General features: G+C 44.6%; 54 protein-coding genes and 1 pseudogene (1 of these 55 only partly in view). 33 read left to right on the top strand and 22 right to left on the bottom strand.

Annotated features, from left to right (window positions below):
• The 11 genes and pseudogenes from ribF to A3729_RS00430 form a co-directional block, all read left to right on the top strand.
• Positions 1 to 586, top strand: the 3' portion of a protein-coding gene (ribF, locus tag A3729_RS00385; RefSeq protein WP_068512273.1) for a bifunctional riboflavin kinase/FAD synthetase. 401 nt of this gene lie to the left of the window's left edge; only the last 586 of its 987 coding nucleotides appear in the window; the start codon falls outside the window, past its left edge; the stop codon is at positions 584 to 586.
• Between the two features lie 85 nt (positions 587 to 671).
• Entirely contained in the window at positions 672 to 3,506 is a 2,835-nt protein-coding gene (gene ileS / locus A3729_RS00390; RefSeq protein WP_068553664.1) for an isoleucine--tRNA ligase, read from the top strand.
• A gap of 11 nt (positions 3,507 to 3,517) precedes the next feature.
• The gene (lspA, locus tag A3729_RS00395; protein WP_068553665.1) at positions 3,518 to 4,045 is read left to right on the top strand and encodes a signal peptidase II; all 528 of its coding nucleotides are present in this window, start codon (positions 3,518 to 3,520) and stop codon (positions 4,043 to 4,045) included.
• A 56-nt stretch (positions 4,046 to 4,101) separates the two neighbouring features.
• Positions 4,102 to 4,539: a peptidylprolyl isomerase gene (locus tag A3729_RS00400; RefSeq protein WP_197470190.1), complete on the top strand. Its 438-nt coding sequence runs from the start codon at positions 4,102 to 4,104 to the stop codon at positions 4,537 to 4,539.
• Positions 4,540 to 5,490, top strand: a complete 951-nt coding sequence (gene ispH / locus A3729_RS00405) for a 4-hydroxy-3-methylbut-2-enyl diphosphate reductase (protein ID WP_068512267.1) — start codon at positions 4,540 to 4,542, stop codon at positions 5,488 to 5,490.
• Positions 5,491 to 5,594: 104 nt separating this feature from the next.
• Positions 5,595 to 5,726 (top strand): annotated as a pseudogene (locus tag A3729_RS34405) (prepilin-type N-terminal cleavage/methylation domain-containing protein); the annotation flags it as partial.
• A gap of 12 nt (positions 5,727 to 5,738) precedes the next feature.
• Positions 5,739 to 6,017: a hypothetical protein gene (locus A3729_RS00410; protein ID WP_231872180.1), complete on the top strand. Its 279-nt coding sequence runs from the start codon at positions 5,739 to 5,741 to the stop codon at positions 6,015 to 6,017.
• Complete coding sequence (locus tag A3729_RS00415; protein WP_068554084.1) at positions 6,014 to 7,006, top strand: PilW family protein; 993 nt, start codon at positions 6,014 to 6,016, stop codon at positions 7,004 to 7,006. Before A3729_RS00410 ends, A3729_RS00415 begins: the two co-directional genes overlap by 4 nt.
• Before the next feature lie 32 nt (positions 7,007 to 7,038).
• On the top strand, positions 7,039 to 7,626 hold the full coding sequence (locus A3729_RS00420; RefSeq protein ID WP_068567561.1) for a PilX N-terminal domain-containing pilus assembly protein: 588 nt from the start codon (positions 7,039 to 7,041) through the stop codon (positions 7,624 to 7,626).
• Positions 7,626 to 9,167: a hypothetical protein gene (locus tag A3729_RS00425; protein WP_068632943.1), complete on the top strand. Its 1,542-nt coding sequence runs from the start codon at positions 7,626 to 7,628 to the stop codon at positions 9,165 to 9,167. Before A3729_RS00420 ends, A3729_RS00425 begins: the two co-directional genes overlap by 1 nt.
• Positions 9,164 to 9,559: a type IV pilin protein gene (locus A3729_RS00430; protein WP_197469610.1), complete on the top strand. Its 396-nt coding sequence runs from the start codon at positions 9,164 to 9,166 to the stop codon at positions 9,557 to 9,559. Before A3729_RS00425 ends, A3729_RS00430 begins: the two co-directional genes overlap by 4 nt.
• On the opposite strand, the gene A3729_RS00435 is transcribed toward A3729_RS00430, so the two are convergent.
• The gene (locus A3729_RS00435) at positions 9,556 to 10,158 is read right to left on the bottom strand and encodes a GspH/FimT family pseudopilin (protein WP_068511756.1); all 603 of its coding nucleotides are present in this window, start codon (positions 10,156 to 10,158) and stop codon (positions 9,556 to 9,558) included. The genes A3729_RS00430 and A3729_RS00435 overlap by 4 nt on opposite strands.
• A 63-nt stretch (positions 10,159 to 10,221) precedes the next feature.
• Between A3729_RS00435 and thiO the strand changes: the two genes are divergently transcribed.
• Positions 10,222 to 11,346 (top strand): glycine oxidase ThiO, encoded by a 1,125-nt coding sequence (gene thiO, locus A3729_RS00440; protein WP_231872179.1) that lies wholly within the window; start codon positions 10,222 to 10,224, stop codon positions 11,344 to 11,346.
• Positions 11,347 to 11,348: 2 nt separating this feature from the next.
• Here thiO and A3729_RS00445 read toward each other — a convergent pair whose 3' ends face one another.
• The 5 genes from A3729_RS00445 to A3729_RS00465 all read right to left on the bottom strand — a co-directional run bounded on the left by A3729_RS00445 (position 11,349) and on the right by A3729_RS00465 (position 17,947).
• The gene (locus tag A3729_RS00445) at positions 11,349 to 12,800 is read right to left on the bottom strand and encodes a sigma-54 dependent transcriptional regulator (RefSeq protein WP_068632946.1); all 1,452 of its coding nucleotides are present in this window, start codon (positions 12,798 to 12,800) and stop codon (positions 11,349 to 11,351) included.
• A gap of 52 nt (positions 12,801 to 12,852) precedes the next feature.
• A complete protein-coding gene (locus tag A3729_RS00450) occupies positions 12,853 to 14,493 on the bottom strand; it encodes a PAS domain-containing sensor histidine kinase (RefSeq protein WP_068512252.1) in 1,641 nt (546 codons plus the stop codon).
• Positions 14,494 to 14,515: 22 nt separating this feature from the next.
• The gene (locus tag A3729_RS00455; protein WP_197469783.1) at positions 14,516 to 16,462 is read right to left on the bottom strand and encodes a diguanylate cyclase; all 1,947 of its coding nucleotides are present in this window, start codon (positions 16,460 to 16,462) and stop codon (positions 14,516 to 14,518) included.
• Between the two features lie 182 nt (positions 16,463 to 16,644).
• Entirely contained in the window at positions 16,645 to 17,409 is a 765-nt protein-coding gene (locus A3729_RS00460) for an exodeoxyribonuclease III (protein ID WP_068508849.1), read from the bottom strand.
• A gap of 253 nt (positions 17,410 to 17,662) precedes the next feature.
• Positions 17,663 to 17,947 (bottom strand): YebG family protein, encoded by a 285-nt coding sequence (locus A3729_RS00465; protein WP_068508847.1) that lies wholly within the window; start codon positions 17,945 to 17,947, stop codon positions 17,663 to 17,665.
• A 172-nt stretch (positions 17,948 to 18,119) separates the two neighbouring features.
• On the opposite strand from A3729_RS00465, the gene A3729_RS00470 reads away from it, so the two are divergent.
• Positions 18,120 to 18,788, top strand: coding sequence for a DUF3047 domain-containing protein (locus tag A3729_RS00470; protein ID WP_197469663.1), 669 nt, complete (start codon positions 18,120 to 18,122; stop codon positions 18,786 to 18,788).
• A gap of 181 nt (positions 18,789 to 18,969) precedes the next feature.
• Here A3729_RS00470 and A3729_RS00475 read toward each other — a convergent pair whose 3' ends face one another.
• The 6 genes from A3729_RS00475 to rimK form a co-directional block, all read right to left on the bottom strand.
• Complete coding sequence (locus A3729_RS00475; protein ID WP_068508844.1) at positions 18,970 to 20,649, bottom strand: AMP-binding protein; 1,680 nt, start codon at positions 20,647 to 20,649, stop codon at positions 18,970 to 18,972.
• 156 nt (positions 20,650 to 20,805) lie between these two features.
• Positions 20,806 to 21,114 carry a hypothetical protein gene (locus tag A3729_RS00480; RefSeq protein WP_068508842.1) on the bottom strand — a complete coding sequence of 103 codons (309 nt, stop codon included), beginning with the start codon at positions 21,112 to 21,114 and terminating at the stop codon, positions 20,806 to 20,808.
• Positions 21,115 to 21,189: 75 nt separating this feature from the next.
• Complete coding sequence (locus tag A3729_RS00485; protein ID WP_068508841.1) at positions 21,190 to 21,768, bottom strand: mechanosensitive ion channel domain-containing protein; 579 nt, start codon at positions 21,766 to 21,768, stop codon at positions 21,190 to 21,192.
• Positions 21,769 to 21,828: 60 nt separating this feature from the next.
• Positions 21,829 to 22,359 (bottom strand): RimK/LysX family protein, encoded by a 531-nt coding sequence (locus A3729_RS00490; protein WP_082880487.1) that lies wholly within the window; start codon positions 22,357 to 22,359, stop codon positions 21,829 to 21,831.
• The gene (locus A3729_RS00495) at positions 22,349 to 23,380 is read right to left on the bottom strand and encodes a succinylglutamate desuccinylase/aspartoacylase family protein (protein WP_068508839.1); all 1,032 of its coding nucleotides are present in this window, start codon (positions 23,378 to 23,380) and stop codon (positions 22,349 to 22,351) included. Before A3729_RS00495 ends, A3729_RS00490 begins: the two co-directional genes overlap by 11 nt.
• Positions 23,381 to 23,421: 41 nt before the next feature.
• Positions 23,422 to 24,327, bottom strand: a complete 906-nt coding sequence (gene rimK, locus A3729_RS00500; protein ID WP_068508826.1) for a 30S ribosomal protein S6--L-glutamate ligase — start codon at positions 24,325 to 24,327, stop codon at positions 23,422 to 23,424.
• A gap of 184 nt (positions 24,328 to 24,511) precedes the next feature.
• Between rimK and A3729_RS00505 the strand changes: the two genes are divergently transcribed.
• The 5 genes from A3729_RS00505 to A3729_RS00520 all read left to right on the top strand — a co-directional run bounded on the left by A3729_RS00505 (position 24,512) and on the right by A3729_RS00520 (position 28,203).
• Positions 24,512 to 25,090, top strand: a complete 579-nt coding sequence (locus A3729_RS00505; RefSeq protein ID WP_068508825.1) for a hypothetical protein — start codon at positions 24,512 to 24,514, stop codon at positions 25,088 to 25,090.
• A gap of 32 nt (positions 25,091 to 25,122) precedes the next feature.
• Entirely contained in the window at positions 25,123 to 25,242 is a 120-nt protein-coding gene (locus tag A3729_RS30385) for a LysR family transcriptional regulator (RefSeq protein WP_082880488.1), read from the top strand.
• Between the two features lie 54 nt (positions 25,243 to 25,296).
• The gene (locus A3729_RS00510) at positions 25,297 to 26,016 is read left to right on the top strand and encodes a LysR substrate-binding domain-containing protein (protein WP_082880489.1); all 720 of its coding nucleotides are present in this window, start codon (positions 25,297 to 25,299) and stop codon (positions 26,014 to 26,016) included.
• A gap of 11 nt (positions 26,017 to 26,027) precedes the next feature.
• Complete coding sequence (locus tag A3729_RS00515) at positions 26,028 to 27,002, top strand: magnesium transporter CorA family protein (protein WP_068508819.1); 975 nt, start codon at positions 26,028 to 26,030, stop codon at positions 27,000 to 27,002.
• A gap of 367 nt (positions 27,003 to 27,369) precedes the next feature.
• The gene (locus A3729_RS00520) at positions 27,370 to 28,203 is read left to right on the top strand and encodes an ABC transporter substrate-binding protein (protein WP_068553159.1); all 834 of its coding nucleotides are present in this window, start codon (positions 27,370 to 27,372) and stop codon (positions 28,201 to 28,203) included.
• Positions 28,204 to 28,378: 175 nt separating this feature from the next.
• Here the strand turns inward: A3729_RS00520 and A3729_RS00525 are convergent, their stop codons facing one another.
• Complete coding sequence (locus A3729_RS00525) at positions 28,379 to 29,416, bottom strand: AraC family transcriptional regulator (RefSeq protein ID WP_068632948.1); 1,038 nt, start codon at positions 29,414 to 29,416, stop codon at positions 28,379 to 28,381.
• Positions 29,417 to 29,699: 283 nt separating this feature from the next.
• Here A3729_RS00525 and A3729_RS00530 point away from each other — a divergent pair, with 283 nt between their 5' ends.
• Both A3729_RS00530 and A3729_RS34410 read left to right on the top strand, forming a co-directional pair.
• Complete coding sequence (locus A3729_RS00530; RefSeq protein ID WP_068553461.1) at positions 29,700 to 31,358, top strand: alpha/beta fold hydrolase; 1,659 nt, start codon at positions 29,700 to 29,702, stop codon at positions 31,356 to 31,358.
• Between the two features lie 322 nt (positions 31,359 to 31,680).
• Positions 31,681 to 31,866: an EAL domain-containing protein gene (locus tag A3729_RS34410; protein WP_068508809.1), complete on the top strand. Its 186-nt coding sequence runs from the start codon at positions 31,681 to 31,683 to the stop codon at positions 31,864 to 31,866.
• Between the two features lie 121 nt (positions 31,867 to 31,987).
• Here the strand turns inward: A3729_RS34410 and A3729_RS00535 are convergent, their stop codons facing one another.
• A complete protein-coding gene (locus tag A3729_RS00535; RefSeq protein WP_068554155.1) occupies positions 31,988 to 32,656 on the bottom strand; it encodes a glutathione S-transferase in 669 nt (222 codons plus the stop codon).
• 114 nt (positions 32,657 to 32,770) lie between these two features.
• On the opposite strand from A3729_RS00535, the gene A3729_RS00540 reads away from it, so the two are divergent.
• The 5 genes from A3729_RS00540 to A3729_RS00560 all read left to right on the top strand — a co-directional run bounded on the left by A3729_RS00540 (position 32,771) and on the right by A3729_RS00560 (position 35,896).
• Positions 32,771 to 33,565 (top strand): AraC family transcriptional regulator, encoded by a 795-nt coding sequence (locus tag A3729_RS00540; protein ID WP_068552843.1) that lies wholly within the window; start codon positions 32,771 to 32,773, stop codon positions 33,563 to 33,565.
• Positions 33,566 to 33,715: 150 nt separating this feature from the next.
• Positions 33,716 to 34,333 (top strand): methylamine utilization protein, encoded by a 618-nt coding sequence (locus A3729_RS00545; protein WP_082865046.1) that lies wholly within the window; start codon positions 33,716 to 33,718, stop codon positions 34,331 to 34,333.
• A 65-nt stretch (positions 34,334 to 34,398) separates the two neighbouring features.
• The gene (locus A3729_RS00550; RefSeq protein ID WP_231877275.1) at positions 34,399 to 35,064 is read left to right on the top strand and encodes a DUF3034 family protein; all 666 of its coding nucleotides are present in this window, start codon (positions 34,399 to 34,401) and stop codon (positions 35,062 to 35,064) included.
• A 173-nt stretch (positions 35,065 to 35,237) separates the two neighbouring features.
• Positions 35,238 to 35,555: a tetratricopeptide repeat protein gene (locus A3729_RS31990; RefSeq protein ID WP_068507689.1), complete on the top strand. Its 318-nt coding sequence runs from the start codon at positions 35,238 to 35,240 to the stop codon at positions 35,553 to 35,555.
• Entirely contained in the window at positions 35,552 to 35,896 is a 345-nt protein-coding gene (locus A3729_RS00560) for a hypothetical protein (RefSeq protein WP_068507691.1), read from the top strand. The genes A3729_RS31990 and A3729_RS00560 overlap by 4 nt, the downstream gene beginning before the upstream one ends.
• 155 nt (positions 35,897 to 36,051) lie before the next feature.
• Here the strand turns inward: A3729_RS00560 and A3729_RS34415 are convergent, their stop codons facing one another.
• Together A3729_RS34415 and A3729_RS00565 are read right to left on the bottom strand one after the other, a co-directional pair.
• Positions 36,052 to 36,138, bottom strand: a complete 87-nt coding sequence (locus A3729_RS34415; protein WP_368664562.1) for a hypothetical protein — start codon at positions 36,136 to 36,138, stop codon at positions 36,052 to 36,054.
• 9 nt (positions 36,139 to 36,147) lie between these two features.
• A complete protein-coding gene (locus A3729_RS00565) occupies positions 36,148 to 36,948 on the bottom strand; it encodes a hypothetical protein (RefSeq protein ID WP_068552838.1) in 801 nt (266 codons plus the stop codon).
• 251 nt (positions 36,949 to 37,199) lie between these two features.
• On the opposite strand from A3729_RS00565, the gene A3729_RS00570 reads away from it, so the two are divergent.
• Genes A3729_RS00570 through A3729_RS00580 form a run of 3 tightly spaced genes read left to right on the top strand, consistent with a single transcriptional unit; the run spans position 37,200 to position 40,033 of the window.
• Positions 37,200 to 37,430, top strand: a complete 231-nt coding sequence (locus A3729_RS00570) for a FeoA family protein (protein ID WP_068552836.1) — start codon at positions 37,200 to 37,202, stop codon at positions 37,428 to 37,430.
• Between the two features lie 21 nt (positions 37,431 to 37,451).
• Complete coding sequence (gene feoB, locus A3729_RS00575; protein ID WP_068507695.1) at positions 37,452 to 39,773, top strand: Fe(2+) transporter permease subunit FeoB; 2,322 nt, start codon at positions 37,452 to 37,454, stop codon at positions 39,771 to 39,773.
• Entirely contained in the window at positions 39,770 to 40,033 is a 264-nt protein-coding gene (locus A3729_RS00580) for a FeoC-like transcriptional regulator (protein WP_068507697.1), read from the top strand. The genes feoB and A3729_RS00580 overlap by 4 nt, the downstream gene beginning before the upstream one ends.
• 21 nt (positions 40,034 to 40,054) lie before the next feature.
• On the opposite strand, the gene A3729_RS00585 is transcribed toward A3729_RS00580, so the two are convergent.
• Entirely contained in the window at positions 40,055 to 41,053 is a 999-nt protein-coding gene (locus A3729_RS00585) for a putative solute-binding protein (protein ID WP_068507699.1), read from the bottom strand.
• Positions 41,054 to 41,306: 253 nt separating this feature from the next.
• Here A3729_RS00585 and A3729_RS00590 point away from each other — a divergent pair, with 253 nt between their 5' ends.
• Positions 41,307 to 42,014 carry a hypothetical protein gene (locus A3729_RS00590; protein WP_156490203.1) on the top strand — a complete coding sequence of 236 codons (708 nt, stop codon included), beginning with the start codon at positions 41,307 to 41,309 and terminating at the stop codon, positions 42,012 to 42,014.
• 38 nt (positions 42,015 to 42,052) lie between these two features.
• On the opposite strand, the gene A3729_RS00595 is transcribed toward A3729_RS00590, so the two are convergent.
• On the bottom strand, positions 42,053 to 42,775 hold the full coding sequence (locus tag A3729_RS00595) for a hypothetical protein (RefSeq protein ID WP_068507705.1): 723 nt from the start codon (positions 42,773 to 42,775) through the stop codon (positions 42,053 to 42,055).
• A 245-nt stretch (positions 42,776 to 43,020) separates the two neighbouring features.
• Between A3729_RS00595 and elbB the strand changes: the two genes are divergently transcribed.
• Together elbB and A3729_RS00605 are read left to right on the top strand one after the other, a co-directional pair.
• Complete coding sequence (gene elbB, locus A3729_RS00600) at positions 43,021 to 43,677, top strand: isoprenoid biosynthesis glyoxalase ElbB (RefSeq protein WP_068507707.1); 657 nt, start codon at positions 43,021 to 43,023, stop codon at positions 43,675 to 43,677.
• A gap of 103 nt (positions 43,678 to 43,780) precedes the next feature.
• Positions 43,781 to 44,230 carry a DUF695 domain-containing protein gene (locus A3729_RS00605; protein ID WP_068507709.1) on the top strand — a complete coding sequence of 150 codons (450 nt, stop codon included), beginning with the start codon at positions 43,781 to 43,783 and terminating at the stop codon, positions 44,228 to 44,230.
• 141 nt (positions 44,231 to 44,371) lie between these two features.
• On the opposite strand, the gene A3729_RS00610 is transcribed toward A3729_RS00605, so the two are convergent.
• The gene (locus A3729_RS00610; RefSeq protein ID WP_068507712.1) at positions 44,372 to 45,067 is read right to left on the bottom strand and encodes a tRNA (adenine(22)-N(1))-methyltransferase TrmK; all 696 of its coding nucleotides are present in this window, start codon (positions 45,065 to 45,067) and stop codon (positions 44,372 to 44,374) included.
• A gap of 91 nt (positions 45,068 to 45,158) precedes the next feature.
• On the bottom strand, positions 45,159 to 46,346 hold the full coding sequence (locus A3729_RS00615) for an acetyl-CoA C-acyltransferase (RefSeq protein WP_068507713.1): 1,188 nt from the start codon (positions 46,344 to 46,346) through the stop codon (positions 45,159 to 45,161).
• Positions 46,347 to 46,658: 312 nt separating this feature from the next.
• Here A3729_RS00615 and A3729_RS00620 point away from each other — a divergent pair, with 312 nt between their 5' ends.
• Positions 46,659 to 48,362, top strand: coding sequence for a YdiU family protein (locus A3729_RS00620; RefSeq protein ID WP_068507714.1), 1,704 nt, complete (start codon positions 46,659 to 46,661; stop codon positions 48,360 to 48,362).
• Positions 48,363 to 48,468: 106 nt separating this feature from the next.
• On the opposite strand, the gene A3729_RS00625 is transcribed toward A3729_RS00620, so the two are convergent.
• Together A3729_RS00625 and A3729_RS00630 are read right to left on the bottom strand one after the other, a co-directional pair.
• Positions 48,469 to 50,100 (bottom strand): acyl-CoA synthetase, encoded by a 1,632-nt coding sequence (locus A3729_RS00625; RefSeq protein ID WP_068507716.1) that lies wholly within the window; start codon positions 50,098 to 50,100, stop codon positions 48,469 to 48,471.
• Between the two features lie 30 nt (positions 50,101 to 50,130).
• The gene (locus A3729_RS00630) at positions 50,131 to 51,114 is read right to left on the bottom strand and encodes an NAD(P)H-quinone oxidoreductase (RefSeq protein WP_068507718.1); all 984 of its coding nucleotides are present in this window, start codon (positions 51,112 to 51,114) and stop codon (positions 50,131 to 50,133) included.
• Between the two features lie 182 nt (positions 51,115 to 51,296).
• Between A3729_RS00630 and A3729_RS00635 the strand changes: the two genes are divergently transcribed.
• Positions 51,297 to 52,732 (top strand): lysophospholipid acyltransferase family protein (locus tag A3729_RS00635; protein ID WP_068632950.1); only part of this gene is annotated, 1,436 nt, incomplete at its 3' end.

Consider the following 52,732-nt stretch of genomic DNA (forward strand, 5'->3'; position numbering starts at 1 on the left):
GATTGGTGATGACTTTAGGTTTGGGGGCGACCGCTCGGGTGATTATGCGCTCTTGAAAGAGGCGGGAAAGCGCTTTGGTTTTAGCGTTGAAAGTACTCAGACAGTTGAGTGTGAAGAATCACCTCTTAGAGTTAGTAGTACGCTGATTAGAGAATTGTTGGCCAAGAGTAATTTTAGTGCTGCTGAGAATGCTTTAGGGCGCCCTTATAGTTTCATGGGTAAGGTTATCCACGGCCAGAAACTTGGACGCCAATTAGGGTTTCCGACAGCGAATGTAGCCTTAAAGAGAACGAAAGTACCATTTTCAGGTGTCTATGTCGTAAGCCTTTATTTGAACGGTGAGGATAATACCCCTTATCAAGGTGTAGCGAATGTTGGGGTTAAACCAACCGTTGGGAATTACTTGCCTTCTCTAGAAGTACACCTGTTCGGCTTTGATCGAGATATATATGGCCGAAATGTTCGAGTTGTTTTTCATCAGAAAGTACGTGATGAGCAGCGTTTTAATGGTATTGACGCTCTGAAAGAACAGATAGATAAAGATGTTAAGCAGGCCAAGGAATATTTTAAAAAATTGGCCAGCTAGAAAGATATAAACGCGATCTTGATAAAAAATTATTGAGTGCCTTAGTGATCTAAGGACAATATTGACAACCTGATGTGACAATAATATGAGTGATTACAAGCATACTTTAAACCTTCCCGAAACCAAGTTTCCAATGCGTGGCAATCTGGCTCAGCGAGAGCCTGGCATGTTAAAGCAGTGGCAGGATATGGATTTGTATCAACAAATCAGAACCGCCCGGGCGGGAGCAGAGAAGTTTATTCTTCATGATGGCCCTCCGTATGCAAACGGTAGTATTCATATTGGTCACGCGGTTAACAAGATTCTTAAAGATATTATTGTCAAAGCGAAAACAATCAGTGGTTATGACGCACCTTACATTCCGGGTTGGGACTGCCACGGCTTACCGATTGAACACAATGTCGAAAAGAAAAAAGGCAAGGCCGGCGTAAAAATAGACTACCCTGAGTTTCGTCAGGCCTGTCGTGACTACGCGGCTAAGCAGGTTGCAGGCCAGAAAGAAGACTTTATTCGTCTAGGTGTTCTGGGTGACTGGGATAAGCCTTACCTAACCATGGACTTTAAGTTTGAAGCCGATATTGTCAGAGCCTTGGGACAAATTATTGAAAACGGCCACTTGCAGAAAGGCTTTAAGCCGGTTTACTGGAGTGTTGTCGGTGGTTCTGCATTAGCTGAAGCAGAAGTTGAATATCAGGATAAGCAGTCAACAGCGATCGATGTTCGTTTTAATGTCGCCGACCAGACTGCTGTTTACGAGGCTTTCTCTGTTGATGCGCAAGATGTGCCTATGTCTGTTGTGATCTGGACGACCACGCCATGGACATTACCTTCTAACCAAGCGGTATCTTTAAACGCTGAATTAGAATATGCCTTGGTTAAGGCTGACGCGGGTAATGGCACTGAGCTACTTATCATGGCTGATGCTTTAGTTGATGATAATGCTGAGCGCTATGGTTTGGAGTCTTTTGAAGTCTTAGGCCGTTGTATTGGCCAGGCGCTTGAGAAACAAGCGTTGATTCATCCTTTCTATCGAGATCGTCAGGTTCCCGTTATTTTGGGTGACCACGTCACTACCGACGCGGGTACCGGTGCGGTTCATACAGCACCCGATCATGGTGTAGACGATTTCAATGTAGGTAAGAAGTACGGTTTAGGCACGCTCAACTATGTTGATGGCGGTGGCACTTTCCGTTCTGATGTCGACAAGTTTGCTGGCCAGCATGTTTATAAGGTTGATGCAGCGATTTTAGAAGAGCTAGAGAGCCAAGGCGCACTGCTTAAGAAAAAGGTCTTCACACATAGCTATCCGCATTGTTGGAGAACCAAGACTCCGCTGATTTATCGTGCGACGCCGCAATGGTTTGTCAGTATGACCCAGAACGGTTTGAAAGAAGCTGCATTGGAAGCGGTGAAAGGTGTTCAGTGGGTACCTGAATGGGGTCAGAATCGTATCGAAGCAATGTTGGAGCAAAGCCCTGATTGGTGTATCTCTCGCCAGCGTACTTGGGGTGTTCCGATTACTTTGTTTGTTCATAACGAGACACAAGAGCTTCATCCTGATACACAAAATTTGATCGCTAAAGTAGCTGAGAAAATTGAACAGAAGGGTATTGATGCCTGGTTCGAATTGGATGCGAGCGAATTATTAGGTGATGACGCTGAGAATTACACAAAAGTAACCGACACTTTAGATGTTTGGTTTGACTCGGGCGTGACGCATGCCGCGGTATTAAAGCAGCGCGAAGAGCTAGGTCAGTACCCTGCCGATTTATACTTGGAAGGCTCGGATCAACACCGTGGTTGGTTCCAGTCCTCTTTGAAGACGGGTATCGCGATTAATAATGCAGCACCTTATAAGCAGGTGTTAACACACGGCTTCACCGTTGATGGTGAAGGCAAGAAGATGTCCAAGTCTTTGGGTAACGTTGTTTCGCCACAAGAAGTGATGAACAAGCTAGGGGCTGATATCTTGCGTTTCTGGGTAGCGGCAACAGACTATAGTGGTGAAATGACGGTTTCTGACGAGATCCTCAAGCGAGCTGCCGAATCTTATCGTCGTATTCGAAATACTGCGCGCTTCCTGTTGTCTAATATCAATGGTTTTGAGCCAGAGAAGGACTTGGTAGCGCCTGAAGAGATGATGTCACTAGATCGTTGGGCGGTTGATAAAGCCTTAGAGCTTCAAACTGAATTGCAAGAAGCTTATGACGAGTATAGTTTTCTTAGTGTTTCACAGAAAATTGTTCACTTCTGCGGCGTTGATTTAGGTGGTTTCTATCTGGATATCATCAAAGATCGACAGTACACCACTCAGGCAGATAGTCTAGCTCGTCGTTCATGCCAAACAGCGATGTACCATATTCTTGAAGCGATGACTCGCTGGATTGCGCCAGTTCTAAGCTTTACTGCAGACGAAATCTGGGCGGTTATGCCTAAGCCTAAGGGTGAAGAACGTGCATCAAGCGTAATGCTTTGTTCCTGGTACGAAGGTTTGTTTGCGATGGATGCAGATAGCCAGCAAGGTTCTGAGTTCTGGGCAACGGTGCTAGAAGCGAAAACGGCTGTGAATAAGCGTATCGAAGAAGAGCGTAATGCGGGCAAGATCAAAGGTTCTCTTGGAACAGAAGTGAGCTTGTATTGTGAAGGCGGTTTGTACGAAGTGCTTAAGTCCTTGGGCGATGAGCTACGTTTTGTCTTGATCACCTCTGAGGCGACAGTTGGCGAACTATCGGCTGCTGAAGGTGCGCTACCAAGCGAAATGGAAGGCTTACTGATCAATGTTAAAGCATCTGAACACCAGAAGTGTGAGCGTTGCTGGCATCACCGTGAAGATGTCGGTCAGCATGAAACGCATAAAGATTTATGTGGCCGTTGTATTGATAATGTTGATGGCGCTGGCGAACAGCGACAGTTCGCATGAGCCAAGCAAACATGACCAATACAGCGAATGATTCAGCGCAGGTGAGCTTGTTTGCCCATATGCTGCGCTGGCTATCACTGAGCACCGTCATTATTGTTGTCGACCTGCTCACTAAATTTTATGCCAGTACGAATCTTGAGTATGCGGTACCTGTACCGGTGATTGATGGCTTTTTTAACTTTACCTTATTACATAATACCGGTGCAGCGTTTAGCTTTCTGGCAACGGAGTCAGGCTGGCAGCGTTGGTTCTTTGTCATCTTGGCAACCGGTGTCAGTGCCGCGTTAGTTGTCTGGCTAAGAGGTTTACGAGAAGAGCCTTGGGTTGCCTGCTCGGTCGCCTTGATATTAGGCGGTGCGATAGGGAATTTATATGACCGTATGACCTTAGGTTATGTTGTCGACTTTCTTCATTTCTATTGGAATAACTATCATTTCCCTGCCTTTAATATCGCTGATACGGCGATTTCTATTGGTGCTGCAATGATGGTCATAGATGTTTTTCGTGGCAATAAACCAGACTCTGAGGATGGTTTATAGTCCCTTGTATTTGTGAGAGCACAGGCTCTCACCTTGTTATTTGAGTGGTACAAAATTTGTCTTTAGTTGTCGGTGAAAATACTCTGGTTACATTGCACTTCTCGTTAAGTATGGAAGATGGCGCAGTGATCGATTCTACCTTTGATAAGAACCCAGCACGCTTTGAGTATGGTGATGGTCAATTACCCGATGGTTTTTTATCCTTCTTAGACGGGATGAGTGAAGGCGAAGAAGGAGAATGGCAGGTTCCACCAGAGAAAGCTTTTGGCATGCCTAACCCAAACAATCAGCAAGTCATGAAGCGAGCAGACTTCCCGGAAGATATGGAATTAGCTGAAGGCTTAATGATCTCCTTTGCCGACGCAAACCAGTCTGAGTTGCCTGGCGTGGTTAAAGCCTTTGATGAAAATGAAGTGACCATTGATTTTAACCACCCTTTAGCGGGCCAGACCTTGTCGTTTAAGGTTCAAGTTGTCTCGGTTGAGGCCTTGTAAATGAAGATTAAACTGGCGAACCCTCGTGGCTTTTGCGCGGGTGTTGATCGTGCTATTGAGATTGTTAATCGTGCACTCGAAGTCTTTGGTGCCCCCGTCTATGTGCGCCACGAAGTGGTCCATAACCGCTTTGTGGTCGATGACTTAAAGCAACGTGGTGCCATTTTTGTCGATGAGCTGGAAGAAGTACCGGATGATTCCTTGGTTATCTTCAGTGCTCATGGCGTATCCAAGGCGGTTCAAGCCGAAGCAAAAGAGCGTGATTTGAATGTCTTCGACGCGACCTGTCCACTGGTAACTAAAGTCCATATCGAGGTGACCAAATACAGTCGCGATGGTATGGAATGTGTGTTGATTGGTCACGAAGGACACCCTGAAGTTGAAGGAACGATGGGGCAGTATGACTCTTCTTCAGGTGGCAAAATTTATTTAGTGGAAGATGAACAGGATGTGGAAAGCTTAGTTGTAGAAAAGCCGGATGCTTTGGCTTATGTCACGCAAACAACGCTATCTGTCGATGATGCCGCGAAAGTGATTGATGCCTTGCGTAGAAAGTTCCCCAATATTCAGGGGCCGCGTAAAGATGATATTTGCTATGCCACTCAAAACCGGCAGGATGCTGTAAAGGGCTTGGCAGACTCAACTGACTTGATGCTGGTTGTTGGTTCACCTAACAGTTCAAACTCTAATCGCTTACGTGAGCTGGCTGAACGTATGGGAACGCCTGCTTATTTGATTGATGATCACTCACAGATTCAACCGGAATGGTTGCAGTCGGCAAACGCAATTTCCGTTACGGCTGGTGCGTCTGCACCCGAAGTTCTCGTGCAGAAAGTTGTCGATCGTTTGGTAGAGTTGGGGGCTAAAGAAGTTGAAGAGGCTGATGGCCGTGAAGAAAATATCGTTTTCAGCATGCCGAAAGCTCTAAGAATACCCGCAGAAAATATTTAGAGTTTATTATTTGCTAGCCAGAATCGAATTGGTTAGCATATAAGTCAAGCGCAAAGGATAAGCGCTTTCTCACAATTAACCAGCGATCAAAGGATATGATGCTGATGTTAAAGACTTCATGTAAGTTAAGTACGTGCTCGCGTGCGCCAAATATAGCTTCTTTAAAGGCTGCTCAGTCAGGTTTTTCTCTGATTGAACTTCTCATCAGCTTGCTTATTTTTAGTGTCGGAATTTTAGGACTCGCCTCAATGCAAATTACCAGCATGAGGATGGCACTCGATGCTCAGCAGTACTTTAGCGCTAGTTTGTTGGCGAGTGCTATTTCAAATCAGCTTCAAGCAAGCGGTTCAACTCAGGGGGCTGAATTTTGGACTCAACAAGTGTCTGAAAGCTTACCTTCAGGTTTGGCGCTAATCGAATCTAGTGCTTCAAACTATCGAGTGACCTTGAGCTGGAATTCCAGTGAAGACCACGCCCGGCAGCAGGGTAATCGGAGATCTCAGCTAGTGTCGAGTGTAAGCCTATGAAGGGGCATCTCAATCAGTTGGAATATCATAAAGGTCTTAGCTTGATAGAGTTGTTGATCGCTTTGGCGCTGAGCTCAATTTTGAGTCTGGCTTTATTTGAAGTATTCAAAATTGCGCGTGATGCTTCAAGCCGGGTTACTGGAGCAAATGAAATGCTGGATAGTGCCCAATTGAGCTTTTCCGTCTTGCAGGACTCTATCAATATGGCTGGATTCTGGGGTGGAGTTGATTCCCGAGAATTAACGCTGATAACGAAGCAACTTAGTGCTTTTCCGGGCAACTGCAACAGTGCTTGGGTGCTCAATATTGAACAAGGCTTGCAAGGCTTTGACGGGCGAGAAAATGCAAATGATATTCCTGCATTACCCAGTGATTGCTTGAGCAAAGATTATGTACCTCATAGCGATGTACTACTTGTTCGTCGCGCATCGGTGAATGACCCGGTTCCTGAAGAAAAGTTAGGTAATAAGTACTATAAAAAACGCTTTATTGTTCGAGGAAGCCCTGAAACAGGGGGGATTGTTTTCCAGGGCAAAGATATGGCTAAAGCGCGGCAACAAGTGCCACCCTCAGCTTTTGTTGTTAATAGCTTGTTGAGTATCGATATGTACTATCTGGAGTATTGCAAAGATGAAGAGCTTTGTGATGTCTCAGGTATCGGCTTAAGTCGTTATACCCTGATCGGCAACCGCTTTATCAAACAGCGCTTGGTTAATGGTGTGGCGCAAATGCAATTTGAATATGGGCTCGATCTAAGTGGTGATGGCAAGGTGGAGCGCTATCTTACTGCCGATAACGTTTTCAGCTGGAATGATGTATTGTCGGTACGTGTTTTCGCTTTATTCAAAAGCAAGCTATCGGCAAGTTCGAATGAGAATCCGGAAAGAGAATTCAAACTGGGTACAGGTTTTGAGTTCGAGCCAGAAGAGCATGAACGGAGGTATAAATTCAAAAAGTTTCAGTCAGAATTTAGTTTGAAGAATACTTAGTTAATAACAGCGGTGATGAGCAAGGAGGCAATATGCACCTAAAATCAAAGACCTATCCAATAAGAGCCATGCAACAATACGGAGCTACATTAGTCTTGTCATTAATGTTGCTGGCGATCCTCACAATACTCTCAACAACGATGATGCAAAGCAGTTACCTAAGCTTTAAATCTCAGTCTTCCAGAGTGGCGTTTCAACAAAGCAGTCATGAACTAAATCAGTTTCAGCTTCAAGCTGCGAAGCAAATAAAAAGCTTTATTGATTCTAGACGAGATAGTCATGTTGAGCTCAAAAAGTCATACTCAGAAGGCTTCAAGTTAATCGATGACTTGCTGAACCTCGAAGTAATTGCCGAAGAAGATAATGAATCGTTGACGCGAATTTTATCGTTTTCAAGTTCACAGATGGAGATAGACGTTTATATCACTCAGAGCAGATTGCGTCCGGAATATTCCGGGAATAACTTGCTTCAGTACGACTCTTATAGTCAGCATATCGTGCAAAGGAGCGCAGATCAGCGCTATTTATACCTACAGCTGCACTGTATTAGCAAGCCAGGAATTGGTCAGAACCAAGGCCCTGTTCATCTTGTTGGCGACTTTCGTTTCGAGGTGTCGTGATGAAAAAAAGGATGAAGATTGCATTTGTTTTGTGTTTGTTTAGTTTTTCCTTGCTTTCTAGTATGGCGTGTTATGCAAGTGAACCGATATCGACTGTTGCGGTGTTGAGCCCCGCTATTGTTGTTTCCGAGCCCGCACGCGCCTTTTCGTCGATTGACCCGCTTGGCTATAAAAAATTTAAAACGCAGTATCAGACTCGTAGAACGATGGCCTATGTCATTTCAGGGGAGGGTGAACTGCATGCCATTGATAAAGATAATGCCGAGGGAGGGCAGACATCCGCAGGGGAGTTATGGGCTTATATACACGAGGACCAAACTCTCAAGCTTGAATATCTGACTAAGTCTGAATCTGAGTCTCTGAAAGCAAGTGGATCTAGCTTACTTGATGTCACTTACTATACCTTTGATGCAAAAATATTTGATGAACGTTCAAAGGCACATCCACAAGCTTGGGGGACTTTGTTGCTGGTGGGTATGGGAACCAATAGTAGCCAGAGTCGTGAGCATAGTAATAGGTGTCTATTATTCGATATTACGGACCCTGCACAAACACCTTCTTTATTGGCTGAATTTAAACACACTTCAATGGGGCCGTGTACAAGCAAGCCTACCGCCCTGACTCTTCCCGATGCTTTTGGTGGGGATCCTCTTTGGTATTTGGCTTTTGGGGCAGGGCAAGGAACACTGCGGCCCGGCTTATTTTTTTATGACTTGCAGACAATGACATTAGATAAAGAAGTCTGGCTTCGTCAATTTCGACCTGAGGTAAAGAGTGGTCATATAGCTGGGATTTCGGCAGCAGATATTGATCAAGACGGCCTAACTGATCTCTTGTATTTCGGAACGATTGAGGCATCTAGAGTTCAGGAAAGTGGCAGCTTGTATTCTCTTACCTTTACTAGATCCCTGGATACAGCCACCTCTTCAAGAGCGGGTAAGTATTCCTCTCATCGAGAACGCTATATGACCCCTCAGCTAGCTAAACTATTTGCAGGCAGAGGTGCAATTTCTCACAAACCTTTACTCAAAAGAGGTTCTGAGGGAAAGGTTTGGTTATTCTTTTCGGCTGGCTCCTCAGTTTATGGTCTGATAGATGACTTTTCCAGGCAGAGAGTAAGTGAATTTCAGTTAAGCTCAAGCGGGGTTAAAAATAGAGGATGGGTTCGCACTCTTCCCAAGAACGAAGTATTTACCTCGGCAATAGTCGACTTGGGAGAGATAATTGTCTTGAACGCGTTTCGTCGAGACTGCAATGATTGCTCAGAATCCGGTTTGAATACCTTGAAGCTATATCATGCTTTTAGCGGGGAAGAAATTACCGATATCTTGGCGGACAAAAAACAGACACGAGTATTAGCCGGAAATTTGTTGCTTGATGAAGAAGGCTTCCCGAGGCAGCGTATAGACCACCTGATATCTGATTCAGCCTTGTTATCTCTTCTCGCTATCGAGAACAAAAGCCTTTATGGAGAGGAGTCTAAACTCTTGGGCGTTGAGTTAGCCGAAGGTATAAGGCGCTTATCATGGTGGCAACGATGAATCGTTCTAGAGCCTTTACATTAATAGAGTTGCTTGTAAGTTTGGCAATTGTTTCCATTCTATTTTCACTGGCCTTACCTTCATACGAGTCCTACCAACAGCGGAGCCGCTTGACTGAGGGGAAGGCCTCTTTATTGCGTTTGCAGACTGAATTGGAGCGTTATGCAATGAGCTTTCAGCGCTACCCGCAAAGCTTATCGGAATTGCTTTCATATGATGAAGACGAGTTAGAATCGGATCACGGCTACTTCAATCTCTACATTGACTCTGGCCTAAGTGATTGTGACGAAGGGGCTTGTTATGCATTGGTCGCTGAGCCGATCATTGAAACTCGTTCGGATGAGAGGTTGGAGTTATATTCTGATGGCCGTAGAGAAGGGCAATGGAATTAACCACAGCTAACATTCTTTCCTCCGCTCGCTTCAACAATATCATCGCTGTTACTGTCGCGCCCTATTCTTAAGCGACCCTGGAAATTAATGATTAGGGCACGCGCATATTTCTCGTCATTGTTTTCTGGGCAATAGATGTAACTTCCGGCACTACCAAGGGGAAAACCAAGGCGGGAAAAAACAACTCTGTTTGTCGGGTTGTTAAAGCTTATTGTTCCAGAAGGGATAAAAGGGGTTTTGAGCTGGAGTAATAGTTCACTCTCATCACGTTTCTGGTCCTTGTCTTCGTCAATGAATATCATTGCGCCAGCTTGCCAACCTTGTTCGCACTGTAGGCCTGAAGAGGATGGGCATAAGGTAATGCGTGTTTGTCTGGCGAGCGCTTCTCTTTTTGCATGTCGAATGAATTGGCTCAAGTGGTTGATATTGCTGTCCGAACGGGCATTTTGGAAAATGTCATTGAAGGAAGGAATAACGACAAAGGTCAAGATAGAAACAATGGCCAAACAGGTGAGTAGCTCGACAAGTGTAATTCCACTTTGCCTGGATTTTTGTTCTTGATGGTACTTATTGCATCGGTGCATAACAGAAGGGGGCATTTTCATCACTCCTTGATAAAGATCATCCCTTGGAAAGAGTATTCTCTTGGCGATTGATATAAAATGCAAGTCGAAAACATCTTGCTAAAGGAAATGAGAAACTTGAAAGTAATCATCGTTGGCGCCGGTGCAATCGGTATGATGCAAGCCAGAGAATTGGCGTTAAAGGGCATTGAAGTCGTGCTGCTTGATAAAAGTGCTTGCGGTACTGAGGCCAGTTGGGCCGGAGGTGGAATCGTATCTCCCTTATACCCTTGGCGTTACTCTGAGCCAGTCACGGCTTTGGCAAGCTGGTCTCAGTCCTACTACCCGAATCTCGCACAGTCTTTAGAGGCCGAGAGTGATATTGACCCGGAATTGACTCGCCATGGCTTGTTAATGCTTCAGGTCGAGGATAGGGAAGCCGCACTTAAGTGGTCTGAAGAGCATCATAAATGGATGGAAACAGTAGATGCTGAGAAAATCTATGAGCTTGAGCCTGCTTTGCGTGAAGGTGTTAAAGATGGTTTGTGGATGTCTCAAGTTTCCAGTATCCGTAACCCTCGTTTACTGCAGGCTTTGTATACCTCTTTGCAGCGTAACCCCTTAGTAACTATTCATGAGGGCGCTGAAGTCTCATCGTTTCTGACGAATAAAGACAAACTCGATGGCGTTAAGCTGCATAATGGTGATGAGCATAGAGCTGATGCCGTCGTCATTTGTAGTGGCGCCTGGAGTCGCAGTGTCGCGAAAAGTGATGGTATTGAGGTTAAGCCGGTTAAAGGGCAAATGCTAATTTTTGATGCGCCTATTGGCCTGGTCAACCGGGTTGTGATGAACAATGGTAAGTATGTGATTCCACGTAGAGACGGAAAGGTACTGGCAGGTAGCACTCTGGAAGACGTCGGCTTTGATAAGCGCACAACGGAACAAGCAAAAGAGGAATTGGCAGATATGGCGATAGACCTCTTCCCGGGCTTGGCCTCCTGCCCTATCAGTGCGCATTGGTCGGGTCTACGCCCAGGCTCACCAGATGGCATTCCCTATATTGGCCAAATGAAGGAGTTTGACAACCTTTATATCAATGCCGGCCACTATCGCAATGGCTTGGTGCTCGCACCCGCTTCGGTTGCCTTACTCAGCGCTATTGTTAGTGGTGAATCGACGCCTATACCGAGTGAACCGTATAACCCTTTGATAAGAGTTTGAAGCTAATCTAGCTCAAGCTTCTTCAGCCGATAGCGCAGGGCTCTAAAACTAATTCCCAGCATTTTTGCAGCCGCCGTCCGGTTCCATTTTGTGGCGGCTAGGGCTTGTTCAATTTCATACCGTTCGATTTCTTCCAAATAGTCTTCCAGTGACTGTTCTGGAGGCCTCGCTGATATCCCTGCTTTAGCTGCGCCAGAGTTTTGTTCCCGGCTACCCAGTACTTGCGCTATCCGGTGTGTCGTTTGTGGTGGCGCTTGAGTATTAGAAGGGCTTTGGATATCTGGCCCCGTTTCGGCTGAATCGGCGCTTAAGTCCAGATCTCCAAGTTCAATGATATTGTCTTCACACAGTGTGAATGCTCTTTCGATGATATTTTCCAGTTCTCGTACATTTCCTGGAAAGCTATACTCTGACAGGCTCTCAAGTGCTGCATTGGAGAGCTTTGCGTCTGTGACGCCACAGTCCCGGGCTATCTTTTCCAGGAAATAGTCTGCGAGTAAGGAAACGTCTTCTTTGCGTTCCCTGAGCGAGGGTACATCGAGTTTGATGACATTAATTCGATAAAACAAATCTTGCCTGAAGCTGCCATCTTCAACGAGTTTGGCCAGGTCTTTATGGGTGGCGCTAAGAATTCGGACGTTAACTTGAACCTCTTCCTGTTCACCAACAGGCCGGATTCGCTTTTCCTGAATTGCACGTAAGAGCTTCACCTGCATTTCAAGAGGTAGGTCGGCGACTTCATCTAAAAATAGAGTGCCGCCGTCAGCTGCCCGAAATAGCCCGGATTTATCTTCGATTGCTCCACTAAAGCTACCTTTTTTGTGGCCAAAGAATTCACTCTCTACCAGCTCACTAGGAATAGCCCCACAGTTGACCGGGACAAAGCGGCCGGTACTAGCGCGAGGGCTGTTTTGATGAATCATTTTAGCGACCAGCTCTTTACCGCTACCTGACTCACCAGAAATATAAATTGGAGCTTGGCTACGTGCCAGTTTATCGATCTGTTTGTTGAGCTTCTGAATGGCTTTTGTTTTGCCTTTTATGTGCTCGGGTTGAGTGCTAGAGGGACTTTCGTTTGCCTTACGTTTTGATAACTCTAATGCGCTGGTCACCAGCCCTCGTAGCTGATTAAGGTCAACAGGCTTTGAAATAAAATCAAAAGCACCAGCCTTAAGGGCACTGATGGCTGTTTCGACGTTGCCGTACGCGGTAATCATGGCAACGGGCATATCGGGATGATTTTTTTGTATGAACGACACGAGATCAATGCCGTTGCCATCAGGCAAATTCATATCGGTGAGACAAAGGTCAAAGCTTTGTTCACTTAGGTAGGCCTTGGCGTCCATGATTGTCGCACTGCTACAGGTGTCTATCCCCATACGCATGAGTGTGATTTCTAACAGCTCTCGAATATCAGGTTCATCGTCGATAATTAAGGCGCGTTGCTTGGTCATATATTGAGTCTTGTCTGTCGCTTAGAAAGCATTAAGAAGAATAAGCCTATTGTTAAACAATTCGCTTGTGGTGAGCAAATACAATTCGAAAGCACGCACCAAGCTTAAGGTCTTTAAGAGCCTGATAAGCCTTATTGTCTAGTCGATGGTTATCAAACTTCCAATGCTGATGAAATTCGGTACTGGCCGGGTTGATATAGTCCAGATGAGCTTGGTTTGCTTCGCAGATTTCTCGTGATAAATACAAACCAAGTCCTGTGCCCTGAGATTCAGTGGTGAAGAATGGTTCAAATAAATGATGGGAGTTCTCTTCAGAGACTCCTTCACCCTGATCGATTACTTCGATATAGGCTTGGCCATCCTTTGTGGTTTTGGATAGCAATATAAATAACTGTGCGCTGCAATCTGACTTTAAGCCATGCCTAAGCCCATTGTCGATCAGGTTGATAAACACTTGCTCCATTTGGCTTGGGTCAAAGCGTGCTGTTGCGTCTTTGTCTGCAAGTATAATATTAATTCTGTCTGATGAGTGCAGGTGCCCTTTATATTCGCCGACGATTTTATCAATCCAGTTGGCCAAGGTGATGTCTTCAACTTCTGGCTCTGTTCGACGACTAAGTTGCAGAGTGTTTTCAATGATCTGATTTACACGCTTTGAGTGACGCTGGATGATATCCGTCATCTTATGGTCTGCCGGGTCAAGGTTTTCAGACTCAGCCAGGAGTTGTGTTGCGTGGCTAATTGCTCCTAATGGGTTTCTAACTTCATGCGCTATACTTGCGGTTAAGCGACCGAGAGAGGCCAGTTTCATATGTTGAGCTTGTTGCGCAGTCTTGCGAGTATCATCTAAAAAAACCAGGATGTCAGACTCTGCTTCATTTTGTAAGCGAGAGAAATTTGCCTGAACCAAAGGTTTTTCCTGGCTGACTCGAAAGGGAGTTGTACGTACGCCGGGTGCTTCTTTCCATAATGTTAGCCTATCAGCAATCAAGGAAGGTAAGGGCTGCTTTTCCGCCAGGCTGACTAAATCCAGGCAGGCATGGTTGATTAATTTAACCTCGCCTTGCTCACTACAGACGATAATACCTGTTCTCATGCTCTGGATAATCTGGTGGTTAAGCTTTTCCAGCTTTCTTAAATCTTGCTCTTGTTGTTTAAGTAAAGATTCATTTTCCGAAATCTTGATCGACAAATATTGGAGTATATAGGCACTCGCAAAGTACATGCAGCCAATCAGACCTGTCCGCGGGACATCGGAAAGTGAATTGAAGCCGTTAAGGAAGCGCTCACCCTCAATTAAAATAGTAAGCAGTGTGGCCCAGGCAGCGAATGAAAGTCCTATCCGTCCTCGAATAATGATATTACCTGCGGCGACACTGATAATGATCAGGTTAGCCAAACCACCAGAGATACCCGAGGCAAAATAGAACAAGGCATGCAAGAGCAGTATATCGAGAAGTAATGTAATAAAAATTTGCTTGGGGTGAGCGTCGATGAGAAAGCGAAATGCGAGTAGCCAAAAGAGGTTCAGCCCTAAATAAATTGGCGTAAGCGCCTCAAATATTAGAGGTGAGCGAAATTCTTGTACCACGCTGTGTTGCGATATTGATATTCCAAATAGCAGAATACTGACAACGACTCGATAAAAGTTATAGTAATTAAAAAGAGACTGGCTTTGCGGGGAGGTTTCCATAAACTTGGTTCTTGGGTCGTACTTATTCTGGTGTGGTAGGGGCGCCCGGATTGTTCCAGAGCTTTACCTGATTTCTGCCGTTATTCTTAGCTTCATACATTGCAATATCGGCACGCGTGACGAGCTCGTCAGCAGTCTTGGGGGACTTTTGAGATAAGCTGGATACACCAAAACTTGCAGTAAACTCGATAATATTGCCGTTTGATTCGAAGGCAGAGTTTGAAAATTCTTGGCATAGGGTGTTGGCAACATGCTCAGCTTCATTCAATGAGGTATCAACAAGCAAAATAATAAATTCTTCACCTCCGTAGCGCGCGATGATATCGCCTGAACGTGTGATAGTGTTTTTTAGAATTACTGCGGCATGGCGGAGGCATTCGTCTCCAGTTTTATGCCCATAGTTATCATTGATCGATTTGAAACGATCTAAATCGCATAATATGACAGACAACTCGCGGCGGTGCCGTTCAGCTCTTTTTAGCTCGATATGCAGGCGTGATTCAAAGTGCCGGCGATTGAATAGAGTGGTCAAGGAGTCGGTTGTAGAGGCTAACTCCAGGCGATTATTTGCTTGCTCAAGCTCGGTGAGCGCTCGTTGCATGGATTGAGTCCGCTCACGGACTTTGGACTCTAGCTGGGCATTGATAGTGGTTTGTGTTTCCAATAATTGCTCTTGCGACTCTCGTAGCCTCTTTTCACTTGAAAGTACAGATTCCTGGGCGAGAATGCGCATTTCTTTTTCACGGTTTATTCGGTTGGCTAGAGCAAGAGAAAGCAGGGATACCAAAAATAGAACACCAATTTGCCCTGCATTATTGGTAAAGAAATTGGCCGTCACGAGCCCGAATTTAACCGCGCCTAATGTACCAATCCCCAAGAAAGTTGTGGTCCAGGCGAGGCAGTAGTAGCGAGCATCAGAATGTCCCCGGAACAAAGCGATATACCCGAGTAGCATTGACATGGTGCAATTGATTAAAGCAAGAGCGCTGTTTAGACGTATCGTAATGCTATATGAAATGATAAAGGTCAGCACAAATGAGATGCTGGACACGACTGCTAAAGCTTGTGCAATGCGATAAGCTTTTGGGTTGGTTTCTTTGAGCTTTAAAAACTCAATAATCAGCACTAAAACGGTAATATTACAACCGCCGATAAAAACGGATATCGCGTAGCTATTCCATTCTAGAGCCTCTGGCCATAGATAGGCAAAGCCATAACCCTTTAGGCTTATTTGAAAGAGCAAGTAACTGAAAACGAAAAGAACATAGTAGAAATAGCTCATTTCCCTGATAGAGAAAAATAGCAATAAATTATAGATGACCATGATGCCGATGACGCCTGCCCAGATACCTTGCATCAGGTGGTCGTCAGAAGAAAATTTGGCATGACTCTCGGTGTCCCAGAGTATTAATGGTGCTTCGATAGTTCCCGCGGAAGCGATTCGCATGACGAACTCATTGCTTCCTTTGTTCAGTGTATACGGTAAAACAAAGTTTTGATGGCTTATTGGTCTTTGCTCAAAGGGATAGGTGTCACCGACTACATGCTGAGCAACAACTTGCCCTTTATTTACTTGATATAGTTCTACCTTATCCAGAAAAGGAATGGCTAGCTCTAGGTAAACATCGCTGGGCTTGTTGCTTGGGTTATCAATTCTAAACTTAAACCAAAAAGCTGAGTTGGTGAAGCCAAAGTTTGGGGAGGCTCGTTGTATGTGCTTCCATGCGTGTGTTTTATTTAGAATTGTATTAATACTATGGCGATGCTCCTCATCCTCTAAGTAGAGCATTTTTGAGCCTATCGGAATGCCTTGGCTTTTACCTGGTGTGTAAATTGTTGTGGGTGTAATACTCTGGTTAGGCGTAATGAAGCGGGTTTGGTCTGTTATCGATAAATTATCAGCATGAGCGCAGGTCACTGACATGAGTGCAATAATAAGCAAGCAGCAGCTAAAAGAACGCTTTATCAAATCCCTAATCTGGGGGCACATGGATGAGAGCACTAACAAACCTTGAACTAATGGCGAAAGAGTTGGACTGAAAAGGTCGTAATTTCCAGTTGATCTTTAAAAGTATAGGGCAAGTTGAGTGCTTGTCACGTTGACCAAGGATAAATCAACGTGACGAAGTTGGTATTCGTGGGATCTTACGTCTAAAGCGCTAGATCGATCTGAACAGGGCAATGGTCAGAACCCATAATATCGTTGAGAATATCGGCGGCTTTGATGTTGTCGCGCAAGCTTTGGGAGGCGAGGAAGTAATCAATCCTCCAGCCTACGTTCTTCGCACGGGCGCCGGCTCGATAGCTCCACCAACTATATTTGACGGTTTCAGGGTTTAGTTCTCGGTAAGTGTCTATAAAACCAGACGCAACGTAGCGGTCTAAACCGTCAATTTCTGCCTGCGTGTAGCCAGCACTTTTATTGTAGTTGGGCTTGGGACGGGCCAGGTCGATGTCTTTGTGCGCAACATTCAGGTCGCCACATAAGATAACTGGCTTGCTTTCTTCGAGTTTCTTTAAATAATCATTGAAGTCTTTGTCCCACTCTTGACGATAAGGCAAACGTTTAAGCTCACTACCAGAGTTTGGGGTGTAGACAGTAACCAAGTAAAAGCCGTCATACTCAGCAGCAATCACTCGACCTTCCTGATCGTGCTCTTCAATTCCCATATCGTATTGGACAGAAATAGGTGCGTGTTTGGTCAGAATAGCTGTGCCTGAGTAGCCTTTCTTCTCGGCAGAGTTACAGTAGATATGATAGCCCTCAAGATCTTTAAGTGCTTCCATCACCTGATCATCCTGGGCTTTGGTTTCTTGCAAGCATAGAACATCTGTTTCCATAGATTCGAGAGAGGAGAGAAAGTCTTTCTTCATCACCGCTCGAATACCGTTAACATTCCAAGAAACCAATCGCATTATAAAACCTCTCTTTAAATCAAATAACGTACACCAATTAATGCTCGCTAGAGCAGACGTACAGAAACGAGGGAGAGAGTTTAGTGAAAAAGGTTAAGGAAGAACAGGCTTAGGCACGATTTCGCAAATGACAGGTCAGTGGGTTCGCCGTAATTTGGTGTACACGAACCACCCTGTTATGGTGGTGAGGGAGTGTGGGGCCTTATAGGGTGCGCACTGCGCACCGCTAGTCGTGGCAAGGAGGCCTAGGGCGCTACGAGCCGCTGGCCTCATTAATGTCAGTCACATTCTGAGGATTGCTCAATTCCTCTAGAACTTCTGGTTTGCCCTTACATGCTTGAATAATCAGCTCCTTATGCTTGGCAAGTAAGAGGCCAAAGGATTCTGCTTGAGCTTCATCTACACCCGCTATTTGGCTTTCAATTAAGGTCGTAAATTGCTCACCAAGCTCTAGCATTTTGTCGTGAGCGTCTGCATCTTTTTTGTTTTCAAACATGGCACCGTCCCGATCACATTTCCACATTGCAATGACTGGCATGACTCTTCTCCATCAAGCGATTATCAATTTAACTGTATATTAATACAGTATCGGGTTTAGTCAACCATTGTTTTTTGAACTTTTTGCTGCCATGGTGTTCTTAAGAGAATATTAGGGGCAGGTTGCGACCCTAATATTCTTTTAAGAACTTATGTTGCAGAAGAAACCATTTATGAACAAAGTCTTTTTATACTCTAGCTATTTTATCTTCGTCTTATTCGGGTTTAATGCATATGCTGAGGGAGAGAATACTGTCTCAATTGGAAAGTTTTCTGAATGGGGGCTGGAGGAATGGGAGTCGGTCGAATTCAATGATGAAACCTCTTATCGTTTGAAAGACGAAAGTGATAATCCCAAACTGAAGGTTTTGCATGCAATTAGTCAAGCTTCTGCTTCGGGTATGTTCAAGAAAATGAAAGTGAATATACAGAAGACTCCCTTTTTAAATTGGCGCTGGAAGGTCAATAAACCCTTAGCGAGTTTGCCTGAAGAAACGAAGCAAGGCGATGACTATGCTGCGAGAATCTATGTAGTCGTTTCTGATGGCTGGTTTTTCTGGCAAACCAAGGCCTTGAATTATGTCTGGTCGAGCCGGGAAGATGCGCCAGCAAGTTGGCCCAATGCTTATGCGCCTGACAACACTCTGATGATACCCTTACGAAATAATAGCGACGGCGCAGGGCAGTGGCATATAGAAAAACGAAATATTCAGGAAGATCTGAAAGCCTGGCTCGGCAAATCCTATGACGAAGTTGAGGCGATTGCGATTATGACTGATGCCGATGACTCCGGGTCGAATGCCGAAGCTGAATACGGTGATATATTCTTTTCGGAACGGTGATAGGGATTTCACGGATGGTCAAGTTGCTGAAATCCTGCAGTCTTAAAAACGCGCCATTCCCGTAGTCTTAAAGACGCGTCATTCCCGCAGTGTGTTAAGCGGGAATCCATTTTGCTTGATGCGCCGTGCTAGGTATCATGGATCCCGGCTGAAGAGCACACCGGGATGACGATAGTGCACCCTAATGCCAAACAACCGCTTGGCGTGCTTCATACCAATCATCCAAATGAGGCTTGTAACTCGACTCAATAACATCTCGCTTCATCTTCATCGTCGGTGTTAGGTGCCCGCTGGCGATGCTCCACTCATCACTGACAATCGTCACGAACTTGATATGCTCATGAGGGTCAAGTGTAGAGTTTACGTCCTTGATTAAAGATTGAAAGCTAGAGGCAAGCTCTGCTTTAAAGTCATCACAGCTTGTTTTTTTGGCCGATGATTCGGCTAATACTACCAATGCGTGAGGTTGTGGGTACTCAGCGCCCGATACACAAACCATCTCAATGTCTTGATGGCCAATAATCTTATTCTCTATTGGCGCTGGCGCAACGTATTTACCTTTACTGGTTTTAAATATTTCTTTGGTTCGTCCGGTAATCTTAAGGCGTTTAAGTTCATCAATTTCACCACGATCCCCGGTTTTCAAATAGCCATCTTCAGTGAACTCAGCCTTGGTTTTCGCCTCATCCTTGTAGTAACCCATCATCAGGGTAGGGCTCTTGATTTGAATTTCACCTTGCTCACTGATTCGACAATCAACACCAGGTAAAGGTTCACCTACGTAACCAAGGCAACTTCTGCCTGGCTGGGACATATGAGAATAACCAAAGTTTTCAGACATGCCGTAGCCTTCGAGGAGTTCAAGACCAAGCTTTTGGTACCAGGCAATCGTATCTTGACTTAGTGGTGCAGAGCCACTCGCAGCATAGCGTACATCCTGCAGACCAAGCGTCTTCAATACGCGTTTTTTCATATAGCCTGACAGTAAAGGAATCTTCATCAAACGATCGAGCTTTTGTTTTGGCATCTTGGCAAAGACACCTGTCTGGAATATTGTCCAAATTCGAGGAACCGCCAGGAACAAGGTAGGGTTTGCTCGGTTCAAGTCAGCGACAAAGGTATCGAGTTTGTCGGCGAAAAATAATTGAAAGCCAACAGATATAGAGGCCATTTCGACTACAAAACGCTCCATCACGTGTGCCAAAGGAAGGTAAGAAAGCATTCTGTCTTGATCAGTCACTTTTAATGAGGCTATCGCGCCTTGTGCAGCATAGGCCATGCTATGGAAAGATAGCATCACGCCTTTGGGGTTCCCGGTGCTACCAGAGGTATAAACAATCGTGGCGATTTCATCTGCTTCGCGAGCTGTATTTTCACTTAAGGCTTCATTCTTTGCGACAATCTGATCCCAGCTAGTATACTTTTGCTGCACTTCTTCCGGGCTTAAGTCAAAGGAAATACAGGGTAAGCTTTCTGGAATACCGTCTTTCATATCGTCCCAATCATCAAGCTTACCAGCGAATAGGACTTGTGCTTCGGAATGCTCAAGTATATAGCTGACGGTATCGGCGTTTAGGGTTGGGTAGAGCGGAACGGTAACGTGTCCTGCCATCCAGATTGCCCAATCCGCCATGACCCACTGAGCGCAGTTTTTTGACAGTAATGCTATGTGGCTCTTGGCTGGTAAATTAAGAGTCTTCAAATAGTTCGCCATCTTTCTGGCTTCAGATACGGCTTGTTGCCAGGTATAGGTTTTAACTTGTCCATTGCCAAGAGGTTGCGTGAGGTAAATGTCCTGGGCCTTTTCCTTTTCCCAGCGATAAACATGTTCAAGTGCGAGTGGAATCTTTCTATCGTTCATTATTATTCCTTTGTAAACGTAGCTATTAGATTGTTATTGGTTTTTAAATTCTGCAGGAGAATTGTACAGATAAGGAGCGTTAATCCCTTGACCCTAGGTTTTAAAATATTGACGCTGGGTTGCACTTGTGGAAGGCTCAACCTAAAGGTTGGGCAGCTACAACAAGCTCAATTGGTCACTAGTAATCTCGTTATATGAGGTGCCTAAGAAGCTGACTACACCATCGACAATAGGTGCGATTTGTCTGGCGAGATACAGGTCATAATCAAGTGGTGATACAAGGTGTTCTATAGGCTCAGGCCCATTCACGGTATAACAATAAGAGACCCAGCCGCCATTTTCATAACGTGGCGCCTTGCCTTCGCTGACTAGCCACTCGTCAGCTTTTTTGGCGGCTTGGGCATGAGGGGGTATATTCGAGGTGTAATCTCTGAGTTTTCTTCTTAAGCGCTTTCGATAGATCAACTGGTCGTCGTATTGCCCGCTTCGTATCCCGCTAAGTAATTGTTTGAATAACTAGGCAACTCGGGTTATTCTAAATTAAGACTGTTTGTCTTCTTTGTACTCTTCAGACTGCAATTTACCAATCCCTTTTAAACGATCTCTAGGATTGACGAGCATTGGTCTGGTTAGAAGTAAGTTGTTTGGATATATAATAACTTCACGCGCTTCACTGATTAGTTTAGTGCTGAATAAGTTAATTTCAGAAATATACCCCTCGACGTAATTATCGCCATCAATCACTCTGACGAAGTTGCCACGCCTGAATGACTTTTGCACTAAAAGAATAAAAAATGAGGTGATGTTACTTAGTACCGACCACCCGGCGAATAACGCCACACCAGTGACCGCCAGAATACTGGCAGACAATGTCAGGAGTCCTTTGAAGTCAAAACCCCATACAAATAGAGTGACTACCACTGTTCCGATTAACAGCAACACATTTACTGCAGCGAGCGCGGTTTCTTTCGATTTGTCTTTTAGATTTCCGTGCTCTGCATGTGCGATGATTCGTGGTCGTAGTACGTATTTAAAAAAGCCGTAGATAATGATGATAACCAACGTTAGCAACACATTTACTTTGTACATTGAAAACCAGGCCAAAAGCTCATCAAACATTTTTTACCTCAAGAATACTTTGCTTCAACTTCATACTTATTGTCTGTCTACGAGCATAAGCTATTCATAGTTTACGCTCATTCTATCTTCACTCTGGATATACTCCGACTCGGGGTCCACAAGCGCTCGTCCTGCCATTGCGGTGCGACCCAGCAACATAGGATATCGCATATTAGAGCGGTCAGTTAAGGTGATGGGTATCGTCCAATGACTTTTCCCAATGCAGACACTCGCTTCAATCAAGCAACGCTTCTCTTTAGCCTCATTATTGGTTTTAACAAGCCTTTTGTCGACGAGTTTTGCTGACCGTCTACTCGCCCTTCGGTCAGGAAAGACATCCTTTGGTAAATCAAAACTGACCCAAGTTTCATTATCCCTCTCTTCATACTCAATATTTTCGACGTGCAAAGATGAGTTGTTAGCGCCGGTGTCAACTCTTACCTGAACGTTGAATAAATGTAGTCCAGGTAGGTCAGCGTACTCGACTGCACCCAGTAAGATCTTTCCATCAAGGTATTTCGCGAAGGAACTTCCCACAATTGTTTGCTCCTCACTTAGGTTTCCATTCTTTGAAAAGTTATCATGGCTCATTTAACAATACCTCGGATTCACTGACCAAATTGTCATTCATTAGCTCTAGATTTTCAGCCACTTCGTTTGGCTTGGAAAAATAAGCAATATGAAATAATGCTTCACCCTCCTGTGCTAATGGGATGTTCTGTTTACCAATAATAATACCCTTAGCATGACTCGTGATGGTGTCTAATACTCGACCAAACGGGTCTTGAATATCTGCCAGCGCATCGCCTTTCTCCACGAGCTCACCAAGCGTTCTTTTATAACGGATAAAGCCACTGTCAGTTGACCTTACCCATCCTGACTGCCTAGCAATAAAAGGTTCATATTTAAGCTTGCTTCGTCGTTTGGTAAGCATATCTAATGAACGCATAACGTTAACGATGCCTCTTACACCCGCACGAATAGATAATTCATCAAATCGCAATGCTTCACCTGCTTCATATAAAAGTACTGGTACGCCCAGTTCTCCAGCAGATTCTCTCAACGATCCATCCCTTATATCGGCATTAAGTACAACAGGCACGCCAAAGGCTTTTGCAAGTTCATTTGTTCTTTCATCATCTAAATTTGCTCGTATCTGTGGCAGATTTGAGCGATGAATCGCACCTGTATGTAAATCAATCCCGTAGTCCGATTTTGAAACGATCTCTTTCAGAAACTGGTTTGCAATTCTTCCTGCTAACGACCCTTTAGTCGAGCCGGGGAAGCTTCTGTTTAAATCTCTTCTGTCAGGTAGATAGCGGCTTTGTGAAATGACGCCATAAACATTTACAATGGGGACTGCTATGAGCGTTCCCTTCATTCCTCTAAGTTGTTTACCTTGAATTAGGCGACTAATAATCTCAGTACCATTTAACTCATCACCATGAATCGCAGCGCTAACGAACAATACCGGGCCATCTTTTTTACCGTGTTTCACGTATACCGGCATCGACATTTCGGTGTCGGTATACAGCGCAACGGTGGGCATTTCAATGTATGCTGATTCACCCGGTTTGATGTCACGTCCTGCTATGGAAAAGCTCTGTCTCATTGTAATATCTCAACTAATATTTGCATTGTCTCAACTAATAACTAACCTTTCCCTTTAGTTTTGGTTGCGTTGGGTTTTGCCTTCTTTTCGATATGCGAAATAATCATCCCCGCTACATTTTTGCCGGTAGCCGTTTCAATGCCTTCTAGCCCCGGGGAAGAGTTCACTTCCATGACAACGGGCCCGGTAGCACTTCGAAGAATATCTACACCGCACATTGATAAGCCCATTGTCTTTGCTGCATCGACTGCTGTTTTTCTTTCAGCTGGCGATAAGCGAACTATTTCAGCCGAGCCCCCTCTGTGTAGGTTTGAGCGAAACTCACCAGGCGCAGCCTGACGTTTCATTGCAGCAACGACTTTATCTCCCACCACAAGACAGCGAATATCAGCACCATTTGCCTCCTTAATGTACTCTTGTACAAGGATGTTTGCTTTTAGACCCATAAATGCCTCAATGATGCTTTCGGCTGTCTTTGTCGTTTCCGCTAATACAACACCAATGCCCTGAGTGCCTTCCAATAACTTAATGACAACGGGTGCGCCACCGACATTCTTAAGTAAGTCATCTATCTTGTCAGGCCGATTTGCGAAACCTGTTCTAGGTAAACCAATCCCTTTTCTAGATAACAGTTGTAAAGAACGAAGTTTGTCCCGTGACCGGCTAATCGCGACCGATTCATTAATACAATAAGTTCCCATCATTTCAAATTGTCTGACGACCGAAGTACCGTAGAAAGTAACCGAAGCTCCTATTCGTGGAATGACAGCGTCATAAAGAGGTAAGGGCTTACCTTTGTATCTCACAGAAGGTTTGGCGCTGGTAATATCCATATAACAATGCATTGTATCGATGACATCAACAGTATGCCCCATCTCTTCTCCTTCTTCTTTTAGTCGGCGAGTAGAGTAGAGCTCTGGGTTACGGGATAGGATTGCTATTTTCATTGGGATACCTCCAAACATTGTCAGTTGAGCTTGTGTAAATCTGTCGTAATTTTGGGCCTGATTTTTTAAAGCGTAAAACGAAAAGAATTTGTGTTGACGACAAAATTTATTAGGTGGTCGAATGACGAAACTAGTATGACAATAATGAGGATAGTGCTATCAATCAGTTGTTTTGGAATCTACTATGATGAACGTCTTAACAATGCCTGACAGATTAACCAAGAGTCAGATAAAAGAAAGTTTTTATAGAACCTACAAGCTAGTAAACCGAGTCACTAACGGAGTGAGTACCGGCGAGGTTTTTAAGCAGGGTGAGAGAGTTGCTTATTGTGAGGGTTTAGATAGTGATGAACCATTTCAATACCTCAAGGGTGTTGTTGACAGTCATATCAGGAACGAAATTAGACTGAGAGAAAATAGCATGCCTGACCTAACAGCATGGTATCGCGCAATTTGTGAGACCCTTCCAATTGAAAGCCGCAAAACGAACGACATTATCTGTGAACTTTTTAAAGCAGGTCGCGAGTATGTTTCGCTAAGTGACTTGGCTGGGAAAGCCGAGATATCAAATACCTCTGAATTATGCTTTTTGTTGTCAAATTTAGCACGAAAAATGTGTGACTCTATACCTTATGAACCGCCCTGCCAGGGTGATGGTCGCGATGCATACCTGGCCTTAATTTGTGATAGTTCTCCTTTAGGTGATAGGGTTAGACTTAATTGTCTCTTTAGTACTATATTTAAGGACTATTGGCATAAATAGGTTAGCTCGCTGGCCTTAACATAGGCGACATCATGGACATTGAGTTATTACGTACATTTTTGGAAGTAAAGAATACGCGTCACTTTGGTAAAGCGGCTGAAAACTTATACCTTACCCAAGCAGCGGTCAGTGCTCGTATCAAACAATTGTAAAATGTATTAGGTGCGAAGCTTTTTACTCGCTTTAGGAATAACTTACAATTAACGGTGACAGGTGAGCGCCTTATTAATCATGCCGAAACAATTATCATTGCATGGGAAAGAGCTCGCCAAGATGTATCGCTACGAAAGAAACAAAAACACGTAATTTCTCTCGGTGCCACAACAGGTCTTTGGGACCTGGTGCTGCAAGACACATTGCACCGACTTCATCGCGATTTTCCAGAAATGGCATTGAGGACGGAAGCGCACAATCCAGATATCTTAACCCGGCACCTAATGGAACGTACATTGGATGTGGCGCTTATTTATGAACCAGCGAAACTCAATGACTTGGTATCTATACCCATAACCCCCGCCGAACTGATTTTGGTTAGCACGAATGCTGACGCAACAGCAGAGGAGGCAGTCCAGCAACGTTATATTGCCATTGATTGGGGTTTGTCGTTTCAAATGAGTTTTACTCAGGTGTTTTCAGATAATATATCACCTATTCTTCATACTACGCTTTCACGAATAGCGCTTGAATTTATGCTTGAATTTGGCGGCAGTGCCTATTTACCATACCGTTTAATTGAACCCTATATCGACAAAAGCCTTTATCAAGTTGCCGATGCGCCGGTCATTGCTAGACAAATCTTTGCGTGCCATCATCGAGAGAACATTCATACGAACGAGATAGAAAACATTCTCAATGTTATTAGGGCGCTTGAAATGCCTGTAGAAGACGCTCCAGAGATTGAAGTGCCAGAAATAATAGAGATATAGAGGGTTATGACATGTTAAGTATTATCCAGCTCTCTGACGATGGTAAGAGTCAAGAGCTCGAAGCAATGTCGATTGATGATCTAATTTCCGGCGACTTACTCACGAGCCAAAAGCTGTGGATTGATCTTACGACCGAAGATCATGAAATAATTAAACGTTTGCTCACAGAGCTAAATATTGACCACCTTGCTATTGAAGATACCCTGCGAAAGAGCCACCCGTCAAAAATCGAGTTTTTTGACGAGCACTTATTTATTTTGTATCGCGGAATTCGTGCCATTGAAGATGATATATCTTTCCAACATCAGTCGATTGGACTCATTGTTAAAGACAACATTCTGGTTACTGTTCACCCGGTTAAATCGGTTGGGGTAGAGCAATCTAAAAAAGCCTTGCGTAAACTCAAACATATATCTCCTATGACGGTCGCTATTCAAATAATGAAAGCAGCATCGAGTGTTTACCTCGAGAAGTTGCTTAATTTTGATACTCAACTTAGTGAGATTGAGGAGCAACTCGAAAACAATGCAAATGACCAACAGTTGAAAGAGCTGACAAAGTTTAAGTCGCGGCTGGTAAAACTGACGCGGACATTTAATTATCATACGGACATAAGTGAAGGCTTACATAAAGAAAGTGATGAGTACGCATATTTCGACAAGGCAGCTTGCGAGCATGCAATTAACGACTTAGATGATCGTTTCCAGCGCCTTTTTACACTTGCTCAGATGCACTACGATATTTGCGGAGATTTGATCGATGGTTATTTATCGATATCAGCGCATCAGCTGAATGAAACGATGAGAGTTTTAACGGTCATCACCGCTGTGTTTGTGCCACTAAGTTTTTTGGCAGGGCTATATGGGATGAACTTTGACTATATACCTGAACTCAAGGTTGAGAACGGCTATTTTTACCTGCTCGCAATCATGTTGTCGCTATCAACGGGCTTAGTTTATTGGTTTAAGAGAAAGCGCTGGCTGTAAAAGCCAACGTTCAATTGAAAAAGTTAGCACTAAGCTTGACCTATCGAAATAGAGATTTCAACTAGAGCGTACAAACAGCAAGAAAAGCTTAGTCGGCTAAAGCCAAAAACTGCCGTTGAAGGGCATTGTCGAAATGGCCTAGTTCTCCTGATTTAAAGATGTCGAAGAATTTTGATTTTGAAGCACTAAGCACTACCTTTCTGACAGTCTGTCTTCTCCACAAAGTAGACATCTGAGAGTTGTTAGATTCGAATCGGTTTGTCTGATACCTGCCAAAAATATCATTACAGAGCCGGAGGTTTGTATAACGCTCATTGCTCGGCTAATATGGATTCTAAAATCGCGTTTCAGAAAAAGACTATTAAACATGTTGCATGATTTCAATGTCCTGCCATTTCTCAGAGCATCCTTTTGTTTCTTGAGCCTTTGTTTATTTAGCGTCCAAACGACCTCGAAAGAACTTCACTTTGTCACCGTTGAGCATGCTCCGCATAGTTTCGTAGAAGCTGGGAAAGTCGTCGGAAGCGTTACACAACTGCTACATGAGATTTTTGAAACAATGGGCTATCAGCTGGAGATTACTTCGGTCCCAGCAAAAAGAGCACTTTTAATGGTGGAGGGCGGTCTTGTTGACGGGGTATATCCGTATACCTACAGCGAGTCGAGAAGCAAATCTGCATACTTTTCTAACCCTATCTCAATAATTGATACTGTATTTTTCAAAAGAAGATCGTCAGAAATATCGTGGGAGACTTTATCAGATCTTCAGCCTTATAGTATCGGGTCAAATGCAGGCTACCATTATCCTATAGCGTTCCAAGCTGCTGAGCGTGAAGGGCTCATAAAGACAGCTCCGCTGTTTTCACAAAACCCAACACTCGACAACTTAAAAAAATTGAACCGCGAGCACATCGAGCTATTTATATGCAACAAGCTGGTATGTCAGTTTTATATTGATCAGTATGCACCTTTGTTTCGGAACATTGACTATATTCCTAAAGCAGTCGGACCTATCAAGGCCTTTCATGTCGGCTTTACTCGCAAGAAGAGTGGGGCCTTAGAGTTGCGTGAACAATTTAACATAGCTCTAGATGGCGCCATAAAGACAGGTCTACTCGAAAAGATCTATAAACAGCAGGGAATCAAATCAAAAGTAAGTCGCCTGGGTTCTCAAGGTGCGAAAGGCCTAGTAATTCGATAACGAGTAACTCAGAGCTTCATCGAATCTTTAAACTGTGGAAAGGTCACGCATTTATTTTTGCGAAGCGCTAGCACCGCTCTTTTTAAAAACGTGGCATATTGCCTATTAGGAGTGATCATTAACGTCCCATAACGAGGTTATTCGCTGCTTTGAATGATACGCCACCCTAACAAACTTATTGGGTTTCCCCCCAAGAATTTGTTAGCCTAAACTCGAGTGGGCTTCGCCCTACCTCACGAGAAAATGCGCTTGAGAAGCTACTCGCGTTAGAGAAGCCGACTTTAAAAGCAATCTGTTCAATGCCTTCAGGTGTACTGATTAAGTATTCCTTAGCTCTATCCATACGAAGTTGATTAGATAGTTTTCTCCAGTTTGTCCCTTCTTTTGTTAGATAGCGTGTAAGCGTTCGTGATGAAATATTGAGCGCTTTAGCCAGTTGTTCTTTGCTCAAGTCTTGGTAGCCATTTTCCTCGAAGTAGCGTTGTGTCTTTGATTCAATGGTAAGCATATCAGGTAGTTGATCAACATATTTTTGGATTCGTTTGGTTAAGATTTTTTCCATCATACGGTTACCTAATGGCATGACGATATCCATTACACGTATGTCATTGAGCAAATAATTATCGTTTTGCTCGAACTTAACTGGGCAGCGATAGTATTCACCTATCTCTTCCATTCCGGGTAGAGGCTCTCCTTTAAACCCAACTTCTACGACAATGTCAGGAATATCGTTGTACAAGGTTTCCTGAAATGAGATGGCTGAGCCCATATCCCTCCCTAGAACGAAAGAGACGCTTTTATCACACAGGCCTCTACGATAATCAAAAGTCGTCTTTACCGAAGACTTATAGATACGTGGTTTTATGATTGAAAAATTCAATTCACCATTTAAATGCTGTGAGGCGAAGTTGATAATAGCTTTTGGTGTTTTACAAGCAAGAAGGGCTTGCCCCATCAAACCGAATGAGTTTGCATTGCAATGTAAACCAACATCAAAGCCTACTCTAAAAGGATGAGTGGGCATACAAGCAAGCAAATTTTTAATCACACGCAATTCTTGGTCTAAGGACGGGTCACTATGTTCAAGGCTTTCGAGTGTAATACCAGAGCCCTCCAATACTCGCTTAGTGGATAGGCCTTTAGATAAGGCATATTCAAGCAAGATTGTCACCTGACCGCTTCCCCAACCTGGAAAACGAGCATTAGTATTCATTGTATTTATTCTTTTGTTAAACCGTAATACGACTTTTCCTATTATGCAGCAGTTAAGTTCTATTTAATCTCTATTAGGCACTCAAAAACTGAGAGTTTATTCACATTTCAATCTAACTGTCTCATTTGGTAAACGATTTGTCTTATTAAAGGATGTAGCATGTGTTCATCAATACATACTATTTATTAACAAAAGAGGTATGAAATTGATAAGGAGTATCGAACTTACAAACGATCGTACTAACACATATCTAGTTAAGATAATAAAAATAAGGATAAAAATAATGAAGTTAATTAAAACAATTCTAACAGCAAGTATTGCCGCAAGTGTGCTTGTCCCGGCTGCACAAGCTAATAATGATGGATATATCCCCGCACTTAGTTTTGTTGCAGGACTGTTGAACCAAGGTATCTTTCCGACCTCTGATGCCTACACAACAAATGATGACATCATTGTGGAGGCAAATGATGGTGTTGACTTGGCCGCCAATGTCTTTGTTCCTAATGACCTGTCAGAACCAGCACCAGCCATCATTTTTGTAAATAGCTGGGCTCTGAATGAATATGAGTATTTAACACAAGCAGGAGAGTTAGCAGAAAAGGGCTACATCGTTTTTAGTTATAGCACTCGAGGTTTCGGCACATCAGAAGGCATGATTAATACGGCTGGCCCAAAGGACATCGATGATTTTAGCCGTGTGATAGATTACCTTATCGAAAACTATAACGTAGACCCAGAGAGAATAGGGAGTGCGGGTGTTTCCTATGGTTCAGGTATTTCTTTGATTGGCGCAGCACACGACCCTAGAATAAAAGCCGTTTCAGCAATGAGTGCTTGGGGCAGCTTGGCAGATTCGTTATATGGAAACCAAACACCTCGCTTGGTCTGGGGTGAGCTACTAACACTAAGTGGCAACTTACTCGGAAATCTGGACCCAATTGTCGAGCAGCACTGGTCAAATATCAAAAATCAGAACTTAAGTGAGATTCCTGCTGTTATGGAGTGGGCGGGTGTTCGCTCTCCATCCAATTATGTTGATGAGCTTAATACCAATGGTACGGCAGTTTATATCGCCAAAGCTTATGGTGATAATTTGTTCCAACCTAACTCATTAATGAGTATGTTTGAACAGCTTACCGGGCCAAAACATATTGATTTGGTTTCAGGTACTCATGCTTCAGCAGACTTACTTCCTCCAGTCATCGGTGCGGAAGCCTTACCTTGGACAAGTACCTATCAATGGTTTGATCATCACTTAAAGGGTGATAACACGCCGATAGCAAGCGCTAAACCCATTACAATGAAAGTGAAGTTTGAAGATCAGTACGATAGCTTTGACCACTTCCCTATAGAAGATTCCAGTACAGAAACCTTTTACTTACACCCTCGCTCAGCCTTCGATGATGGTGATATGGAGAGCTACCCATACTGGAGCTTCTTCGGCAGAGACAACACAATCAATGCTTGGGCCGGTACCTTATTTAGCACGCAGATTCCGCTGTTATCACAAATTCTTGAGCAGTTAGAGGTGCCTATCTTAGCGAGTATTCCAGCCGCCTCGGATATTAGAAGTATCCATTGGAAATCGAGCTGGCTGAGCGAAGAAATGCAAATACGTGGGAATCCTTCAGTATCACTACAGATACAACCAAAGCACGATGAGATCCAGCTAGTTGCTTATCTTTATGACATGAATGCTTTGGGTGTTGGAAAATTAATAACTCATGGCGCGATTACATTGCCAGACACAAACTCCGGCGAAAAAATTTCTGTCGACTTCGATCTAGTAACGACAGCATACGATGTACCCGCGGGTCATCGCCTTGTTCTAGCTGTTGATACCAAAGACCCACAATATCAATCTCCAACGGGTGTCGATTACTTTGTGGATTTTGAATATAGCAGCAATAAACAGTCAACTTTGAAAGTGCCAACGCTCTAATTATACATCCTGAAATTGTTTACCAAGTTAGAGGCATATCTTGTTACTGAGATATGCCTCTTTATTATCTAGATAATTCCTACCACGATAAGTTCACATTCTCGATTGAGTGTCTTATTCGCCAAAGATCCTGTCCCATTGGCGGATGTTAATAAGCTTCTTCTAGATTTATTCTATTTTTAGACACTTTAACTTCTACTAGAAAGAAGGTGAAAGCGTCAAACGAAAATGTGAGCCCGACGATTTCTTGGGCTATCACGTGTAACCAAGAGTCAGGCAGGTTAGCTGTTAATACATACCCCTTCGAAGCCCATATTGTGATTTGATTAAGACAATAATCTCTTTAGGCGACACTTTTAAGCTTTCGTTGATTGCTGAAGGTGTAGAAACGAAAGCACAAGAGAGTGAACTAATTAAACTGGGCTGTATTCAAGCTCAGGGTTATCTTTATTCAAAGCCTGTCGATAGCATTGTATTTCATGAACAATTTATCGCTTCTTTAACATAGGGTGTGGTGATTAACAGCGGGTGTGATTGACCTGTGGAAAAGAAGGTCTAGCGGAGACCTTCTTTGTTAGGGCCAGGGAGACGGTTGCTGTTGTTAATATGTTGTATAGCGTTAAGCCAGACTATGCGTAATCGTAATCACCAGCTGCATTTATGGCGGCCTGGTATGCGGGCCTAGCATGAATACTGGCAACATAATTGCTAATATTAGGATGTGTTTCGGGAGTTGCCAGGCCTCTTGCGCAGGCTGCTTCTAGTGGAAAAATCATTTGAAAATCAACACCACTCAAGGCATCACCACAGAACCAAGAACGTCCATTTAAGTAATGATTGATATAGCTTAAATGTGTGATTAAATTTGGCTTTATAAAGGTAGAAATTGCTTTTTCGGCGATCTTTTTTGCAATAGGTCTAGCAAAAAAAGGCATCGGGCTGGTTTTAACCTTATCAAATACAAGCTTCATAACGAGATAAGGCATCAATGAACCTTCAGCATAGTGCATCCAGTATTGGTAGTTTAAATATTCTTCAGTGTTGATTTCCGGCTTTAGATTTGGAGCGTACTGATTCACTAGATAATCGATGATAACCGCAGACTCTGCAATTTTATTTTCGCCATCTTCCAAGATCGGAGCCTTACCAAGAGGGTGCACTTCCTTAAGTTTTTCTGGAGCTAGGTAGGTAGTAGGGTCTCGCTGATAGGATTCTATTTCAAAGTCTAGCCCTAACTCCTCTAAGGCCCAAATAACGCGTTGAGATCGTGAATTATTCAAGTGGTGCAACTTAATCATTTCTACATCCTATATACTATTAGTTCATAATAAGAGTTATAGTATTATTTCTATATCATTGGTTCTTGTACTTTCTGATTTAAATTATGTACTTTCGGGTAAGATATGTTTTGGATGAAAAAAACGCTTATAAGAGGGGCGATAAAAGAACATGCACATAATATGCATGAGTTTCTCGTCTGCTTGAGTGGGGGCTTATTAATTGAAGATAGTCTAGCAACATATACACTAAAACAAGGAAGCGCGATCTTTATTCCTTGTAATATGGTGCATAAAATTACCATTTTTGATGGCGAGTCAGCATGTAGCGAAGTACTGCTTGCTTGTATCAAACCCGCCACACTCGACTTAATGCGTTCGCCATGCAATAACGACTTTATAGAAAAACTAAAGCAAGAAACGACACTGTCTCATTCCAATAATGATCAGGGCGACAATCTAGAAAGATGCATTCAAGAAGTTGATGCACTCTCGATGTCACCTTCTCTTTTGAACCAATCATTTGCGGAAAACTGCTTTATAAAAATGCTGCTTCTACATATGGAGAGGCTGCATCAAGACACAGCTCTTTCTAAAATCAGTTTCGATCATATTGATCACATTACTGCATGGGTCAGACGGCATTATGTCGAAGATATCAATTTAGATGATTTGAGCAAGAGGTTTTCAGTATCTCGGAGCCAGCTTACACGAAAATTCAAGCAGAAGTATGGGTTCAGTCTAATTGAGTTTGTTCTGCAACTGCGTTTCGATGATGCTGCAAAGCAACTCGCGTTTTCTAAAAAGGACATTACTCGCATTGCCCTAGACATAGGATTCAATAATCTCAGTCACTTTCACAGGCAGTTTAAAAAACGTTTTGGCATGACGCCGCTTTCTTTTCGTAATATGACCGCTCAATCGAGTTAGACAATTGCTTAGCCAAGTATTTATAACAAAACAGAGTTTCATCACATGGTCTAGACTGTTCGTTCTAAACTCTAATAATGTTGCCAGTTAGTTTTATTTTCGCTTATGTCTACAAATCTTTATACATTCGATCGGGGTTTTATCTTCATCGTGACATGGCTGTCATTTAATATCTGTCAGGCTGCTGGAATTGTCGATATAACGCTTCAAGATCAAAATGGCCAAGCACTTGTCGATGGTGTCGTTTATTTTCAAGTCGAATCTGAATATGCTTCCTTGTCTGGCAATAAGCGTATTCCATCGAACTTGATAATGGATCAGAAAAATAGGCAATTCGCCCCTCATGTATTGATTGCTCAGGTCGGTGATTTAGTGAGCTTTCCGAATAGCGACAATATTAGACATCATGTTTATTCGTTTTCAGAGCCAAAGCGCTTTGAAATAAAGCTTTACGCCGACAAGCCGGAATCTCCTATCAAGTTTGAAACGCCAGGCGTCGTGGCACTAGGGTGCAATATACACGATTCAATGCTTGGGTATATTTTGGTTATAGATACACCTTATGCAAGCAAAACAGACAGTAAAGGTCGAGCGAGTTTGGCTGTGCCGGAAAAAGTGCCATCAGAGTTTTTTGTATGGCACCCTCTGTTAAAAAACACTGCAAAGCCTCTTAAGGTGTCTGAGTTTGATGTGAATTCTCCACAAACCGTAGTCATTGAGATCAAATCAACGAAAAATACTAAGTTTAATAAGAAGCGCTGGCGCTGACGACCAAGTGAGATAGAAGAATGAATTATGCTCCGAAATTCTGTATTGCATTAGTAATTTTGATCTTGTTTTTTACAAGCTCTGTTAATGCAGCGGGTAGTAAGTTATTGGGTACTTCGGGTGTTACCTCTATCGAAGGTAGTGCAGGAGGAGGTTTAATTCCTTGGGCGCCGTTAGGGGGGTACGCTACTAGAGACGAGCTAGGTTTCAGCATAGTCGCAAGTGAAGTGGACGTTGATGATTATAATATGAGCGTGCACGGAGCTTTGATTAATTTTCGAGACCGTATCGAATTCAGCTTCGCTCATCAGGACTTTTATGTTGATGCATTATCGCAATCGGTGAGACAAAATATTATTGGTCTGAAGGTTCGACTTTTTGGCGATTTGGTTTATGACACATTACCGGTAATCAGTATCGGTACACAGCAAAAAAGACTCATTGATGCGGGTGTGATCAATCTTGTTGGCGCTAAAGATAGCAGCGGAACTGATTTCTATCTAAGTGCTGCAAAAGCGTGGATCGACGGATTGTTTCATCATACTAGCTTTGTGAATGCGAATATTCGCTACAGTAATGCAAATGAACTCGGTTTGCTCGGTTACGGCGGCGATAATGCAAGGTCTAAGTTTTTATTCGAAACAGCGCTGGGCGTTTTCGTCGGTAACAACGTTGCTTTGGGTGTTGAGTTTAGGTTCAATCGATCGCAGATGAGCAAATTTCTAAACTAGTTCTCGAGTATGAGCATCGTTTACAAAGCTTTGAGGATCAGCTCAGCCAGAAAAGTTCAGACATTGATGATAACCGAAAAGCGCTGGCGCTTACGCAAGAGGTTCAATCTCTTTGGCTCAGGGCGGGACAAGATACAAGCCCCAGCAATCGAATCTCAAGTTATGATGACATTTTGAAGATCAAGCCCGATGACTGTGAAGCTTTGACCTACAAGGCGGATGCGGTATTAGAAATCAATGAGCCACAATGGGCCGCAAACCTATGCCAGCAAGCTTTAGAGCTTGATCCTGACAATGGACATGCATTTTATCAGCTTGCCTGTGCTTATACGGCACTGCAGCAATATGAGGAGGCGCTTTCCTATTTATCTAACGCAATTGCTAAAAGTGATAGCTATCGAGATGAGGCTACTAAGGATGACGCTTTAAAAGCGTTGCGTACGCACCCTTCGTTTGAGGAAATGATAAAAAATACACTAGAAGATCTATGACAGCCGGTATTCTGAGCCTTAGAGCAAATAGCTTCCTGTTAGTTGTAGCAATGCTGCTGGGTTCAACATTTTGTGCGTCTGCGCCAAAATATTCAACGCTGGATATATATCAGTTGAGTAGAGAAGTGTCCGCGCAAACTGGCTATACCATTATTTTTAGTCCGCGAGTTAGAAGTCAAACAAAAGTTTCGATGTTGCTCAGCAAGAAAATTAATCCAGAGAGCCTTTATAGTATTTTTTTATCAGTGCTTAACGTTCACGGGTATGCTGCTATTCGTGATGCAAATCTGATCAAAATTGTACGAGAAAGGAAGGCTCGGTATATGTATTCCAGTGACTAAAACCCAAACCACATACTTTACCTATTTGTCGTTCCGTGAACCGTTAAGGTGAGGTGTTTCTAAGCAGTTTTATCTTTTGAAACTATTATTTGCGTATACTTAACAATACAGAAATGGTGAATTTATATTCAAATATGGTTTGACTTTGTTTTGCATTAATAAAACCAATACTTGAGCAGCACGCCTTGTGGTGTATCTCGCCATTGCCGTGTGACAAGGAAGCCTTGTATCGAATCACTCATGTAAGAGGCTTAATGAACCAAGTCATTCAGTCGGCGTTCTGTGATGATCAGGGAGATCATTTTCTTCATTTTGTCTCTAACAATCTCGGCTTCTTTATGGAGTTGCTGATTGCGCTGCTCCTTATTGTCGCTCAGTGTTTTCAAGCTTAGGCTTGGCTGGTACCGTGCAAAGCTCATATACAGCTTGGGAATCTTCTTTTTGACCGGCTTGGGAATACTAAGTGTTCTTGAATGCTTAATCGTCTCGTGCATATGTTGAGGAAGCCACTTGAATAGAGGCTCTAAGCGTCGGTCTAACTTAATTGGCATGGCCCAGCGATCAGAGCCGTGATGGACGGCGATTAAAACCGGGCACTGGTTAACGAGTGCCAGCTCAATAAAGCGAGGGCTGAGAAAAGGAAGCACCGCAACGCCGTCGCCAAAATTACACAGCTCGCCCTCGGGCATAATAACGCAATCAGTAAAGCCTTCTTCTTGTAATAATACACAGGCTTCATCAAAACCTACTCCGTGGTTAATCTGCGTGAGAAAGCTAAGTAATTGTTTCGCGATGGGCAGCTCGTAAAACTTTCGCCAGGTGATACCGAAGGGCGAACGCTTCTCTCCACCATGCTTTTGCATGGAATCTGCCAGGCCAACCAAACCTGCCAGCGCACCCATCATCGGCCCATGATTTAGCGCGATAATTAAACGCGGCTCCTGAGCCAGAATCGTATCAAGGTCTTCAGAGGACTTCGCTATTACGACATCTTTGATATAAAGCGTTTTGAGTAAGCGTTTAACGAAGTGGAAATCTTTGACGGTTCTCATAGAGTGCTTCGGTTTTGGTTTAGAGCTTCTATTCTAACCTCAATTGGGAAAAGGGTTGAGAAAATTTTCGCTCTCTCTTTTATAACCAATAGGAGGTAAGTCATTACCTACTCTTATCAGCCTAAGCTTGCCAATAATTGATCTAAGTCAAACGAGATTGATTCCTATTAAGCTTCAATGGTATTCATTAAGTTCTATTGATAGCCTTTAGATACGAATCATTCCTATTATTGTTTGTGAGGTGAATCTTGATGACGCAAAGCTTAAGTATGGATCGATTATCAGAAGGTCAGAACGCAACCATTACACAGATCAGTGGCGGTAAAAGCCTTGCCAGAAAAATGATAGGGCTTGGTTTGCGTGTGGGTGGTGAGGTCTGCTTGCTCCAACGTCGCCGACACGGTTTGGTTCTCGCAAATCGTGGAACGAGAATCGCCTTGGGCGATAGTATTGCCCGTCATCTTAAAGTTTCTCCTTGCTAGCAGCTTCAGAGGCCTAAGCCTATGTTAACCATCGCTCTGGGTGGCAACCCTAATTGTGGTAAGTCAGCCCTTTTTAATCAATTTACAGGAATTAGACAAACCACAGGTAATTGGCCTGGCGTAACGGTTGAGCGCAAAGCAGGGCGAACAAAGTTGCTAGGAGACGAGGCAAACGTTGTCGACTTGCCAGGTATTTACTCGCTGGATGCATCGTCTCTGGATGAAAAAGTTACCCGGGACTATCTTCTCTCTGCCGACGCTGACCTGATCGTTAATGTGGTTGATGCCTCGAATCTTGAGCGTAACCTCTATTTCACTGTGCAATTACGAGAAATGGGCGTTCCAGTGGTCGTGGCGCTGAATATGATGGACGTTGCCCGCAAGCGTGGCATTAGTCTCGATGTTGAACGCTTAAGCGAAGCCTTATGTTGCCCGGTGGTGCCTATCGTCGCTGTGACAGGGGAAGGCTTGAAAGGTTTGGCTAGCGCGATCAAGTACGAGTTAAGTTCCAGCGAGCAGAACTCAATCGAGCTGGTACATGAAGACTTGGTTGAGCAGGCAATCCTATCCGTTTCCGGCTATCTACCAGCTACTGTTAAAGCAAACGAACAACGCTGGGTCGCGACTAAGCTTTTGGAAAATGATAGCGCTGTATTGGGCGCAATTGAATCGGCTGGTCAAAAAGAGCTGCTATCAAGGGTTTCCCATTGGCAGAGCAAGATTGAAGAAAGAACCGGGGAAGACGTCGACATACATATTGCTGATGGGCGCTTTAATCATGCACATTGCTTATCGCAAGAGGTAATAAAGGAAGCTGGTGTCGTGGGCAAGAATCTATCTGATAAGATAGACCATATTGTACTCGGGAAGCGCTTGGGAATCGGTATATTCTTACTGGTTATGTATGCGATGTTTACCTTTACGATCAACGTTGGCGGTGCCTTTATTGACCTCTTCGATATGGGCGTGGGTGCAATTTTTGTTGATGGCACTGCGCATCTGATGGGGCTGCTTGGCTTGCCTGAATGGAGCAAGGTGTTTTTGGCAGATGGTATTGGAGGGGGCATTCAGGTTGTCTCTACCTTTATTCCTATTATTGTTTGCTTGTATTTGTTTTTATCCGCACTTGAGGATAGCGGCTATATGGCACGCGCAGCCTTTGTGATGGATAGAGCTATGCGTAAGATTGGTCTGCCAGGTAAAGCCTTTGTACCGATGATCGTTGGTTTTGGTTGTAATGTTCCCGCTGTCATGGCGACGCGAACCCTGGAAAACCAGCGAGAAAGAAAGCTTACTATTTTGATGAATCCTTTTATGTCATGTGGTGCGCGTCTACCTGTATACGTATTGTTTGCGGCGGCCTTCTTTCCTGACAATGGTCAAAATCTAGTGTTTATTCTTTATTTGGCAGGTATTGCTGTTGCTGTTCTAACGGGTTTAATTATGCGTAAAACCCTTCTTCAGGGCGAAAGCAGCGGTTTTATGATGGAGCTGCCTCCTTATCACTTGCCCACCTTAAAAGCCGTATTATTAAGAACCTGGGATAGAGTAAAGCTTTTCATCCGCGATGCCGGGAAGGTGATTGTTCTGATGGTGCTGGCGCTAAATGTGCTCAACTCGATTGGCACGGACGGCTCTTTCGGGAATGAAGATTCTGAAGACTCGGTCTTAAGCGAAGTGAGCAAAACGCTTACGCCGATGTTCTCTCCTATGGGCATTAGTGAAGAAAATTGGCCTGCTACGGTTGGCATCTTTACCGGGGTCTTAGCTAAAGAAGCCGTTGTGGGCACCTTGGATTCACTATATGGGCAATTAGCGAGCGAAGGTGAAGCGCAAGAGCAGGGCTTTGATCTGGGAGCTAGCCTGAGTGAAGCATTGGCAACAGTACCGGAAAACTTTTCTGCTATAGGGGATATGCTGTTTGATCCCTTAGGCTTAGATGTGGGCGATATCAGCAATATCGATGCCGCCGCTGAAGCACAGGAAGTGAGCCGTGGAACCTTTGGCGAAATGGTCGAACGTTTTAATGGCCAAGCAGGCGCTTTCTCTTATCTGCTATTTATTTTGCTCTACTTTCCTTGTGTGGCGACGATTGGTGCAATTGTCCGCGAAACCGGGCGTTCCTGGGCGGGCTTTGTTGCATTGTGGACAACAGGTGTCGCCTACTTTAATGCCACCGCGTTTTATCAACTTGCGACCTTTACTCAGCATCCTATAAGTTCTGCCGCACACTTAGCCGTTATTTCAGCCTTGTTTGCTCTGGTCATAGTGGTTTTAAGAAGACAGGGCGATGAGGATGAAGCTATCGCGTCCAAGCTTCAGCCTGAGGGTGCTTTATTATGATTTTGTCTGATATAAAAGCGTATTTGCAGCAGTGTCAGCAGGCGAGTCTGGAAGATATCGCTTTGCACTTTGACAGCAGTGTCGAGGCCGTTAGAGGGATGCTGGATATTTGGCTTAGAAAAGGGCGGGTAGAGCATTGTCTGGCGAATGATATTTGCGGAATATCATGTCGACAGTGCGACTCGCCATCGATGCAAATCTACCGCTGGAAGGGGGGCGAGTCTTCGTTAGCAACGATCCCTCTCAGAATGTGTGACTAGTGCTATCGTAAGGCGAGTCGATTACTTAGGCATGATGCACTCTTCTCGATGAGGAGAGGTATGGCAGCGTATTTTCCATAATAAGGATAAAGCGCGGGCATCAAAGCGATCTGTAACCTTAAGCGTTAAACGAATATTCTTGTAGAAATCCTCTAACTCATCTTTGGTCGACTGGTCGGTTCTGATCCAATATTTTTTGGGGATCTGTTTTTCGGCATTGTTAATAAGGGTGGAAATATTATTCATCCGGTTAACAATATAGTGGCGCATTTTAGTACCGAAGTCTTCGCTAAACTCAGACTTGATAGAGATAGCCTGGAGCATGCCGTAAAACAAGCGTATATCAAGAATTCCCCCTCGCTCGCCAAGACCTTTATATAGTTCGAAGGTGTTATAGGCTAGCGCGGGCATGAGGACGATATCCAGTCCTCCATTGTTAAAATGCTCAGAGAAATTTGAAAGTGTCACCTTGATAGGAACCGCCCCCGAGAGTTCTGCAAACATGCGCGTTTGGATGTCGCCATTTAGCACCGCAAGAGTTTTACCCTTAAAGTCATTGATTCCTTTAATTTTCTTGTCGTTTACGAAAGCGAACATGGAGCCAACGGGTAGTGAAGCGACGACTTCATAGTCACCGTCCGACATTAATTCAACGGCTTTTGGGGAGGTAATGGCTGCCAGAGTTTTATGAAGTTTTCGTTCCGAGGTAATGCCGCCAATGGCATCGAGAGTGCCGGCAAATTGTACAAAGTCTCGTGACAGAATTGCAGTAACGATGCCGATATCACACTTACCTTCCTTAAGATCTGAAGCCACAAGATTTTCATCTTCATAAGCAATAAATGACAGGTCGAGCCCCCAGGTTTGGGCAATCGGGGTAAGGTCTGAGAAGAATGCAATGACTGGGCCGTTCTGGCCAACTGGGTCCCATGTGCAAACAGTTTTCTGCTCGAGTTTTGCTGAATGAGCGCTGACGCAGAAAAGAGAAAGTAGCGATATAATGAAAAATCTAGGGAACATTGTGAAAAGCAGTCCGTATTTGCTTCGGTGTAAAAAATATAGGCGCTATTGTATCGCAGCATTGAAAGCTATGCAGTGAATCAGGTCGAATTCTTTGCTTAACGACGAAAGAGACTTTATATCCGTTTCACAACTATGACTTAAAGCACTTAACAAATTACAGAGGAAGGTTTAAGGTTCCGCGCTATAGACTTGGAGTAAGAGAATCTCCTGGCGAGTGATGTAATATGGATAGAATACGCAAGAGGTATGGATGAGTAGGGCTGTTTCGAGTATCAAGGGTCGCTGTATGCGCGAATGCAGGAAGAGTCTTCGTCTTGTTATATATTGCGTGTTGGCTTGTGCATCCTCGTTGGTTGGTGCCGAGCCTCCCGAAGGGCTGGACTTTATTGGTGGCTATTATGAGAAAGGTGAGTATAAGTGTTATGCGGAGCCTTGCTTTACAATTCATAAAGGAACCGAGGCAGCTGCTGCGAAAGACCGGCCTTTTTCCCCAAGAGATTGGCAACCTAGAACACGAAGTTGCCAAAAAGCTTATACACAAGCGCTGGCAACAGCGAGTACAGTCGATATTCGCTATGCCAAAAAAGGTGACTGTGTTTTCGTTGTCGAAGGCGAATGGCTTGACCCCTATACCACCGAAGTTATTACTGAGTTAGGTGATATCGCACTAGATCAGTTGGTGAGCTATAGAGAAGCCCACCGTTACGGTGGTGCGTACTGGTCTCATGCTCAACGTATGGAGCTGGTGAGCGATTCAGATAACATCGTGCCGGTAGCTTCCATGAGCAAAAAAGCCCGCGCAGGGAAGTCGCCGACCCAGTGGATGCCCGAGAACAAAGCTTATTGGTGTGACTATATCGTGCGCCGAGAGATTATTCAGCGCAAGTATAAGCTTTATCTGCCAAGAGAAGAGCGCGAATTTCAGCAGGAAATTAAAAAACTCTATTGCAAGTACTAGCTGAAATGATAGCGGCTCAGTGACTATCTAAAGGCCGGTTATAAGCGCTTATTTAACAGGGAAATAAGTTTCATTGGTAGTTCTGCTGAGGCTAACACTTCTCCATGACTTGGAATTAAGATTGCTGGTTGGTCATTGTCTATTTGCTTCAATGCCCACTGTTTAAACGTGGCCTTATCGTCAAGAAGAAACCACTTGATCACTTGACTCATTTTTAAACCCGGTGCAGCGCCAAGCACTTTCTGCATGACTTTTGCAATCGGCTGGTTAGACATGCGTTCATAGTTCAAAAAGCTATCACAAGTAATCCATAAGCTGGTTTGCGAGTCTTTATCGTGCTTTTTAAACCAGGCATCATGACCCCGGTGACCTGGTGGAATCAGTACAGAGTAATTAAATGGCAGTGGCGGTAACTCACTTTCCAGTGCAGTGATATCGCTTTCTGAACTAGCTACCCCTTGTTTAACTAAACGCTTGATCGCCCCTTTACTTGCATACAAGCGATGTTTCGGAAAAGCATCTCGCCAGGCTTGAACGCCCATATAGTGAAAACTGTTTGGCATCACCAGGTGCATGCAGAGCTCTTCATTTAGCCATTCTTTGGGAAAGGCATCGATCAAAGATTTACCAGGGCTGATAATCACGATGTCTGAATCACTTGTTTTGATCGCGATAGAGTTTGAAACAAAGTTTGGCACAATATACTGACCAACTCTGATTTCCGGGTGTTTTTCAATCTCGTGCCATAAATTCTTTTGCATCTGGCCGTGTTCCTTAGTCTAAAGAGAAGCGAATTGGCGAACATAATATGAACTAAACGGAGCATAGTAAATAACGATCTAAGCAACCCGCTACTTCGCTAAAGCCCTATCAGGCGATATGCGGTTCTTCTAACAATAAATTGATATAGATCAAGACGATGTTTTGTTGTACTCGAATGGACTTGCTAGACTCGAAATAACGATGAAAGTTTTGTCTGGCAATTGACTAACTGAAGGAAAGGTTTATGAGCGATAAAAAAGTTGCGGTGGTGTTGTCTGGCTGTGGTGTATTCGATGGCTCTGAAATATATGAAGCAACACTGACATTGTTGGCACTTGATCGAGCAGGGGTTGCGTATCAGTGTATGGCTCCGAATATTGATCAGATGCATGTGCTTAATCACATGACGGGTAAAGAGATGAATGAGACTCGGAATGTACTCGTTGAGTCTGCACGCCTGGCTCGCGGAGATATCATCGACCTGTCAGAGGCTAAACCTGAAGATTATGCAGGGCTTATTTTCCCCGGAGGCTTTGGCGCGGCTAAAAATCTATCCAACTTTGCGGTAGCGGGTACCGATATGGAGGTTAATTCGCAAGTCGCTGAGTTTGCTCAGGCCTTTCACCGTCAACAAAAAGTAATTGGGCTTGTGTGTATTGCGCCGGCATTGGCGCCGAAGCTGATTGGCCACGGAGTGAAGTGTACAATCGGAAATGATGCCGATACCTCTGAGGCAATCACTGCTATGGGTGGAGAGCATCAAACCTGCGCCGTTGATGATTGCGTTATTGATGAGGCCAATAATACTGTGTCCACTCCTGCCTATATGCTGGCGAGCCGGATTAGTCAGGCAGCTTCAGGTATAGAGAAGCTGGTTTCTATAGTCATACAGCGTTTGTAGCTTTAGCGTGATTGAAAGACTCTTGCAAGCTCGGGCATGAGTCGTTAATGTTGCTCATAGAAATTGAGTCTGAGACCATTATCGAACCAAAGAGAGAAAACACGTGAGTAGTAAGTTTGTTATTCCTGAGCCGAGTTACCAAGTCATCCACCGTGAAGATATGGGTGCAAAAGTCTATGCTGCGGTGAACACGACACTGGCCACTTTTGAGGACGAGCCGCGTAAACTCTATGCTTGGCAGTTATCACTGATTCTTAAATTAGACACCGAAGATGAACAAGGCTTGACACTTCCAGAGGAAGCAAAAGAAATTGAGCCTTTTTGCCAGCAATTGGACGTTGACCTTCGAGCCGGCGGGAATGCTGTGCCTTTAGCGAGAATTACCTGGAATAAGACGCGAGAGTTACTTTTTAGAGTCTACAACCCGGTTCAAGCTGACGAATTAATAAAGAGTATTATCGAAGCGGATACCACGCCACGCCCCTTCAGCTATACAATCGACCCTGATGAAGATTGGAAGATGTCAGAGGTTTACCTTAAGAGCTTTAGGTAAAAGCGTTTCAATGGGGTCAGACTCGATTGAAAACAGCAATCGTTTTGTAGGCAGTGCTTTCCTCGGCTCGCTGGTGAATCAGTACAATGTTTCTTGTTGGGTTGAGTAAGTGAGGGGTGGAACCTTCTGCCCACAACTTCTTTATGCTTGTATATGTTCAGCGCAAAGCTCATAGGCGCGTATGACCTCATCGACTTTATCTCCGTGATTAATTCGGGATTTTTTGTAGTGAGATAGAACGCGCGCCAGATACTCATGGGCAATCTCAGCTTGAACTTCCGTTTCACCCTGCCAAATTTTTCTACCCGCCGGAGATATTTCCTTCTTTAAACCACTACACGAAGAAACATGCAGTATTTCATAAAACTGCTTTCGTTCTTTCACCAGTTGTTCGTCAAGCAGAGAAAAATCGAGCTTAATGAGGTGCTGCCTAAGTGCATATTGGTGATAAACAGGGCAGAGCAGATAATCGATATCAAGGTTTTGAAACTTCTGATGAAGCTGGTTGATCAGGCTCATCGTTTCGTCACCACCTATACCAGCAATAATGACCAAATGTTTGCCTTGATGTTTGTCTAAAGGTAACTGGGAGGCATCGCTGCAATAGGTCTTCCAAGATGTTTGGTTGTTAGGAGTCGCCGGAAAGAGCTCAACTAACTTCAGGTTCAAGGCTTCAATGAGCTCTGGAACAATATCAACAAAGTGAATTGTGGGTGCGGCTTGCCGATCAAGCAGGTTGATTCCCAATAAACCGTGGTCGCAGCAGCAATCCCAGATGTGCTCGTAGTTATTTAGGCACATCTCATTGAGTTTTTTTAGGCGTTTACCGAGCTTCAAAGTTTTGATTCCATTAATAATAAAAAGGGCCGCATATTTGCGACCCTTTTTTAGTACTGCTGTAGCGCTGTTCTTAGTATGAACGCTGAGCTTAGATCAACTCAATCGCCATAGCGGTTGCTTCACCACCACCAATACATAGTGCAGCAACACCTTTAGACTTGTCTTTCACTTTCAATGCGTTGATCAAGGTAACCAACAAACGTGAACCTGTTGAACCAACAGGGTGGCCTTGTGCACATGCACCACCGAAGATGTTCACCGTTTCTGGGTCAAGACCTAGGTCAATGATAGGCATCATTGCAACCATTGCGAAGGCTTCGTTGATTTCATACAAATCAACATCTTCTTTAGTCCAGCCTGTCTTAGCAAACAAGTTTTCAATTGCGCCAACAGGAGCGATTGTAAATTCACTTGGGTGTTGGGATTGCGTAGCATGACCAACGATACGAGCAACAGGCTTAAGGCCACGTGCTTCAGCTTCGCTTTCACGCATTAGAACAAGTGCTGATGCGCCATCTGAGATTGATGAAGCATTCGCTGCAGTGATGGTACCATCTTTAGCAAAAGCTGCGCGAAGACTAGGGATTTTCTCGATGTTAGCGTTGAATGGCTGCTCATCGTGCTCAACCACAGTATCGCCACGGCGAGACTTAACGGTTACTGGAACGATTTCAGCTTTTAGCAAACCTTCTTCCGTTGCAGTTTTTGCACGAGTAAGTGATTGGATCGCATAGTCATCCATCTGCTCACGTGTATAACCTTTCTTGTCTGCAACTTCTTGTGCGAAAGAACCCATTAGACGACCTGTTTCAGCATCTTCCAAACCATCTAGGAACATGTGATCCATTGCTTGGTCACCGTGACCCATGCGGAAGCCCTTACGAGCCGTTGGCAAAATATAAGGAGCGTTAGACATAGACTCCATGCCGCCAGCAATCATTACATCGTTAGTGCCTGCCTTGATCGCATCGTGTGCCATCATCGCCGCTTTCATACCTGAACCACAAAGCTTGTTGATTGTGGTAGCACCCGTTGCATCAGGTAGGCCTGCTTGACGCATTGCCTGGCGAGCTGGGCCTTGCTTAAGACCGGCTGGCAATACGTTACCCATGATCACTTCTTGTACGTCTTCAGGCTTAAGGCCCGCACGCTCGACCGCTTCTTTGATAACGATGCTGCCTAGCTCAGGCGCAGGAACAGTAGACAGGCTACCTTGAAGACCACCCATTGGTGTACGAACACCGCTTACAATTACAACAGAATCTTGCTTAGACATATTAGCCTCTTACGTTTTACTCGTGGCCGAGCCACAAAGAGTGCACCCTCGTGAGGTGCCGGAAATACAAACGAAGCCAAGGATAGTGACCTTAGCCCACCAAATCGGTCGCAGATTGTATCAAGGATCTCGTTTTTGAACCAATTTGTTTGCTGTAAGGAAAGGTAAAGGCTTGCGGTTTACCTGTAGAGGACACCAAGCAATTAGCTTACACAGAGTGCCAAGTGTTTTCGGTTTAGGTCGATAATGTGATAGTTTGAGACAAGGTATCTCCTCAGATTTAGAGTAATTAGAAAAGGTTCATCAATTAATATGGCTAACAAGCAGCTTAATGATATATCTACTCCCATAACGAATCTCGATGAACTGGCTAAATTAGCCGACTATTCACTAATGAATAACCTTCGGTGCGACCCTCAGGCGACGGCCAGTGGGGATGATTACGCGCCTCGACAAGTTTTTTCGGGACATTATGTCCCTGTAAAGCCGACGCCTATTCCTGAGCCTGACTATGTCGCTCACAGCAGGAAGTTTTTCAGCGAACTGGGTTTTGACGACAATTTGGTGGAAACGGAAGGCTTCCGTCGTTTGTTCTCTGGTGATATGTCGCATGTGCCAGAACCTATGAGACAAACAGCTTGGGCAACTGGCTATGCGCTGTCGATTTATGGCACGGAGTACATTCAACAGTGTCCGTTCCGCACAGGCAACGGTTACGGGGATGGCCGTGCAGTATCTGTCCTTGAGGCTGTCATCAATGGTCAGCGTTGGGAGATGCAGCTAAAGGGTGGTGGGCGAACGCCATATTGTCGTGGTGCGGATGGGCGAGCAGTGCTGCGCTCGAGTATTAGAGAATTTCTGGTTCAGGAGCATATGCACCAACTAGGGGTGCCAACATCTAGGTCCTTATGCCTTTATGTATCTGGCTCAGAGACCGTTGATCGCCCATGGTATTCTGAAGGTTCTTACTCCCAAGATCCGGATATTATGGTATCGAACCCGGTTGCAATTTCAACACGTGTCGCACCGTCTTTCTTACGGGTCGGGCAGCTTGAACTGTTTGCTCGTCGAGCGCGTAGCAAGGCTCATCCAAAAGCTCTCGAAGAGTTAAAGATGATCGTTTTGCATTTGATTGATCGTGAATACAAAAGTGAGATCAATGAAGACCTATCGTTCGAAGATAAATTACTGCGGTTGGCTAGCGAGTTTCGTGAGCGTTTAAGCGCGCTTGTCGCAAACTGGCTTCGCGTAGGTTATTGCCAAGGCAACTTCAATAGTGACAACTGCGCAGCGGGGGGGTATACCCTTGACTATGGTCCATTCGGGTTCTGCGAAGTGTTTGAACCGTTTTATCAGCCTTGGAGTGGTGGCGGGCATCACTTTTCGTTTTTCAATCAACATGCTGCTGCCGAGGCAAATTTTGAGAGTTTCTGCTCGGCATTGCGACCCCTTGTTGCATCGAAGCCCGATGTATTAGAAAAGCTTAATGAGATACGCTCAGGCTTCACTGCTGTGATTCAAGAGAAAATGGAATCAATGTGGGCGTCTAAGCTGGGGCTTAATAAGTTTGATGGAACGCTATTCAATCAGCTTTTAAAGCTAATGGTTCAAACCTCTGTTGACTACACCCTCTTCTTCCGCGAGCTGTCAGAGCTTCCTGAAGATGTCTCGACGCTTAAGAAAAGCTTCTATAAAGACCTGAGTGATGAAAAGGAAGAAGCATGGTCGCAGTGGTTACAGACCTGGAGAGGGCTGATAAACATTGAGGAGGGCGCCGAAGCTCTGTCGTTACAGATGAAGCGCGTCAACCCAAAATACACCTGGCGTGAATGGTTGGTCGTGCCAGCGTATCAACAGGCGATGAAAGGTGACTATACGCTCGTAAAGGAATTACAAGACGTGTTGAGCAAACCATACGATGAGCAGACATTAGAGGTGAAAAATAAATTCTACCGTTTGAAGCCCGAGGTCTTTTTCGGGGCTGGCGGTGTCTCGCACTATAGTTGCTCGTCCTAATCGAATAAGCGCAACGCGCTAAGCAATTTCAAGTACTTGTGACAATAGCCAGTGAAGACACACACTACCTGTTGCTTAGAGGTTTGCTTACTTTATTAAGGCGTATTTAGTTCTTTAAATCTGCCTTCATTTGCTTGCGAAGCACTTTGCCGTTGGCCGTTCGGGGGAACAGTTGGGTGAAGTAAATCTTTTTAGGTACTTTATATTGAGCCAAATGTTCGTTTGCAAAGGCTAATAGGCTTGTTTCATCTAGCGTGCTACTTTCATGGCGAATGACGCTCGCCACGACCAAGTTCTTATCTGGCCCGATCTCTTCTTCGAGAGCGACACAATCAGCGACGTCGGGGTGGGTTTTCAATACCCGTTCAATCTCGTGGGGTGAAATACGAAAGCCAAAGCTGTTGATGATGTCGTCACGTCGACCGAGGAACCAAACATAGCCTTCTTCGTCTCGTTTGGCGTAGTCGCCGGTGAGAAAATAGCCGCCTTTGCGTGTGGCTTGTGTGGTGTCCGGCAGTTGCCAGTATTCAATGAACAGTCCTAAGTCTTGCTCGTCGATACAAAGCATGCCTTCTTCACCGTCTTTGACTGGCTCTAAGTTCTCATCGAGTAGATGTATTTTATGCCCGGTCTGAGGGCAACCCGCAGAGCCCGGGCGAATGGGGCGAGCAGGGTGATGCGATAAATAATAAGAACATTCAGACATGCCGATAGCTTCGTAAATATCCTGATTAAAGCGGTCTTGCCATAACCCAAGCATTTCATCTGAAAGATGCTCGCCTGCACACATACAGTGGCGAAGTGTCGGTACATCTTTAGCTGAAAATTCAGTTTTCTGAATGATCTGGCGATAAATGGTTGGTACACCGATAAAGATTGTGCATTGGTGCTTGGCGATCAGCTTCGGCCAGGTTTCTGCCGTGGCATCGCCGTTATAAACAACGACGGTTTTGCCTAGCAGCATCGGGTCCATCATGGCGGTGCCGAGTACGTAGGTCCAGTTGAACTTACCCGAATGCAGAATGCGGTCAGTTTTATCGCTTTGGTAATCAAACCAATGGTAGGCCGCGGGTAAGCGACCCAGCAAAGCCCTGTGAGCATGCAATACGCCTTTTGGATAACCCGTGGTGCCAGAGGTGTAGACTAAGTAGGCCGGGTCGTTATAGCAGGTATTGACTGCGATTTCGTCATCGGATGAACTTGCTAGTAAGTTTGCAAAGCTTTGAAACTTAATCTTGCTACTTGTGCTGGCGGTCTCGGCGAGTTCGTCGATAATCAAAACATGAGCCAACTCTGACTCTTCTAGTGTATCCAGGTGTAGCTTCTCGGCCAGCGCAGCGGTGGTGATCAGCACTTTGGCACCAGAGTCCTTCGCCAGGTAATCAATCTCGTCGCCGCTAAGCAGAATAGAGCTGGGCACCGCAATACCGCCAAGCTTAACTGTGCCATAAAAGGCAATCGGGAACTCGATAACATTCGGTAGCCAAAGCATGACCCTGTCACCCTTTATCAAGCCCAATTCACTTAACCGTGCAGCACATTGGTTGGATGCCTTATCGAGTTGCTGATAAGAATAAGCTTGATGTAATTCGTTACTCTCATCGCCATGGTCAACGATGAGCGCGGTAGACTGCATATCAAAGTTGGGAATTTGAGGGCGCGTGCACGCAAGGCCTATATTGAAGTCTTTCGACAGGTCCAGATCATTGATTGTCTCGGGCTTGATAGGCGCTTGCATGTTTCGCTGTTCTCTTTGTGGAATGAGTGCTTAGTGTGAAAGGTCTAAAATAATTTTGCCGATATGGGCATTGCTTTCCATTAGAGTATGCGCCTCAACAACATCTTCGAGTGCGAAGGTTTTGGCGATCACAGGCTTAATGGTTTTGTTCTCTAGCAGCGGCCAGACTTTTTCTTTTAGCTGTTGCGCAATTGCGGCCTTAGCGTCCAAAGATTGAGGACGTAGCGTCGAGCCGGTCAGCGTTAAACGCTTTAGCATCACGGGCAAGAAGTTTACCTTGTTGATCGGGCCTTGAAGATAAGCAATATTGATAATACGGCCTTCAATCGCGGCGAGGAAGAGGTTCTTCTGAATATACTCACCGCCAACCATATCAAGAATTACGTCGATGCCTTTGCCGTCATTGTGGTCTTTGATAGTGGGCAGGTAGTCTTGTTCGTTGTAGTTCACTGCAAGCTCTGCACCCAGCGCTTCACAGGCTTTTGCTTTCTCATCGCTGCCTGCGGTGGCATAGACTTTTGCGCCCATCGCTTTGGCTAGTTGAATCGCCGTGGTACCGATGCCGCTGGTACCGCCATGAATAAGAAAGGTCTCGCCCGCTTTCAGCTGACCGCGATCAAACACGTTTGACCACACTGTAAAGAAGGTTTCTGGCAAGGCTGCTGCTTCCACCATTGAGTAGCCTTCAGGAACGGGTAGACATTGGCTTTCTGGTACATTTACATACTCGGCATAGCCACCACCGTTGGTGAGTGCACAAATCTTATCGCCTTGTTTTAAGGTAGTAACGGCAGAACCGACTTCGACCACTTCACCGGCTACTTCCAAACCCAATATGGGTGACGCATCTTTTGGGGCCGGGTAGTTGCCTTGTCGCTGAATCACGTCAGGGCGATTAACGCCGGCTGCTGCTACCTTCACCAGTACTTCATTTTCTTGAATGCCAGGGCGTTCGCCTTCAGCAACTTGCATGACATCAGGTGCGCCGAAGTTTGGGGTGTCGATATATTTCATTTTGGCTCTCTTGTTCGTGGCGAATTCGTATGAGTAGGCAAGCAATTTAAAGGGCTACCGGGTTAGGGTCAAGTTTATCAACTGTGTTCCGTGGTGATCCCATTGACATCAAACTGACACCAAAGCGTCACATTTGCTTCACACTGAATTACTATCCTGCCTAAAAACACAGGAGTCTAGGTATGGGTTTTCAGAGCTTGTTGGTTAACAAGGCAGTAGATAGTGAGAAAACAAACGGTACACTTCAACCTGCTGTCGAGCGCATGTCTAGCAATGATGGCCTTGCCGATAAAAACGGTGGGATTCCCGAGATATTACGAGCACCGCTTAGCTCACTATCTCGTTCACGAAAAACCTTAGACTCTTTCCTGCGAGATCATCCTCACCTTAAAGGTGTTGAGTTTGTCGAGCAGATTCTTCAGCACTTTGAGTTTTCCTTTCAGACGCCTTGGAATGAGAAAGAACGAATTCCGACTGAAGGCCGCTTGGTGATTATCGCCAATCATCCTTTAGGTACTCTGGATGCAGCGGCGGTATTCAAGTTGGTAAGTGATGTAAGGTCAGACGTGCGTGTTGTGGTCGATGAAGGCGTTCATGAGTTAGATGCGCTTGCGCCGATTACTTTGGCTTGTCAGCCTTACTCCGAGAATACGGCTAAAACACGTAATGTCGCTTTGAAAGAACACCTGGAGCGAGAAGGTGTGCTGATCTTTTTCCCCAGTGAAGAATTATCCCGTATTCGCCCGAGTGGGGTGACGGATACCAAGTGGCGTCGTGACTTTCTTGATATAGCTTTAGAAATGAATGCGCCGGTGTTGCCTTTGTATATTGATGCAGCAAACTCTGCTCTGTTTTACGGTGTGTCTGCGATCTATAAGCCGCTTTCTACCATGATGCTTGTGCCTGAAATGTATAAGCAAACACGCAAGACGGTTGCGATCCGTGTCGGTAAGCTTGTCATTCATGAGACCTATGCCAAGAGTGGTTTGCCAGTTAAGACTCAGGTCAAACTGTTCAAAAAACACCTCTATAAAGTGGGTAAGGGTAAAAAGGGGATATGGCAAACCCAGTCACCGGTTGCTCACCCTGAATCACGTCAAATACTTAAGCAGCTTATTGCTTCTCAAAACCGATTGGGTGAGACCAGTGATAATAAACAGATCTTTCTCTATAAGAACGAAGGAAGCTGCGCGGTATTGAGAGAGATTGGCCGCTTAAGGGAAATTGCCTTTCGCGCAGTGGGCGAGGGAACAGGTGAGCGGCGTGATATTGACCACTATGACTCGTCCTATAGTCAATTGGTCTTATGGGATGAAAATGAGTTGGAGATTGTCGGTGCCTATCGCCTGGGCAATGCCAAAGACATTATCGAACAGCAGGGTATTCAGGGCTTATACAGCGCCAGCCTTTTTGATTATGACGAGTCAATGCTTCCTCTACTAAAGCAAGGGGCGGAACTTGGGCGAAGTTTTGTTCAGCCTAAGTATTGGGGCAAACGAAGTTTGGATTACCTTTGGTATGGCATCGGTTCTTACTTAAGCAAGAACCCTGATGTGAAATACTTATATGGTCCGGTCAGTATCTCGAACGACCTGCCTAAAGCAGGTCGTTCGAGATA

It is taken from the genome of Oleiphilus sp. HI0043 (genome assembly GCF_001634935.1).

Excerpts from the sequence above, each read along its gene's own strand:
- ileS (WP_068553664.1), top strand. The coding sequence starts at position 672 with ATGAGTGATTACAAGCATACTTTAAACCTTCCCGAAACCAAGTTTCCA.
- lspA (WP_068553665.1), top strand. The coding sequence starts at position 3,518 with ATGACCAATACAGCGAATGATTCAGCGCAGGTGAGCTTGTTTGCCCAT.
- ispH (WP_068512267.1), top strand. The coding sequence starts at position 4,540 with ATGAAGATTAAACTGGCGAACCCTCGTGGCTTTTGCGCGGGTGTTGAT.
- A3729_RS00410 (WP_231872180.1), top strand. The coding sequence starts at position 5,739 with ATGCAAATTACCAGCATGAGGATGGCACTCGATGCTCAGCAGTACTTT.
- A3729_RS00415 (WP_068554084.1), top strand. The coding sequence starts at position 6,014 with ATGAAGGGGCATCTCAATCAGTTGGAATATCATAAAGGTCTTAGCTTG.
- A3729_RS00420 (WP_068567561.1), top strand. The coding sequence starts at position 7,039 with ATGCACCTAAAATCAAAGACCTATCCAATAAGAGCCATGCAACAATAC.
- A3729_RS00425 (WP_068632943.1), top strand. The coding sequence starts at position 7,626 with ATGAAAAAAAGGATGAAGATTGCATTTGTTTTGTGTTTGTTTAGTTTT.
- A3729_RS00430 (WP_197469610.1), top strand. The coding sequence starts at position 9,164 with ATGAATCGTTCTAGAGCCTTTACATTAATAGAGTTGCTTGTAAGTTTG.
- A3729_RS00435 (WP_068511756.1), bottom strand. The coding sequence starts at position 10,158 with ATGCCCCCTTCTGTTATGCACCGATGCAATAAGTACCATCAAGAACAA.
- thiO (WP_231872179.1), top strand. The coding sequence starts at position 10,222 with ATGCAAGTCGAAAACATCTTGCTAAAGGAAATGAGAAACTTGAAAGTA.
- A3729_RS00445 (WP_068632946.1), bottom strand. The coding sequence starts at position 12,800 with ATGACCAAGCAACGCGCCTTAATTATCGACGATGAACCTGATATTCGA.
- A3729_RS00450 (WP_068512252.1), bottom strand. The coding sequence starts at position 14,493 with ATGGAAACCTCCCCGCAAAGCCAGTCTCTTTTTAATTACTATAACTTT.
- A3729_RS00460 (WP_068508849.1), bottom strand. The coding sequence starts at position 17,409 with ATGCGATTGGTTTCTTGGAATGTTAACGGTATTCGAGCGGTGATGAAG.
- A3729_RS00465 (WP_068508847.1), bottom strand. The coding sequence starts at position 17,947 with ATGCCAGTCATTGCAATGTGGAAATGTGATCGGGACGGTGCCATGTTT.
- A3729_RS00470 (WP_197469663.1), top strand. The coding sequence starts at position 18,120 with ATGAACAAAGTCTTTTTATACTCTAGCTATTTTATCTTCGTCTTATTC.
- A3729_RS00475 (WP_068508844.1), bottom strand. The coding sequence starts at position 20,649 with ATGAACGATAGAAAGATTCCACTCGCACTTGAACATGTTTATCGCTGG.
- A3729_RS00485 (WP_068508841.1), bottom strand. The coding sequence starts at position 21,768 with ATGTTTGATGAGCTTTTGGCCTGGTTTTCAATGTACAAAGTAAATGTG.
- A3729_RS00490 (WP_082880487.1), bottom strand. The coding sequence starts at position 22,359 with ATGAGCCATGATAACTTTTCAAAGAATGGAAACCTAAGTGAGGAGCAA.
- A3729_RS00495 (WP_068508839.1), bottom strand. The coding sequence starts at position 23,380 with ATGAGACAGAGCTTTTCCATAGCAGGACGTGACATCAAACCGGGTGAA.
- rimK (WP_068508826.1), bottom strand. The coding sequence starts at position 24,327 with ATGAAAATAGCAATCCTATCCCGTAACCCAGAGCTCTACTCTACTCGC.
- A3729_RS00505 (WP_068508825.1), top strand. The coding sequence starts at position 24,512 with ATGATGAACGTCTTAACAATGCCTGACAGATTAACCAAGAGTCAGATA.
- A3729_RS30385 (WP_082880488.1), top strand. The coding sequence starts at position 25,123 with ATGGACATTGAGTTATTACGTACATTTTTGGAAGTAAAGAATACGCGT.
- A3729_RS00515 (WP_068508819.1), top strand. The coding sequence starts at position 26,028 with ATGTTAAGTATTATCCAGCTCTCTGACGATGGTAAGAGTCAAGAGCTC.
- A3729_RS00520 (WP_068553159.1), top strand. The coding sequence starts at position 27,370 with ATGTTGCATGATTTCAATGTCCTGCCATTTCTCAGAGCATCCTTTTGT.
- A3729_RS00525 (WP_068632948.1), bottom strand. The coding sequence starts at position 29,416 with ATGAATACTAATGCTCGTTTTCCAGGTTGGGGAAGCGGTCAGGTGACA.
- A3729_RS00530 (WP_068553461.1), top strand. The coding sequence starts at position 29,700 with ATGAAGTTAATTAAAACAATTCTAACAGCAAGTATTGCCGCAAGTGTG.
- A3729_RS00535 (WP_068554155.1), bottom strand. The coding sequence starts at position 32,656 with ATGATTAAGTTGCACCACTTGAATAATTCACGATCTCAACGCGTTATT.
- A3729_RS00540 (WP_068552843.1), top strand. The coding sequence starts at position 32,771 with ATGAAAAAAACGCTTATAAGAGGGGCGATAAAAGAACATGCACATAAT.
- A3729_RS00560 (WP_068507691.1), top strand. The coding sequence starts at position 35,552 with ATGACAGCCGGTATTCTGAGCCTTAGAGCAAATAGCTTCCTGTTAGTT.
- A3729_RS34415 (WP_368664562.1), bottom strand. The coding sequence starts at position 36,138 with ATGAGTGATTCGATACAAGGCTTCCTTGTCACACGGCAATGGCGAGAT.
- A3729_RS00565 (WP_068552838.1), bottom strand. The coding sequence starts at position 36,948 with ATGAGAACCGTCAAAGATTTCCACTTCGTTAAACGCTTACTCAAAACG.
- A3729_RS00570 (WP_068552836.1), top strand. The coding sequence starts at position 37,200 with ATGACGCAAAGCTTAAGTATGGATCGATTATCAGAAGGTCAGAACGCA.
- feoB (WP_068507695.1), top strand. The coding sequence starts at position 37,452 with ATGTTAACCATCGCTCTGGGTGGCAACCCTAATTGTGGTAAGTCAGCC.
- A3729_RS00580 (WP_068507697.1), top strand. The coding sequence starts at position 39,770 with ATGATTTTGTCTGATATAAAAGCGTATTTGCAGCAGTGTCAGCAGGCG.
- A3729_RS00585 (WP_068507699.1), bottom strand. The coding sequence starts at position 41,053 with ATGTTCCCTAGATTTTTCATTATATCGCTACTTTCTCTTTTCTGCGTC.
- A3729_RS00590 (WP_156490203.1), top strand. The coding sequence starts at position 41,307 with ATGAGTAGGGCTGTTTCGAGTATCAAGGGTCGCTGTATGCGCGAATGC.
- A3729_RS00595 (WP_068507705.1), bottom strand. The coding sequence starts at position 42,775 with ATGCAAAAGAATTTATGGCACGAGATTGAAAAACACCCGGAAATCAGA.
- elbB (WP_068507707.1), top strand. The coding sequence starts at position 43,021 with ATGAGCGATAAAAAAGTTGCGGTGGTGTTGTCTGGCTGTGGTGTATTC.
- A3729_RS00615 (WP_068507713.1), bottom strand. The coding sequence starts at position 46,346 with ATGTCTAAGCAAGATTCTGTTGTAATTGTAAGCGGTGTTCGTACACCA.
- A3729_RS00620 (WP_068507714.1), top strand. The coding sequence starts at position 46,659 with ATGGCTAACAAGCAGCTTAATGATATATCTACTCCCATAACGAATCTC.
- A3729_RS00625 (WP_068507716.1), bottom strand. The coding sequence starts at position 50,100 with ATGCAAGCGCCTATCAAGCCCGAGACAATCAATGATCTGGACCTGTCG.
- A3729_RS00630 (WP_068507718.1), bottom strand. The coding sequence starts at position 51,114 with ATGAAATATATCGACACCCCAAACTTCGGCGCACCTGATGTCATGCAA.